Origin of the sequence: Tenacibaculum lutimaris (assembly GCF_003610735.1) — a bacterium.
Taxonomy (GTDB): domain Bacteria; phylum Bacteroidota; class Bacteroidia; order Flavobacteriales; family Flavobacteriaceae; genus Polaribacter; species Polaribacter lutimaris.
Genome location: NZ_RAQM01000007.1, coordinates 1 through 57,671 on the forward strand (window position 1 = coordinate 1; position 57,671 = coordinate 57,671).

51 protein-coding genes and 1 pseudogene (1 of these 52 running past the window's edge) are annotated in these 57,671 nt (G+C 32.0%); 30 read left to right on the top strand and 22 right to left on the bottom strand.

From position 1 onward, the window contains the following. A pseudogene (locus C8N26_RS13470) lies at positions 1-1,707 on the top strand (T9SS type A sorting domain-containing protein); the annotation flags it as partial. A gap of 145 nt (positions 1,708-1,852) precedes the next feature. Here the strand turns inward: C8N26_RS13470 and C8N26_RS03560 are convergent. Then, complete coding sequence (locus C8N26_RS03560) at positions 1,853-2,680, bottom strand: universal stress protein (RefSeq protein ID WP_120186095.1); 828 nt, start codon at positions 2,678-2,680, stop codon at positions 1,853-1,855. Positions 2,681-2,838: 158 nt separating this feature from the next. On the opposite strand from C8N26_RS03560, the gene rimP reads away from it, so the two are divergent. The 5 genes from rimP to C8N26_RS03585 all read left to right on the top strand — a co-directional run bounded on the left by rimP (position 2,839) and on the right by C8N26_RS03585 (position 9,461). Next, positions 2,839-3,303 carry a ribosome assembly cofactor RimP gene (gene rimP, locus C8N26_RS03565; protein WP_120186097.1) on the top strand — a complete coding sequence of 155 codons (465 nt, stop codon included), beginning with the start codon at positions 2,839-2,841 and terminating at the stop codon, positions 3,301-3,303. A gap of 12 nt (positions 3,304-3,315) precedes the next feature. Next, the gene (gene nusA / locus C8N26_RS03570; RefSeq protein WP_120186099.1) at positions 3,316-4,572 is read left to right on the top strand and encodes a transcription termination factor NusA; all 1,257 of its coding nucleotides are present in this window, start codon (positions 3,316-3,318) and stop codon (positions 4,570-4,572) included. A 136-nt stretch (positions 4,573-4,708) separates the two neighbouring features. Next, positions 4,709-7,603, top strand: coding sequence for a translation initiation factor IF-2 (gene infB / locus C8N26_RS03575; protein WP_120186100.1), 2,895 nt, complete (start codon positions 4,709-4,711; stop codon positions 7,601-7,603). Between the two features lie 371 nt (positions 7,604-7,974). Further along, positions 7,975-8,946, top strand: coding sequence for a zinc metalloprotease (locus C8N26_RS03580; protein WP_120186102.1), 972 nt, complete (start codon positions 7,975-7,977; stop codon positions 8,944-8,946). An 89-nt stretch (positions 8,947-9,035) separates the two neighbouring features. After that, positions 9,036-9,461: a hypothetical protein gene (locus tag C8N26_RS03585; RefSeq protein ID WP_147418478.1), complete on the top strand. Its 426-nt coding sequence runs from the start codon at positions 9,036-9,038 to the stop codon at positions 9,459-9,461. Between the two features lie 43 nt (positions 9,462-9,504). On the opposite strand, the gene C8N26_RS13705 is transcribed toward C8N26_RS03585, so the two are convergent. The 4 genes from C8N26_RS13705 to C8N26_RS13660 form a co-directional block, all read right to left on the bottom strand. After that, entirely contained in the window at positions 9,505-10,917 is a 1,413-nt protein-coding gene (locus C8N26_RS13705) for a thrombospondin type 3 repeat-containing protein (RefSeq protein ID WP_120186106.1), read from the bottom strand. A gap of 146 nt (positions 10,918-11,063) precedes the next feature. After that, positions 11,064-12,266: a hypothetical protein gene (locus C8N26_RS03595; protein ID WP_120186108.1), complete on the bottom strand. Its 1,203-nt coding sequence runs from the start codon at positions 12,264-12,266 to the stop codon at positions 11,064-11,066. 91 nt (positions 12,267-12,357) lie between these two features. Further along, a complete protein-coding gene (locus C8N26_RS03600) occupies positions 12,358-15,102 on the bottom strand; it encodes a TonB-dependent receptor (protein WP_120186109.1) in 2,745 nt (914 codons plus the stop codon). Positions 15,103-15,237: 135 nt separating this feature from the next. Beyond that, positions 15,238-17,592: a TonB-dependent receptor gene (locus C8N26_RS13660; protein ID WP_120186110.1), complete on the bottom strand. Its 2,355-nt coding sequence runs from the start codon at positions 17,590-17,592 to the stop codon at positions 15,238-15,240. A 130-nt stretch (positions 17,593-17,722) separates the two neighbouring features. Between C8N26_RS13660 and C8N26_RS03610 the strand changes: the two genes are divergently transcribed. The 8 genes from C8N26_RS03610 to C8N26_RS03645 all read left to right on the top strand — a co-directional run bounded on the left by C8N26_RS03610 (position 17,723) and on the right by C8N26_RS03645 (position 27,576). Beyond that, complete coding sequence (locus tag C8N26_RS03610; RefSeq protein WP_120186532.1) at positions 17,723-18,382, top strand: metal-dependent transcriptional regulator; 660 nt, start codon at positions 17,723-17,725, stop codon at positions 18,380-18,382. A 26-nt stretch (positions 18,383-18,408) separates the two neighbouring features. Beyond that, positions 18,409-19,245, top strand: coding sequence for a ZIP family metal transporter (locus tag C8N26_RS03615; RefSeq protein ID WP_038005858.1), 837 nt, complete (start codon positions 18,409-18,411; stop codon positions 19,243-19,245). Between the two features lie 30 nt (positions 19,246-19,275). Next, positions 19,276-22,467, top strand: coding sequence for a UvrD-helicase domain-containing protein (locus C8N26_RS03620; protein WP_120186111.1), 3,192 nt, complete (start codon positions 19,276-19,278; stop codon positions 22,465-22,467). A gap of 47 nt (positions 22,468-22,514) precedes the next feature. Beyond that, a complete protein-coding gene (gene kbl, locus C8N26_RS03625) occupies positions 22,515-23,708 on the top strand; it encodes a glycine C-acetyltransferase (RefSeq protein WP_120186112.1) in 1,194 nt (397 codons plus the stop codon). Positions 23,709-23,827: 119 nt separating this feature from the next. Then, complete coding sequence (locus C8N26_RS03630; RefSeq protein WP_120186113.1) at positions 23,828-25,183, top strand: OmpA family protein; 1,356 nt, start codon at positions 23,828-23,830, stop codon at positions 25,181-25,183. 169 nt (positions 25,184-25,352) lie between these two features. After that, the gene (atpD, locus tag C8N26_RS03635; protein WP_028892143.1) at positions 25,353-26,864 is read left to right on the top strand and encodes a F0F1 ATP synthase subunit beta; all 1,512 of its coding nucleotides are present in this window, start codon (positions 25,353-25,355) and stop codon (positions 26,862-26,864) included. A 44-nt stretch (positions 26,865-26,908) separates the two neighbouring features. After that, entirely contained in the window at positions 26,909-27,202 is a 294-nt protein-coding gene (locus C8N26_RS03640) for a FoF1 ATP synthase subunit delta/epsilon (protein WP_120186114.1), read from the top strand. A gap of 92 nt (positions 27,203-27,294) precedes the next feature. After that, a complete protein-coding gene (locus C8N26_RS03645; RefSeq protein ID WP_120186115.1) occupies positions 27,295-27,576 on the top strand; it encodes a Sec-independent protein translocase subunit TatA/TatB in 282 nt (93 codons plus the stop codon). Between the two features lie 30 nt (positions 27,577-27,606). Here C8N26_RS03645 and C8N26_RS03650 read toward each other — a convergent pair whose 3' ends face one another. Next, the gene (locus tag C8N26_RS03650) at positions 27,607-28,071 is read right to left on the bottom strand and encodes an Lrp/AsnC family transcriptional regulator (RefSeq protein ID WP_120186116.1); all 465 of its coding nucleotides are present in this window, start codon (positions 28,069-28,071) and stop codon (positions 27,607-27,609) included. Positions 28,072-28,237: 166 nt separating this feature from the next. On the opposite strand from C8N26_RS03650, the gene C8N26_RS03655 reads away from it, so the two are divergent. Beyond that, on the top strand, positions 28,238-29,356 hold the full coding sequence (locus C8N26_RS03655; RefSeq protein WP_120186117.1) for a histidine decarboxylase: 1,119 nt from the start codon (positions 28,238-28,240) through the stop codon (positions 29,354-29,356). A 56-nt stretch (positions 29,357-29,412) separates the two neighbouring features. Here C8N26_RS03655 and C8N26_RS03660 read toward each other — a convergent pair whose 3' ends face one another. The 5 genes from C8N26_RS03660 to C8N26_RS03680 all read right to left on the bottom strand — a co-directional run bounded on the left by C8N26_RS03660 (position 29,413) and on the right by C8N26_RS03680 (position 32,416). After that, positions 29,413-30,054: an O-methyltransferase gene (locus tag C8N26_RS03660; RefSeq protein ID WP_120186118.1), complete on the bottom strand. Its 642-nt coding sequence runs from the start codon at positions 30,052-30,054 to the stop codon at positions 29,413-29,415. Positions 30,055-30,161: 107 nt separating this feature from the next. Beyond that, the gene (locus C8N26_RS03665) at positions 30,162-30,422 is read right to left on the bottom strand and encodes a hypothetical protein (protein WP_120186119.1); all 261 of its coding nucleotides are present in this window, start codon (positions 30,420-30,422) and stop codon (positions 30,162-30,164) included. A 4-nt stretch (positions 30,423-30,426) separates the two neighbouring features. Continuing rightward, positions 30,427-30,999 (bottom strand): sigma-70 family RNA polymerase sigma factor, encoded by a 573-nt coding sequence (locus C8N26_RS03670; protein WP_120186120.1) that lies wholly within the window; start codon positions 30,997-30,999, stop codon positions 30,427-30,429. 15 nt (positions 31,000-31,014) lie between these two features. Beyond that, on the bottom strand, positions 31,015-31,938 hold the full coding sequence (locus C8N26_RS03675; RefSeq protein WP_147418479.1) for a TolB family protein: 924 nt from the start codon (positions 31,936-31,938) through the stop codon (positions 31,015-31,017). Positions 31,939-31,942: 4 nt separating this feature from the next. Next, positions 31,943-32,416 (bottom strand): nuclear transport factor 2 family protein, encoded by a 474-nt coding sequence (locus C8N26_RS03680; RefSeq protein ID WP_120186122.1) that lies wholly within the window; start codon positions 32,414-32,416, stop codon positions 31,943-31,945. 165 nt (positions 32,417-32,581) lie between these two features. On the opposite strand from C8N26_RS03680, the gene panB reads away from it, so the two are divergent. The 7 genes from panB (at position 32,582) to C8N26_RS03715 (ending at position 36,390) form a co-directional block, all read left to right on the top strand. Continuing rightward, positions 32,582-33,400 (top strand): 3-methyl-2-oxobutanoate hydroxymethyltransferase, encoded by an 819-nt coding sequence (panB, locus tag C8N26_RS03685; RefSeq protein WP_028892153.1) that lies wholly within the window; start codon positions 32,582-32,584, stop codon positions 33,398-33,400. 118 nt (positions 33,401-33,518) lie between these two features. After that, complete coding sequence (locus C8N26_RS03690; RefSeq protein WP_394342635.1) at positions 33,519-33,806, top strand: four helix bundle protein; 288 nt, start codon at positions 33,519-33,521, stop codon at positions 33,804-33,806. Positions 33,807-33,856: 50 nt separating this feature from the next. After that, positions 33,857-34,795: a 2-hydroxyacid dehydrogenase gene (locus C8N26_RS03695; protein WP_120186124.1), complete on the top strand. Its 939-nt coding sequence runs from the start codon at positions 33,857-33,859 to the stop codon at positions 34,793-34,795. Positions 34,796-34,819: 24 nt separating this feature from the next. Continuing rightward, a complete protein-coding gene (locus C8N26_RS03700) occupies positions 34,820-35,278 on the top strand; it encodes a DUF1801 domain-containing protein (protein ID WP_120186125.1) in 459 nt (152 codons plus the stop codon). A 1-nt stretch (position 35,279) separates the two neighbouring features. Beyond that, positions 35,280-35,672: a VOC family protein gene (locus C8N26_RS03705; RefSeq protein WP_120186126.1), complete on the top strand. Its 393-nt coding sequence runs from the start codon at positions 35,280-35,282 to the stop codon at positions 35,670-35,672. A 35-nt stretch (positions 35,673-35,707) separates the two neighbouring features. Then, a complete protein-coding gene (locus C8N26_RS03710) occupies positions 35,708-35,989 on the top strand; it encodes a TM2 domain-containing protein (protein WP_120186533.1) in 282 nt (93 codons plus the stop codon). A 23-nt stretch (positions 35,990-36,012) separates the two neighbouring features. Continuing rightward, positions 36,013-36,390, top strand: coding sequence for a hypothetical protein (locus C8N26_RS03715; protein WP_120186127.1), 378 nt, complete (start codon positions 36,013-36,015; stop codon positions 36,388-36,390). 27 nt (positions 36,391-36,417) lie between these two features. Here C8N26_RS03715 and C8N26_RS03720 read toward each other — a convergent pair whose 3' ends face one another. The 4 genes from C8N26_RS03720 to C8N26_RS03735 all read right to left on the bottom strand — a co-directional run bounded on the left by C8N26_RS03720 (position 36,418) and on the right by C8N26_RS03735 (position 41,435). Then, on the bottom strand, positions 36,418-37,290 hold the full coding sequence (locus C8N26_RS03720; protein ID WP_120186128.1) for a cupin-like domain-containing protein: 873 nt from the start codon (positions 37,288-37,290) through the stop codon (positions 36,418-36,420). A gap of 164 nt (positions 37,291-37,454) precedes the next feature. Beyond that, positions 37,455-39,884: a TonB-dependent receptor gene (locus C8N26_RS03725; protein ID WP_245962523.1), complete on the bottom strand. Its 2,430-nt coding sequence runs from the start codon at positions 39,882-39,884 to the stop codon at positions 37,455-37,457. 76 nt (positions 39,885-39,960) lie between these two features. Then, positions 39,961-40,875 carry a FecR family protein gene (locus tag C8N26_RS03730; RefSeq protein ID WP_120186130.1) on the bottom strand — a complete coding sequence of 305 codons (915 nt, stop codon included), beginning with the start codon at positions 40,873-40,875 and terminating at the stop codon, positions 39,961-39,963. A 50-nt stretch (positions 40,876-40,925) separates the two neighbouring features. Next, positions 40,926-41,435, bottom strand: a complete 510-nt coding sequence (locus C8N26_RS03735; RefSeq protein ID WP_028892161.1) for an RNA polymerase sigma factor — start codon at positions 41,433-41,435, stop codon at positions 40,926-40,928. A 150-nt stretch (positions 41,436-41,585) separates the two neighbouring features. Between C8N26_RS03735 and C8N26_RS03740 the strand changes: the two genes are divergently transcribed. Further along, complete coding sequence (locus tag C8N26_RS03740; RefSeq protein ID WP_120186131.1) at positions 41,586-42,641, top strand: hypothetical protein; 1,056 nt, start codon at positions 41,586-41,588, stop codon at positions 42,639-42,641. A 132-nt stretch (positions 42,642-42,773) separates the two neighbouring features. After that, complete coding sequence (locus C8N26_RS03745; RefSeq protein WP_120186132.1) at positions 42,774-43,355, top strand: methyltransferase domain-containing protein; 582 nt, start codon at positions 42,774-42,776, stop codon at positions 43,353-43,355. 43 nt (positions 43,356-43,398) lie between these two features. Here C8N26_RS03745 and bioB read toward each other — a convergent pair whose 3' ends face one another. The 4 genes from bioB to C8N26_RS03765 all read right to left on the bottom strand — a co-directional run bounded on the left by bioB (position 43,399) and on the right by C8N26_RS03765 (position 47,882). Then, positions 43,399-44,496 (bottom strand): biotin synthase BioB, encoded by a 1,098-nt coding sequence (gene bioB / locus C8N26_RS03750; RefSeq protein ID WP_120186133.1) that lies wholly within the window; start codon positions 44,494-44,496, stop codon positions 43,399-43,401. A 65-nt stretch (positions 44,497-44,561) separates the two neighbouring features. Then, on the bottom strand, positions 44,562-45,995 hold the full coding sequence (locus tag C8N26_RS03755) for a flotillin family protein (protein WP_120186134.1): 1,434 nt from the start codon (positions 45,993-45,995) through the stop codon (positions 44,562-44,564). Between the two features lie 9 nt (positions 45,996-46,004). Continuing rightward, on the bottom strand, positions 46,005-46,577 hold the full coding sequence (locus tag C8N26_RS03760; RefSeq protein WP_120186135.1) for a hypothetical protein: 573 nt from the start codon (positions 46,575-46,577) through the stop codon (positions 46,005-46,007). 147 nt (positions 46,578-46,724) lie between these two features. Further along, positions 46,725-47,882 carry a beta-ketoacyl synthase N-terminal-like domain-containing protein gene (locus tag C8N26_RS03765; RefSeq protein ID WP_120186136.1) on the bottom strand — a complete coding sequence of 386 codons (1,158 nt, stop codon included), beginning with the start codon at positions 47,880-47,882 and terminating at the stop codon, positions 46,725-46,727. A gap of 88 nt (positions 47,883-47,970) precedes the next feature. Between C8N26_RS03765 and C8N26_RS03770 the strand changes: the two genes are divergently transcribed. Beyond that, positions 47,971-48,408, top strand: coding sequence for a cytochrome c oxidase assembly factor Coa1 family protein (locus C8N26_RS03770; protein ID WP_120186137.1), 438 nt, complete (start codon positions 47,971-47,973; stop codon positions 48,406-48,408). On the opposite strand, the gene bioA is transcribed toward C8N26_RS03770, so the two are convergent. Genes bioA through C8N26_RS03785 form a run of 3 tightly spaced genes read right to left on the bottom strand, consistent with a single transcriptional unit; the run spans position 48,394 to position 51,397 of the window. After that, entirely contained in the window at positions 48,394-49,659 is a 1,266-nt protein-coding gene (gene bioA, locus C8N26_RS03775; protein ID WP_120186138.1) for an adenosylmethionine--8-amino-7-oxononanoate transaminase, read from the bottom strand. The two genes, C8N26_RS03770 and bioA, sit on opposite strands and share 15 nt — an antisense overlap. Continuing rightward, positions 49,656-50,270 carry a dethiobiotin synthase gene (gene bioD / locus C8N26_RS03780; protein ID WP_120186139.1) on the bottom strand — a complete coding sequence of 205 codons (615 nt, stop codon included), beginning with the start codon at positions 50,268-50,270 and terminating at the stop codon, positions 49,656-49,658. Before bioD ends, bioA begins: the two co-directional genes overlap by 4 nt. Continuing rightward, positions 50,267-51,397 carry an aminotransferase class I/II-fold pyridoxal phosphate-dependent enzyme gene (locus C8N26_RS03785; protein ID WP_120186140.1) on the bottom strand — a complete coding sequence of 377 codons (1,131 nt, stop codon included), beginning with the start codon at positions 51,395-51,397 and terminating at the stop codon, positions 50,267-50,269. Before C8N26_RS03785 ends, bioD begins: the two co-directional genes overlap by 4 nt. A gap of 231 nt (positions 51,398-51,628) precedes the next feature. Here C8N26_RS03785 and C8N26_RS03790 point away from each other — a divergent pair, with 231 nt between their 5' ends. The 5 genes from C8N26_RS03790 to C8N26_RS03810 all read left to right on the top strand — a co-directional run. Continuing rightward, positions 51,629-53,137, top strand: a complete 1,509-nt coding sequence (locus C8N26_RS03790; protein ID WP_120186141.1) for a sodium/pantothenate symporter — start codon at positions 51,629-51,631, stop codon at positions 53,135-53,137. Beyond that, entirely contained in the window at positions 53,112-54,614 is a 1,503-nt protein-coding gene (locus tag C8N26_RS03795; RefSeq protein ID WP_120186142.1) for a class I adenylate-forming enzyme family protein, read from the top strand. The genes C8N26_RS03790 and C8N26_RS03795 overlap by 26 nt, the downstream gene beginning before the upstream one ends. Positions 54,615-54,617: 3 nt before the next feature. Continuing rightward, positions 54,618-55,562 (top strand): alpha/beta fold hydrolase, encoded by a 945-nt coding sequence (locus C8N26_RS03800; protein ID WP_120186143.1) that lies wholly within the window; start codon positions 54,618-54,620, stop codon positions 55,560-55,562. After that, on the top strand, positions 55,562-56,980 hold the full coding sequence (locus tag C8N26_RS03805) for a tetratricopeptide repeat protein (protein WP_120186144.1): 1,419 nt from the start codon (positions 55,562-55,564) through the stop codon (positions 56,978-56,980). The genes C8N26_RS03800 and C8N26_RS03805 overlap by 1 nt, the downstream gene beginning before the upstream one ends. A 155-nt stretch (positions 56,981-57,135) precedes the next feature. Next, positions 57,136-57,671: the beginning of a TonB-dependent receptor gene (locus C8N26_RS03810; RefSeq protein ID WP_120186145.1), read on the top strand. 1,903 nt of this gene lie beyond the right edge of the window; the window shows 536 of its 2,439 coding nt (coding positions 1-536); the start codon lies at positions 57,136-57,138; its stop codon lies beyond the right edge, outside the window.

The window sequence follows — 57,671 nt, forward strand, 5'->3', positions numbered from 1 at the left end:
GACAACTGTTCAGCCGGTGGAGTAGGTATCCAGTCAGATGGCGGAGTAGATCAACCTGACAGCGCCGATGGTTGTACACAGTATCGATTATATACCTTCACCATTACGGATGATTGTGGAAACAGTGATATCGAGACTACGTTAGTATCGAGAGATTACGACATGACCAATCCAGAGATTGTAGACGTAGCGGACTATAAGCTAGAAGGCTGTAACACTCCATGGCCAGATAACTTAACGACTGATTGGACAGACAACTGTTCAGCCGGCGGACAAGGAATTCAGTCAGATGGCGGAGTAGATCAACCTGACAGTGCCGATGGATGTACACAGTATCGATTATATACCTTCACTATTACAGATGATTGTGGAAACAGTGATACCGAAACTACCTTAGTATCGAGAGATTACGACATGACCGATCCAGAGATTGTAGACGTAGCAGACTATAAGCTAGAAGGCTGTAACACGCCATGGCCAGTAAACCTAACGACTGATTGGACAGACAACTGTTCAGCAGGCGGAGTAGGTATCCAGTCAGATGGCGGAGTAGACCAACCTGACAGTGCAGATGGTTGTACACAGTATCGATTATATACCTTCACTATTACGGATGATTGTGGTAATAGCGATACCGAAACTACGTTAGTATCGAGAGATTACGATATGACCGATCCTGTGATAACTGATTTACCAGAAAGTCTTGAGTTGTGTGACGGGCAATTACCTGAAATGCTAACTGCAAAATGGACAGATAACTGTGCAGCAGGTGGTGATCTGGTAGCGTATCCTACTAACTATAGAGAAGAAAGTTGTATTCAGTATGCAGATTATGTTTTCACAGCGACAGATGATTGTGGTAATACAGTTACAGAAACTATTACAATGTCAAATAAAACAGATTTATTTGAAAACTGTGAAACTGCATTTGCAAGAGGTGATAATTATACTTGTTTCTTAGACGACGGCTTTAGTCGTTGGGGTTGGACAAATTACTTTGCTGAAGAAGGCACGTATACGCTTCCTTTATATTCAGGAGCAGGTCAATGTGATATTTCTAAAGGAGTCCAATCAGGTGAGGTTATAGTTACATATCTAGATGGATATGTGTCAGTTGAGTATAATCTATTTGAAGGATATGTAATGAGTGTAGCGCATGTATACATAGGATGTGAAAAGTATCCTACCAAAAATGGTAAAGAAACTGTAGCGCCAGGACAATTTAACTTTAATACTAAAAAGTTAGATTATGCATCTAATTATACAGTAGGACCTATCGAAGCTAGCGGACCAATTTATGTAATTGCACACGCAGAGGTTTGTGAAGAGGTTTGTAGATGTAATGAGTCAGTAGATAATGGAGGAACGTTCACTCCAAGTGGTTCAGTAGAACCTTGTATTGAAGAGGTGTTAGCACCTGTTCAACAAGAACCATTAAACTTCAGTGCATACCCAGTTCCGTTTGAAAATGAGTTAACACTTGAGTATAATTATAAGTTTGATACAGATGTAGCTATTGAAATTTATAGTATGAATGGAATTTTGATTAAGAGAGTTGATAACAATTCTTATATCAAAGGAACTTTAGAACAAATAAAAATAGATTTATCAGATGTACAAAATCAAGCTTTAATTGTAAGAATGATTACAAGCAGAGGTGTTGTTAATAAGAAAATTATAGCAATGCGTCCTAAGAAGAAAAAGTAATCTGAATTATAAAAGGAATAGTTTGGAGGAGTAAATAGTTTAAACTCCTCTAAACTTATTCTAAAAGTAAAAAGTAAGATAATATATTTAAATAAAAAAACCGCTAAGATTTAAATCTTAGCGGTTTTATATTTATTATTCTTTTTTAAATTTTGAAAGTAAGCATAGGTTTAATTGATTTTTTTGATAAATGCTTTGTAATACTTCCATTAAAAATATGTGATAATCCACTTCTTCCATGGGTTGCTAAAGCAATAATATCAGCATTTATTTTATTAGAAAAATTTAAAATTCCTTTTTCAATAGAAGAATCATTATAAACATTAATAGAGTAATTTTTTAAATCATATTTTTTAATAAAGTTTTTAATGCGTTGGTTTGTTTCTTGTGTGTTTTCAAATTTCTGAGGCGTATTAACCTTTAATAAATGAATTTTGATGTCAAAGTTGCTAGCAAATTCTAAAAACCGCTCAAAAGCTTGATTTTTTTCAGGTTTAAAGCTAGAAGCAAAAACAAAGTTTTTTGGATCAAAATTTTCTCCATTCTTTTTGGTTGCTATAACGGGTATTTCTGAATTTCTCACAATTTTTTCAGTATTAGAACCTATAAGAATTTCCTCTAAGTTAGTATGCCCTTTGGCTCCCATAATAATGAGATCAACATTGTGTTTTTTAGCGTAGTCGCAAATACCATCATAAGGGTTTTGAAAACGAATAGCATGTTTAACAATTTCATTTCTTGAGAAAAATTGTTGTTTGTAATCAATAAGCCTATCACGAACTTTTCTAATGTATAACATGCTTTCAGGAATGCTAAAGTTAGTTCCAGAGCCCATGTCGATAATTCCAGTAGGAAGCTCAACCATGTGTAAAAGGTGAACTTCGCTGTTAGCCTTTTCAGCTAGTTTCGATGCTAGTTTCGAAGCATACTCAGACGGCTTCGAAAAATCAGTAGGTACGAGTATTTTTTTCATAATAAGAAGATTTAAAGAGAGATAGTCTTTTAAATATACAAAAAATCAGCGTAAAAAGGAAAGATATTTGTGTGTTAATGAATAACTTACTATATTTGCAGCAAATTTATTAATCAGATAGATGAAGGGGACGAGAGTCCCCTCTTTTTATACCTAGTATGAATCAAGAACGAGTTAAAGAATTATTACAAGAAGCCTTACAAGAAAACGAGTCATTATATTTAATAGACTTGCAGTTTTTGTCAGACAATAAAATAAAAGTAATAGTAGATGGAGATTCAGGTGTGCCTTTGAGCGAATGTATTCGTGTAAGTAGAAAAATTGAACACAATTTAGACAGAGAAGAAGAAGATTTTTCGTTAGAGGTAACCACACCAGATATTGCACGCCCGTTAATGGTGAGGCGTCAGTATAAAAAGAACATCAATAGAATTCTTACTGTTAAAACAGCAACAGAAGAAGAGTTCGAAGGAACGTTAACCGAAGTAACAGAAGATAACATTACGTTACATTGGAAAGCAAGAGAGCCTAAACCAGTAGGTAAAGGAAAACATACGGTAGAAAAAACAAAAACACTAGCGTATGAAGATATTAAAGAAGCAAAAGTGAAGATCATATTTTAATTAGAGAATGAAATGGAAAATATTGCATTAATTGAATCATTTTCGGAGTTTAAAGATAATAAGAGTATAGACAGGGTAACCTTAATGTCTATCTTAGAAGAAGTATTTCGTGCAGCCTTAAAGCGTAGGTTTGGGTCAGACGATAACTTTGATATCATCATCAACCCTGATAAAGGAGATTTAGAGATTTGGAGAAACCGTGTAGTTGTGGCTGATGGGATGTCTGAAGATGATAATGAGGAAATAGAACTTTCTGAAGCAAGAAAAATAGAACCAGATTTTGAAATTGGTGAGGACGTATCTGAAGAAGTTAAGTTAATTGATTTAGGAAGACGTGCTATTCTAGCATTACGCCAAAACCTAATTTCTAAAATACATGAGCACGATAGTACAAATGTCTTTAAACATTTTAAAGACCTAGAAGGAGAAATTTATAGTGCAGAAGTGCATCATATTCGTCATAATGCTGTAATTTTGTTGGATGACGAAGGAAATGAGATTGTTTTACCTAAGAGTGAACAAATTCGTTCTGACTTCTTTAGAAAAGGAGATGCTGTTCGTGGAGTTATCAAATCAGTAGAGTTAAGAGGTAACAAACCAGCTATTATTTTATCAAGAACTTCACCTGCATTCCTAGTGAAGTTATTTGAACAAGAAATACCTGAAGTTTTCGACGGTTTAATTACTATTGAAGGAGTAGCAAGAATACCTGGAGATAAAGCAAAAATAGCTGTAGATTCGTACGATGATAGAATTGATCCTGTTGGAGCATGTGTTGGTGTAAAAGGTTCTCGTATTCACGGTATTGTTCGTGAGTTAGGAAACGAGAATATTGATGTAATCAATTACACGAAGAACGAGCAGTTATTCGTAGCAAGAGCATTAAGTCCTGCAAAAGTAACTTCTGTAGAGATTGAAATGTTTGATGAAGAAAAGAATGGTAAAAAAGGACGTGTAGAGGTTTTATTAAAACCAGAAGAAGTGTCAAAAGCAATTGGTAGAGCTGGGGTTAATATTCGTTTAGCAAGTGAATTAACAGGTTACGAAATTGACGTTAAGAGGGAAGGAATCGAAGAAGAAGATGTTGAGTTAACAGAATTCTCTGACGAAATCGAAGCTTGGGTAATTGAAGAATTCAAGAAAATTGGTTTAGATACTGCGAAGAGCGTTTTAGAAAAAGACGTATCAATGTTAGTACAAAGAACCGATTTAGAAGAAGAAACTATTTTAGATGTTCAACGAATTTTAAGAGAAGAATTCGAAGATTAACATATAAATTATAAAGAGGAAGCCAGTATCCTTTGTAGATTTACTACATAAAATCTGGTAAAAAGTAGAAAAAAAGCATAACTATGCGTGCTACGTGTAAAGTGTGTTTTTTCAATAAAAAAGTATAAAACAATATATGGCTGAAGGCAAAAAATTAAGACTAAATAAGGTTTTAAGAGAATTAAACATTTCTTTAGATAGAGCTGTAGAACACTTGGCTAAAAATGGTCATGATATAGAAGCTCGTCCTACTACCAAAATATCAGATGCAGAATATCAAATTTTATTTGACGGATTTCAAACTGATAAATCTAAGAAGGTGGCCTCTAAAGAAGTTAGCGAAGAAAAGAGAAAAGAAAAAGAGGCAATTCGTCAGCAATTAGAAGAGGAGCAAGAAAAGAAGAGAATAGAAGAGGAAGCTAAAAAACAAGAAGTTTTAAAAGCCAAAGCTGAAAAATTAGAACTTAAAACTGTAGGTAAAATTGATGTTGAAACAGGTAAGGCTGTAGAAAACAAAGTAGAAGAGCCTGTGGTAGAAAAAGAGGTTGAAGCTCCTAAAAAAGAAGAACCTGTAGCTGTAGTAGAGAAAAAAGAGGTTGAAGCTCCTAAGAAAGAAGAGCCTGTTAAGGTAGAAGAACCAGTTAGAGCTGAAGAAAAAAAGCCAGAGCCTCAAAAAGTAGAGCAGCCTAAAGAAGAAAAACCAGTAGAAGCTCCAAAGAAGGAAGTGAAAGCTGAAAAGCCTAAGCAAGAAAAAAAGCCTGTTGAAAAAAAGGCTCAGGAAGTAAAGCAACCTACAAAAGAGGTGGAAATTACTCCTGAAAATGCTGAAAAAATTAAAACTCAGTATAAGAAATTAGAAGGTCCTAACTTTACTGGTCAAAAAATTGATTTAAAACAATTCGAAAGACCAAAAAAGAAAAAACCTGAAAATAAAGGTGCTGCTGCAAATGATGCAGATAAGAAGAAGCGTAAAAGAATAAGTAAGCCTGCAGGAGCAACGACAGGAGGTGGTAACAACGCTGGAAGACCAAACCAAGGTCAAAATCGTGGAGGTCAGAATCGCGGTGGCCAAAACCGTGGTGGACAAAGAGGAGGAAGAAGACCTGTAGTTACCCCAAAAGAAGAGTTAACAGAAGCACAAATCCAAAAACAAGTTAGAGAAACCTTAGAAAAACTTCAAGGTAAATCTAAAAAAGGAAAAGGTGCAAAATATCGTCGTGATAAGAGAGATGCTCACCGTCAACAATCGGAAGCAGAATTACAAGCAGCACAAGCAGAAAGTAAAGTATTAAAAGTTACTGAGTTTGTTACTGTAAGTGAAGTTGCTACGATGATGGATGTTCCTGTTACACAAATCATTTCTACATGTATGATGTTAGGAATGATGGTAACAATGAACCAACGTTTAGATGCTGAAACTTTATCAATTGTTGCTGAAGAGTTCAATTACACAGTAGAGTTTGTTGGTGCTGAAGTAGAAGAAGCAATTGAAGAGGTAGAAGATAATCCAGAAGATTTAATTACTCGTGCACCGATTGTAACCGTAATGGGACACGTAGATCACGGTAAAACTTCGTTATTAGATTACGTTCGTAATGCAAATGTAATAGAAGGAGAATCAGGAGGAATTACACAGCACATTGGTGCATATTCTGTAAAAGTAGGTGATCAAAGAATTACGTTCTTAGATACACCAGGTCACGAGGCCTTTACTGCAATGCGTGCTCGTGGAGCTCAAGTTACCGATTTAGTTATTATCGTAGTTGCAGCCGATGATGATGTAATGCCACAAACAAAAGAGGCAATTGCTCACGCACAAGCAGCAGGAGTACCAATCGTATTCGCGATTAACAAAATTGATAAGCCAAACGCAAATCCAGACAATATTAAAACGCAATTATCTGCTATGAATTTATTAGTAGAAGATTGGGGTGGTAACATTCAATCACAAGAGATTTCTGCAAAAACAGGACAAGGGGTTGATGAGTTATTAGAAAAAGTATTGTTAGAAGCAGAAGTATTAGAGTTAAAAGCAAACCCTAGTAAGAATGCTAACGGAGCAGTAGTAGAAGCTTTATTAGATAAAGGTAGAGGGTACGTATCTACAATTTTAGTACAAGCTGGTACTTTAAAAATTGGTGATTATATCTTGGCAGGAAAGCATAGTGGTAAAGTAAGAGCTATGTTTGATGATAAAGGTAAGAAAGTACAAGAAGCTGGACCTTCTATGCCGGTATCAATCTTAGGTTTAGATGGTGCACCACAAGCAGGTGATAAGTTCAATGTATTTGATGATGAACGTGAAGCAAAACAAATTGCAGCAAAACGTTCTCAATTACAACGTGAACAATCTGTAAGAACTCAGAAAACATTAACGCTTGCAGAAATTGGTCGTCGTATCGCGTTAGGAGACTTTAAAGAATTAAACATTATCTTAAAAGGAGATGTGGATGGTTCGGTAGAAGCGTTAACAGACTCGTTCCAAAAATTATCTACTGAAGAAATTCAAGTAAATATTATTCATAAAGGAGTTGGAGCTATTACAGAATCAGATGTATTGTTAGCAACTGCATCAGATGCAATTATTGTTGGATTCAACGTACGTCCGCAAGGAAATGCACGAGCCGTAGCTGATAGAGAAGAAGTAGATATCAGAACGTACTCAATCATCTATGACGCTATCAATGACTTGAAAGATGCAATGGAAGGAATGTTATCTCCTGAAATGAAAGAAGAAGTTCTTGGTAATGTTGAAATTAGAGAAGTTTATAAGATTTCTAAGGTTGGTAATATTGCAGGATGTATGGTTATGTCAGGTAAGATTACAAGAGATTCTAAAGTTCGTATCATTAGAGAAGGAATTGTTGTTCATGATGGTGAATTAACTTCGTTAAAACGTTTTAAAGACGATGTTAAAGAAGTAACTAAAGGATACGATTGTGGTCTTCAAATTAAAGGTTATAACGACATTCAAGAAGGTGATGTTATAGAAGCTTACATTGAAGTAGCAGTAAAGAAAAAGCTTAAGTAAAATAAGCTAAATATATATAGAGAAGGGATGTCTTAAATAGACATCCCTTTTTTTGTTTATATGGGAGAATGAATCTTCAATTGACTTTTTTTGAGAAATTTTACGTTTTTGATCTTGTTGATAAGCAAATGAATTAGTTGTCTCAGAAGTGATGTTTAAAGGGTTTAAGTACTTGTTTTACAGTCTTTAAAAATATTTTTGATTGTATAATGAAAATTATATATTGCGTATCGTTAAAAAACCCTTCAAATTGTTATTAAAATAACAAAAAATTAACAACATCTTTTTTAAAAGTTTTGTTTCTCGTTTTTTAACAAAACAAAAGGCACTTTTAAGTGTATCAAATAACTAATTTTTTAAATTTTCACAACATGAAAAGAATTTTTCTTACCATGGCAATTGCCGCTGGAATTTTAGTGGGTTGTCAAAACAATGAACAAAATCCTAATTCAGAGCCAGAATTAGAAGCGATTAACTTACAAAAGGCAGAAAAACAATGTTTTACGAATGATGTTTTAGAAGCAAATATGGCAATGGATCCTAGCCTAAAAGGTAAAATGGAAAACATTGAAAGTTTTACAGCAAATTATCTTGAAAAAATAGCAAAAGGAGAAGTTCAAGCTAGATTAGTAAACGGAAAAATCCAAATTCCGGTTGTTTATCATGTAATTTACCGTCAAGCAAGTGAAAACTTATCATTATCGGTACTGCAAGATCAAATTGATGCAATGAACGAAGACTTCAATATGCAAAACCCAAACAGAGGAGCAATGCCTGCTGAATTTGCTGGGGTTGAAGCTAATGTAAATATCGATTTTGTAATTGAAGACGTAATTAGAGTTGAAAATAAGCAGAAAAGAAGCTGGAGACCAGATGATTCAATGAAATTTACATCTTCAGGAGGTAGTGATGTTGTAAATCCACAAGAGTTTTTAAATATTTGGATTGTAAATGTTATGCCATATAGAGGAGGACAAATTTTAGGATATGCTCAATTTCCAGGGGGTAGCTGGTCTACTGATGGAGTGGTTTTAGCGCATCAATTTGTTGGGCGTAATCAAAGAACAGCAACACACGAAGTTGGTCATTACTTAAATTTACGTCACATTTGGGGTGATGGTGGATGTGGTGCTAGTGACTTTGTTGCTGATACTCCTGATGCTGATGGTAATAGTAGAGGATGTCCTACTTACCCAGTAATTGAGTGTGGAAGTGCTAACATGACTATGAACTTTATGGACTATTCTGACGATACTTGTATGTATATGTTTACTGAAGGTCAGAAAGCTAGAATGGATGCAGTTTTTGCTCCAGGAGGATTTAGAGCTACAATGGCAGACTAATTAAAACTCATACGAATTTCATATATAAAGACGTTCTTTACTTAAAGAGCGTCTTTTTATTATTATAAATTATAAAAAATTAAGCACACATGAAATATCTAAAAATAATGACTCCTGTGGTCTTTTTATTGATGGTTAACTGCACTGCACAAAATATCTCTAAAAACTTCGATACAATCGCTTATAAAGCTCAAACAAGAGGAAGTTTAATACAGATAACTGTTGAGGATGATAAATTAAACTATAAAACGAATCAAGAGGAAGGAACAAAAGAAATTTCAAAAGAAGAACTTGAAGAGTTTAAAAAAGTGATAGGTGGGTTAAACTTAGAAAGAATAGGAGATTTAACAGCACCGAGCGAAAAAAGAATTACTGATGGAGCCTTACATGCAGAATTCACCATAAAAATAGGTGATAAGGAATACAAATCAATTACGTTTGATGCTGGGAATCCTCCAACGGAATTAAAGAAGTTAGAAGATTTACTTTACAGTATTTCTAAAATAAAGGAATAAAAAAACCGAGCAATTTGCTCGGTTTTTTTTAGGAAAATAAATATTAATTCTTTTTATAAATTTTACTTTTTTTACCGTCTTTATCAATAAAGTAGAAACCTTCTGGTAGGCTCTTAATAATATTAACTTCTTGTGTTTTGCTATTAACAGTAGTTTCATTAATCTTATTTCCATTTACATCATGGATAGTCAACTGGGTAGAGGTTTTGCTCATATATTCTCTAAAATATATTGGAATTACAAATGTATTATTATCTACATTTGACTCATTAATATTTTCAATTTCTCCAATTATATAGTAATTACCGTAAAGAACATCGTTATAGTCTTCACCTATTTTTATTTCATCTCCAAAAATAGTAGTAGATGTTACAGTATATCCATTTTTGCTTATAGAAGGAATATTTATTGGGTTTCGAAGAGTTAATTTATAATCACTATCGTCTAATGTTTTTCCATTAATAGATGTGTAAAAATTTATTTTTGTTGAGCTAGAATTAGCTTCACCAATATTATCAATAATAATTTGTTGAAGGGAAAGTATTCCTCCATTTCTCGAAACAATATGTCTATTAGAGCCTAAATTGTCTAAATTAGAAGAACACGAAGTACATTCACTATATATAGTAATATAGCTAGGTTTTAAATCAGGATTACCAATAGGACACCCGTTATTAGAAGAAGGACCTGCTTGGTTAGGGCAGTTGTCTTGCCAGTTTTGTACTCCATCACCATCTGAATCTCTATTATCTTGTGAGTCGCATGCATCACCAATACCGTCATTATCGATGTCATTTTGATTTGCATTTGAAGTGTTAGGGCAATTGTCATTGGAGTTTTCTATTCCATCTTTATCATCATCAACAGGACAGTTTACCGTTATTTCTTCTTCAATAGCATTAAAATGTATAGAAAAATCAGCATCACCTCTTCCTGTAGCTCGATTCAAAACTCTCACATATCTACTACCTAGATTGAAATTTCGACCAAAATTTATTTTATAAACTTTATTTAATGATAGAAGGTTTCCTGAAGCTATGTTAACTTTAAATGTTTGACTTTGAGTAGTGTATCCGCATATAGCATTTTTGCTATCTTCAAGTGAATCAAAAATTTCAAAATTATGATAATTATAATCGCCTCCAATACAAGGGCTAATAGGAGTATATGATGTGTTAATAAGTTCAAAATCAGCATCACCTTTACCGCTACCTCTATTTGTTACTTTAGCATACCTAACACCTAGGTTAAATTCGTTTCCAAAATCGATTATATATACTTGCCCAATATTTAGAAAGTCATCTAAGTTGACTTTTACAGAAAATTGATCGGAACTATTTTCTGTACATGCATTTTCTGCAGAAGAATAAGTTTCGAATCTATGATAATTAAGAGTTTGAGAATTAATGCTTTTAACAGAGAGAAGTAATAAAAGTAATAGGGTAATTTTTTTCATAGTTTTTATATTTTATAAATTAATCACTATAAAAATCAAGATTTTTCCTTGTTTATGAGTTAAATACAGATTACTAAAAAGTAAATAAACTATAAAACAAAAAACCGAGCAATTTGCTCGGTTTTTTTGTTTTTATTAGAGTTAGATTACTTTTTTAAAGTATATCCTGTCCAAGAAAATGCAGTAAAGTCAGCACCTAAACCAGCTTTTACAGTTAAGTTATCACCATCAGCAGTGATAGCTTCAACATCTTCTGTTACAGTTCCTGTAATAGTACCACCTTCTTTGTTTTCACCAACAGTACCCATTTTGTAAGAGTTAGTAATAGTTAAAGTACCATCTCCACTACTATCTTGTGTATCAATCAAGTTTCCAAAAGAAGCACCACCATAAGCAGCAAATAAAGCGTTGTCAATAGTAGCTACAGTACCTCTTCTAATTTCAGCACCAGCTTTTAATGGAGTGATTTCAGATAAGTTTAATACAGTAACGTTTTTAATTGTAGGAGTTGATACAGGTGCAGCAGCAGGGTTTGAACCGTTACTGTCTCCTTCAATACCTCTTGGGTCTTCAGTCGCATCATTAAATCCGTTTTCTCTTACACCAAACATGTTGTCCATAGTTCCTGAATAACCTTCAGTAAAATCAAACATGTCATCTTTAATGTTAATACATATTACATTCTGTACATCAACAGTTCCTCCGAAAAACTCAATTCCGTCATCAGCACCATTAGAAATAAATAAGTTGTTAATAGTTGTTTGAGATCCTACAGTATATAAAGAAACACCATTAAATTCTTGGTCTCCATTAATTTTTGCTCCTGTATATTCGGTTTTAACATATGTTAAAGTTCCAGAATTATCATCATCTTGAGTACCTCCGTAGTTTAAACCACCAACTTCTGTTTCAGCTTCAGCTCCTTTGTTTGTTTTAGCTTTACCAGCAATAACAATACCTCCCCAATCTCCAGGTCTTGGATTTGAAGCATCAGAGGTAAAAATAATAGGATTAGCTTGAGTACCAGCAGCATTAATTTTAGCACCTCTTTCTACAGCAAGAAAAACATCGGTACCACCAGCTTTACATTTAATTGTTGTACCTGGCTCAATAGTTAAAGTTTTACCGTCTTTTACTCTCAAATAGCTAGTTAATAAATATTCAACTCCAGCTTTTAAAGTAATATCAGCATTAACGTTTCCTTTTAAGTCTTTAGGGTCAAAATCATCTTGCCCGTTTATTTCTAAATCAAAACCTTCACTTGGAGGAGTAACTGGGTCGTCATCTGAACATCCAACCATTAATGATGCAGAAATAGCTAAGATTGATAATAATTTAATTGTCTTCATTTTTTTTGTTTAATTAATTTTAAATTGTGTTGCAAATTTGGACTTATTGCTTCAAGAGAAGATTATCTTAAGTTTAATTAAATATTAATAATTATAACTTATAAGATAACCCTAAAGAAACATCAACTCCTCTTTTAAATGATTTGGTTACGAACTTATTAGGTACATCTCTGTACATCTCATAACTAGGGTTCAATATGTTTTTAGCGCTAAATTTTAATCCTAATTTGTTATTAAATTGTCTTTTGAATACAAAATCTAATTTTGGTAAAGCTTTTTGATAAATACTTTGTAAACCATTAACAGAACCAATACTGTAAAGTTTTTCACCTTGATAATTAAAGACTAAAGAGGCAATAGTTTCTTTGTCATCTTTTTTGTAATTATACGATACATCAGTATTTAAAAGAAAAGGAGCTGCTCCTTCAGTAGGTTCTTCTGAATTGGTTGGGTTGAATTGGTTTGTTACATTAAATGTTTGATTAGTATTCATGTAAGTTGCATTTAACCCTAACTTAATGTTTTCGTCGTACTCGTCTTTAGAAAAATTAAATATTTGTTTTCTCAATTCTACCTCTGCTCCATAAATTGTTGTATTACCTGTATTGTTGAAAGAGAAGAAGTTGTCAGAAGCTGCGTTTAATTCTATTCTGTTAATACCATCTTCTATATATTTACCAAACACAGTTGCAGAAATTAATTCTCCTCTAGTAGGGAACATTTCCCATTTCAAATCAATATTATAGTTTGTTGAAGGTTGTAAGTCTTCATTACCCATTTCTTGATAATCTACTCCTTCGTAAATAAATGGTGCTACTTCTTTAAATTGAGGATAGGTATATGTTTGGCTAGCGGATAACCTAAGTAAATTATCATCATTGATGTTGTATTTTAAGTTTAAAGATGGTAATATATAACTATCTCTTAACTTCTTAGGTCCACCGTTATCGTTGGTAGAGTTTGTTAAGTTTGTTCTCCAAGCAACATCCATTCTTATGTTTTCATATCTAGCCCCAATATTAGCGAAGAAATTATCTGTAATTTGATAGTCTAACATTGCATAAGCAGCATTTGTCATTTTGTCCGCATCGTAAGTAAAAGGATCTAAAGCATTACTACCAAATCCAAAACCAGTTACTAGTCTAAAAATCCCATTATTTAGAGATTGTTGGTTTAGTACTGCATCAATATTGTTAGGGTCTACGTCTGTTGGAGCAGATAAATCATAATCAAAATAAGTAGCTCTAAAGTCTCTAATAGTATTTCTTAGTTGATAACCCAGGGTTACTTTTGCTTTGTGTTCATCTTTTATTCTAGTTCCAAAATACTTAACTAAGCTAGCATTAGCAATAAAATCATCTTCTGTTAAGTTGTGATAGTATCTGCTATTGTTTCTAGCAGCACCAGAAGCGAATTTTGTAGTATTATCGTTTTCATTTATAACAAAAGTGTTTTTCTTTCTGTTAGGTTCATCATTATTAACCATGTTGTAAGCTACACCCAAGTTTAAATCAATTGATTCTCCAAACTTATGTTCAGATAATAATTGATTTACAAATATTTTATTTTGATTTTCTGTTTGAAGGATAATGCTTGCAAAAACCCCCTCAGAGTCAGCTACATCAGGTTTTTTACCAAAATAATCTTGAATGTTTTGGTTGTTTGAATGTATGAACAATGAATTATAAGAAATCTTATGATTATTATTTATTTTGTAAATAAAATTCCCCATTAACATTTTAGAAGTTTCGTAATTATATTGTTTGGCAGAAGTAAAACGACTACCGGTAGAACCGTCATTTCTAAGGTAATTAATAGAGATTCCGTCTCTATAATTATATTTATTACTAAATGAACCAACCAAAAACATTGATAAGTTAGATTCTTCTCCTACATTAAACCTCTTGCTCCCTGAAACTGATAAAGCTGTGTTTAAAGCTGCATGTGTGCTGTTTGGGGTAAAACTATCAGTAAAAGGTAAAGTACTTAAGTTAGTAACTTGATGTTTAGTATTATTTGCAGTACCAAACCAGTTAGCTCCGTCAATTGTTTTGAATCTTTTACCTGTTGTTTGAGAATTAGCTCCAGAAGAAAAATCTATATTAATAGAAGAGTTTCCTGAGTGCTCTTTGGATGCGATATCGATATTTGCACCACCAACATCTCCACTTAGATTGGAAGAGAAAGTTTTACTTATCCCTATATTTTGAATCATGTCCGTTCCAAAAAGCTCTAGAGAGATGTTCTTAAACCTAGGGTCGTTAGAAGGCAATGGTAAACCATTTAAGGTTGTGGTATTATATCTGTCCCCTAAACCTCTAACATAAACTTTATTTGAACCTTCTTGCTTTGACACTCCAGCAACTTTAGTCGTTGCTGTAGCTGCATCAGAAACTCCTTTTTTAGATAGTTCTTGAGCTCCGATACTTTCCTTAATTACTGTAGCTTTTCTTTGTTCTAGTAGTAAAGCTGTTTCTTTTTCTTTACTAACTGTTGCGTTAATTTTAACTTCATCTAAAGCAACTCCTTGGTTAGCTCCTATTTCTTGGTTTACTACAAGTGTCTCACTTGCTTTAATAACTATAGCTCTTTCTTCAGTTTGGTATCCTACGAAACTAAAAACAATAGTTTGATTTCCTGCAGGAACACTTAAGGTATATTTACCTTCCATATCGGTAGTAGCACCGATTGAAGTTCCTTTAATAAAAACATTAGCAAAAGGTAATGCTTCACCGCTCATTTCTTTGTCAGTAACTGTACCAGTAACAGTACCTTTGCTTTGAGAAAATGCTAAATTACATAAGCTTAAAAAAGCTATAAATAATATTTTTTTCATTCTAATCTTTGAATTCTGTTTATTTATGGCGCAAAATTCAAGTTAAACAGTAAAGCTAATGTTATGTAGGAATTACTTTTGTATTATTAGAATGTTTATTTAATGTTAAGTGATTTTAGTTATGTTTCTTTAATGTTAATTACTGGTAAATTTTATACCAAAAACAAAGGTTCTTGGGGTTGCAGGACCAAAAATAAAGTTACTATCCCTGTCTTTTCCTTTATCAAATTCACTTTGATAATCGTCTAAAATGTTCTTAATGCCTAGATTAAGTTCTATGTTAGTGTTAAGTTTTTCTATAGTAAAAGTATAACTAGTGTTAACACCCAAGTTGAAAAATGATGGAGAGCTAAAATATTCACCAATATTTTCATTATCATCAGTTGGTGGATTGAAATCTGGATTAGGTATAATGTGTAAAACATCCATTTGCCCTGTGTATACTAAATTTAAAGCAGTTTTAAATTTTTGATTAGGTGTGTACGTTGCTGTAGCATAACCATAAGTGTTAGGGGTGTGTAAAAATTCTCTCTTTGAAGGTAAATTATGAAAATTATCAACAGGAGTATCAAATTTGCTAGATTGATAAGTGAATCCTGCATCTAACTGTAAAATTCCATCGTAATTTAAACGAGTTTCTAAAGTAATTCCTTGTACAACTGCTCCATCTCCATTTCTTTTTTCAAAAATTTCACCAAAAGTATCTTTGTCAATAGCTTCTAAATAAAAAGCGTCTTTTAAATTGGTGTAAAAACTTTCAATAGTAAAACCATATATGTAATGTTCTGTAGGTTTGTCGTAATTAAAAGAAAGCGTATAGCTGTTAGAACGTTCTCTTTTTAAATCATCAGCTAGTACTACTCGAGATACTCCTCCTCCAGCAAAGGCAATATGTAAATCGGTATCAAAAGCTTGTGGAGCTCTAAATCCAGTACCCCAAGTCCCTCTAACTTGAGTGTTTTTAAAAGGTTTGAATAGCAGTGATACTCTCGGACTCGCAACGTTGTTTGTAATGTTTTTCTGAGTACCATCTGTTTTAAGTGTATTTAAAGTATGGTTGTCATATCGTACTCCTGAAAGTAAGTTCCATTTGTCTGAGATTTGCCAATCACTTTGAAAAAAGAATCCGTAGTTTTTTGTAAGCTGATCTACTTTATATTGATAAGCATCAATAACATCAAAAACATCATCTTGCACAAATTCACCACCTAAAGTTAGCACATTGTTACCATTAAAAAAGTTGTTTAATTTATGGTTGAATTGTAATCCTCCTTGAAAGGTTGTTGTGGTTGAATTTCCGTAAGGAGGGTTAGCTAAATGTTTAGTGTCTTGAGGAGTGTTAGTTTCAGGGCGTATACCTGTATAATGTTCTCTTCCGGTATATTGTGTAGCAAAATAGGAGATGATTGAACTTTTATCATCGTTAAAATTAATTTGGTAATCAACATTACCAACATATACATCATGCACACGTTCTTCAGATTGCATTGCAAAATGTGGTGCATCATCAATCATTTCTCCTCCATAACGATATTCATTCATTTTACTGAAGTTGATTTCTATTTTTTGATTTTCTGTTGGGAAAAAGAATAGATTGGTTCCAAAAGAGTTGTTTTTTAGCTCTGGAAGTTCAGAAAAATTATCGCCATTAGCGTCATACATAGCTCTTCTTCGGTTATTGATAAAAAATGAAGCACCTGCGTTTCTGTCTTCATTAACGATGGTTGCATTTCCAGCAATAATATGGTCAGAAATTCCTTTAATATTTTGATAGGTATAACCCATACTATAATTGTCCTTCTTTGGAATTTTAGTAATGACGTTTACGGTTCCTCCAATTGCACTTGATCCATATAAAGCAGAACCTCCACCACGTACTACCTCAATACGTTCAATCATGTTGGTGGGTACTTGTTCTAGTCCGTATAAACCAGTTAAAGGGCTAAAAATAGGTCGACCATTAATCAATATTTGTGAATATCCGCCAGCTAAACCATTCATGCGAAGTTGTGTATAATTGCAAGTTTGACAGTCTGTTTCTACACGCAAACCCGTTTGAAATTTTAATCCTTCAGATAAATTACATGCCTGAACATCAGCTAAAGTTTGGCTATTGATAACATTTACAATCACTGGGCTATTCGTTCGGCGTTTATCTGTACGTGTTCCGGTAATCGTTACTTGGTCTAAGATTTCAGCAGTTTCGGTTAAAGTAAAGTTGATTGTTTTTTCTTCTGAAGGATTTATTGTTACAGTTTTTCTTTCAGATAGAAAACCTATGGAAGAGGCAACTAAAACAAACTTATGCTGAGTTGTTTTTAACTCGTAGTTTCCGTGTTCATCAGTAGTGGTTCCTTTTTCTGTTCCTTTTATATATATACTAGCAAACGATACTACATCACCTGATGTGGTGCTAACTTTTCCTTTAATAGTTTGTCCTATAGCAATATTAGATAGTAATAGAATTGTAAAAGCAACTAGATTTTTCATATTGAAAATAGTTTGTTGTTGTGGTTTTTAAATAAAATTTAATGCAAATATAAATATATTTTTAGATGAGTCTAAAAATATATTTAATTAAACTAAAATCTATATATTTGTGCGTCTAAAAAAGAATATGATGTTTAGTCAATCTGAAGAAAATTATATAAAAACGATATATCATTTAGAAGCTGATTTTAAAAAAGGAATCAGTACAAATGCTATAGCTAAAAAGTTAGATACCAAAGCGTCTTCTGTAACAGATATGATTAAGAAACTATCTGAAAAAGATGTAGTGACTTATAAAAAATATCAAGGAGTAACTTTGACCGATTTTGGAAAAAAAACAGCAGCTAATATTGTTCGTAAGCATCGATTATGGGAAGTTTTTCTGGTAGATAAATTGAATTTTTCTTGGGATGAAGTGCATGAGGTGGCAGAACAGCTTGAGCATATTAAGTCTCCTAAATTAATCAATGAGCTAGATGCTTTTTTAGATTATCCTAAGAGAGATCCACACGGAGACCCTATTCCAGATAAAGAAGGGAATTTACAGGTAATAGAAAAAAGTTTATTATCAACGTTGAAGGAGAATGAAATAGGAGTTTGTGTAGGAGTTGATGACAGTTCTTCAGAATTTTTACGCTTTTTAGATAAACAAGGAGTTGCTTTAGGAAAACAAATAAAAGTAAAAGAAAAAGAACCTTTTGATGGTTCTTTGGTTATAGAAATGGATGGAAAAACACTATCTGTTTCAAATAAAATAGCTAGTAACTTATATATTCAAAAATCACGTTAAACAACTAATAAGAGATATTATTATACATGAATTTATTTAATCAATTGATAGAATTTGGTAAGGAACACCCAATTCAAGCAGCATTTTATGCATCGCTTTTTACATGGGGTTTAACAGCTTTAGGAGCTAGTTTAGTGTTTTTTTTCAAAAAAATGAATCGGGCAGTTTTAGATGGGATGCTTGGATTTACAGGAGGAGTGATGGTTGCAGCGAGTTTTTGGAGTTTGTTATCTCCAGCAATTGATAATAGTCCAGGTGAAGGGTTTGTAAAAGTACTTCCTTCAGCAATTGGATTTGCTTTAGGAGCTTTAGCTTTGTTTGGGATGGATAAATTATTGCCGCACTTGCACATTAATTTTAAAGAGCATGAAGTGGAAGGTGTTAAGACGAGCTGGCATAAAACAACTTTACTAGTATTAGCAATCACACTACATAACATTCCAGAAGGTTTAGCAGTAGGAGTATTGTTTGGGGCAGCTTCTACCATGGTTGGAGTTGAACAAACAGAAATGATTATTGCGGCGATTTCATTGGCTATCGGTATAGGGATACAAAATTTCCCTGAAGGTTTTGCAGTTGCAATGCCACTTCGTAGACAAGGAGTAAGTCGTTTTAAAAGTTTTTGGTACGGGCAAATGTCAGCAATTGTAGAGCCCATGGCAGCCGTTTTAGGAGCGGTGGCTGTATCGTTTTTTACACCAATTTTACCATATGCTTTAGCATTTGCTGCAGGTGCAATGATTTTTGTGGTAGTAGAAGAAGTGATTCCGGAAACTCAAAGAGATAAATATACTGATATTGCTACACTGGGGTTTATCGGTGGATTTATAGTAATGATGTCGTTAGACGTAGGTTTAGGATAGAAGTAGGCTAAATTAAATAAGTATAAAATTATGATTCCTGTGAAAGTGGGAATCTTTTTTTTGGTAAATTGCTTGCTTAATTATATTATTATTTTGCTTCAAAATCCATCTGTTTTTCAAGTATATAACGCTTCAGCGGGTAGTGGTAAAACCTTTACTTTGGTAAAAGAATATTTAAAGGTGTTGCTACAATCTGAAGATATTTTTCGTTTTCAAAAAATATTAGCAATTACGTTTACCAATAAAGCTGCTGGCGAAATGAAAGAACGTGTATTGCATAATTTGCAAGTTTTTTCAGAAGGAGAAAGCAATGATTTACTTGAAATTATTTTAGAAGAAACTTTACTAGATCGAATCGTTGTAAAAGAACGAAGCAAAAAAATATTAGACGAAATCCTTCGGAATTATGCTGCATTTTCAATTACTACGATTGATAGTTTTACACATAAAATAATCAAGAGCTTTGCTTACGATTTAGGGCTGCCGCTTAACTTTGAAGTTGAAATGGATGCGGGTTCGTTACTAAATGAGGCAGTAGATGTGCTCATTTCAAAAATAGGGACCGATGAAGCTTTAACAAAAATACTGATTGACTTTTCCCTCGATAAAGCAGATGACGATAAATCGTGGGATATTTCACGTGAACTAAACGAGTTTTCTAAAATTTTGTTGAATGAAGATGATACAAAGCATTTTCGAAAATTAGCCAATAAACAACTTGCTGATTTTACCAACTTAAAAGCGAAGTTGTCCAAGCATCAAAAAGAAATAAAAAAGCGTTGGAAAGAAATTGGTGAGGAAGCCTTAAAAATAATAGAAGGAATGCAACTGGCGCATAACGATTTTTATCGTTCAATGTTGCCTAATCATTTTGTAGCACTGGCTCAAAACCCAGAAAAAGCAAAGTTTTTCGACCAAAGTGCTCTTCGAGAAAGAATTGAAGAAAATAATTTTTATGCCAAGTCAAAATCAGATGATATAAAGACGGCTATTGAAGGAGTTTTGCCAGAACTCTTAAAGTTGTATACGGAGTCTGAACAAATGTATCAACAATTTTTAATGAATAATTTGGCTTTGAAAAGCCTTATTCCATTAGCGGTTTTAAATAACATCAACCAAGAACTTTCACATTTAAAAGAAGAGAATAATTTACGGTTAAACGCTGAGTTTAATCAGTTAATTTCTGATAATATTAAAGACCAACCAGCGCCATTTATTTATGAGCGAATAGGGCAGCGATTTATGCATTATTTTATTGATGAAATGCAAGATACGTCAATGCTGCAATGGCAAAATCTAATTCCGTTAATTGATAATGCGTTGGCGCAAGAAAATAGTAATTTACTATTAGTAGGTGATGGTAAACAGGCAATTTACCGCTGGCGAGGAGGAAAATCTGAGCAGTTTATAGGATTAGGGTCAGAGAAAGACAATCCGTTTCATGTTCCAAAAGTAGTAAAAACCTTAGAAACCAATTTTAGAAGTTATGCTGAGGTAATTAATTTTAACAATCAGTTTTTTCAACATACAGCAAACTTCTTACAAAATGAATCGTATAAACAATTGTTTGTTGATGGAAACAAACAGCTAGAGAATGCAAAAAAAGGAGGATTTGTATCACTTACTTTTTTAGATAAAGAAGAAGATAAAGAAGAGGAGTTGATAAAATATCCGAAGAAGATTTTGGAGATTGTAAAGAATCTTTCAGCTCAATTTTCATTGAATGAGATATGTATTTTAGTTCGTAAAAAGAAAGATGGAATAGCTGTGGCAAATTACTTGTCAGAAAACGGAATTGATATTATTTCTTCAGAAACTTTATTGCTAGAAAACAGTTCAAAGGTTAACTTTATTATGAATGTCTTGCAAGTCATTCAACACCCAAATGATAAAGAAACTTGTTTAGAAATACTGTATTTTTTACATGAGCATTTAAAGGCTGTTGAAGATAAACATTCGTTTATTGCATTAATGATACATCAACCAAACGAAACAATTTTTCAACAGTTGAAAAACTATGGAGCTTTCTTTGAGTTGTCAACCTTTCATCAGCTGCCTTTTTATGAGAAAATAGAAGAAATTATTCGAGGTTTTCAATTAGTTACTTCTTCAGATGCATATGTGCAGTTTTTTTTAGATGTTGTATTGGAACAGCAAAGAAAGGGCACAAGTGTTCAAGAGTTTTTAGATTTTTGGTCAGAAAAAAAAGACAAGTTAAGTATTGTAGCTCCAGAAAGTGGAAATGCAGTGCAGGTTATGACGATTCATAAATCAAAAGGATTGGAATTTCCAGTAGTGGTTTTTCCATATGATTTAGATGTGTATAGACAAGTAAATCCTAAAGTTTGGTTAGATGAATTACCTGAGAGTTTTGATGACTTTAAAGAATTATTCGTTCCCTTTAATAAAGATTTGAATTATGTGAATGATAGAGGTTCCGAGATTTACCAGCAACAAAGAGAAGAATTAGAGTTAGATAATTTTAACTTGCTATATGTAGCGCTAACCAGGGCTGTGGAGCAATTATATGTTGTTACAGAAAAGAAAATATCGTCTAAAGGAGAAGAAAATACTAACTTTTATTCTGGAGTTTTTATCAATTATTTAAAAGCTCAAGGTTTATGGGAAGAAGAACAGTTAGAGTATACTATTGGAAATCCTGAAAGAATGAGTGAACGTAAGGAAAATGTGAATGCTGCAGAAATTCAAGAAATGTTTATTTCTACACCATGGCAAGAACATAACATTCATATGTTGGCGAGTGCCTCTAAATTATGGGATACTGAACAGGGAAAAGCAATAGAATTTGGTAATTTGGTTCATGAAATGATGGCTAACATCATCACAAAAAAAGATGTAGAAAAAGTTGTGTTTCAATATGAACAACAAGGAATACTTCCACAGGAGAAATCAGCCGAAGTAATAAAAGATATTCAGCAAATCGTAAACCATCCAGAGTTGGAAAAATATTATTCAGATAATGTTAAGGTCTTCAATGAACGTGAAATTGTAGATGTTGATAACCAAATTATAATTCCCGACAGGTTAGTTTTTGATTCAGAAAATCAAATTACAATTATTGATTATAAAACAGGAAAACCGTCTAAAGCATATCATCAACAATTGTTGAAATACGAAAGAGTGTTACAAACAATGAATTTTAAGGTCCAAAAAAAACTGCTTGTATATATTGATGAAGAAATTTTGGTTGAAGAAGTTTAAAAACTAACTTTGACCTTTTTATAGCAAACAACTTTCAAACATAAATTATGTACGGAAAAATAAAAGAACAATTACAACAAGAAATCCAGGATATTAAAGATGCTGGATTGTATAAATCAGAACGTATCATTACCTCGTCTCAAGATGCAGTGATAAAAATTTCTACAGGAGAAGAAGTAATTAACTTTTGTGCTAATAATTATTTAGGGCTATCAAATAACCCAGAAGTAATTCAGGCAGCAAAAGATACTATGGATACACACGGCTTTGGAATGTCATCAGTACGCTTTATCTGTGGTACGCAAGATATCCATAAGCAATTAGAACAAAAGATAGCTGATTTTTATACCACAGAAGATACCATATTATATGCAGCAGCTTTTGATGCAAACGGAGGTGTTTTTGAACCACTTTTAACAAGTGAAGATGCAATTATTTCTGATAGTTTAAACCATGCTTCTATTATAGATGGAGTGCGTTTGTGTAAAGCGGCTCGTTATCGTTATAATAATAATGATATGGCATCATTAGAAGAGCAGTTAATCGAAGCAAACAAGCACAACCACCGTTTCAAAATTATTGTAACTGATGGTGTTTTCTCTATGGACGGAATTGTAGCGAAGTTAGATGATATTTGTGATTTAGCAGATAAGTATGACGCTATGGTAATGGTTGATGAATGTCATGCAGCTGGGTTTATTGGAAAAACAGGACGTGGAACTGTAGAATTGAAAAATGTAATGGATCGTGTAGATATTGTTACAGGAACCTTAGGTAAAGCACTTGGAGGAGCTATGGGAGGATATACTACAGGTAAAAAAGAGATTATTGAAATTTTACGTCAACGTTCACGTCCGTATTTATTTTCAAACTCATTAGCGCCAGCAATTGTAGGAGCTTCATTAAAAGTATTTGATTTATTATCTAATGATACTACATTACGTGATAAATTAGAATGGAATACCAATTATTTTCGTAGTGAAATGGAAAAAGCAGGTTTTGATTTAGTAGGAGCTGATGCTGCAATTGTACCAGTAATGTTGTATGATGCAAAATTATCACAAGTAATGGCAAACAAACTATTAGAAGAAGGTATTTATGTAATAGGATTCTTTTATCCAGTCGTGCCAAAAGAACAAGCAAGAATTCGAGTTCAGTTATCAGCAGCTCATGAAAAAGAGCATTTAGATAAGGCAATAAAAGCATTTATTAAGGTTGGAAAAGAGCTAAAAGTCATATAAATTAGTTGCTCAAAAACTTGCATTTGTTGTAAGTTTTTGTAGATTTGTTTTTGTAAATAAGTTTTAACAACTTACATTTGCGTAATATATAAACGAACTTTTAATTTAAATTTTTAATAATGAAACAATTAAAATTAGCTGTGATGGCTTTATTTGCGTTTGCTGCTGTAAACGTAAGCGCACAGGATTCAGACAACCCTTGGGCGGTTGGTTTCGGGGTTAATGCAGTAGACATTAGAGTCCCTTCTAAATTTGGAGATTATGCTAAAGATTATATCGGTACTAGTGACTGGAATATCTTACCATCAATTTCAAGAGTATCTGTTGATAGATATTTAAATGATGGATTCTCTTTACAGTTAGCTGGATCTTTAAACAAAATTGAAACTGTTTATACAGAGAATGATTCAGATATGCTTTACTGGGCAATTGATGCTAATGTAAAGTATGATATGAACAATTTATTTGGTAACACTGGTTGGTGGGATCCTTATGTATATGTTGGTGGAGGTTATACTTCTATTGACGATGAAGGAGAAGGTATGTTAAACGTTGGAGCTGGATTTAATGTTTGGTTTAACGATAACTTAGGAATGAATTTCCAAACAGGAGGGAAGAAAGAATTTGCTGATAAAGTTAAAGATCACTTCCAACACTCAATCGGTTTAGTATTCAAATTCGGAGGAAAAGATACTGACGGAGATGGAGTATACGATAAAGAAGATGCATGTCCAGAAGTTGCTGGTTTAAAAGAATTCAACGGATGTCCTGATACTGACGGAGACGGAATCAAAGATTCTGACGATGCATGTCCAGAAGTTGCTGGTTTAGCTGCTTTAAACGGATGTCCTGATGCTGATGGAGATGGTATCGCTGATAAAGATGATGCTTGTCCAACTGAAAAAGGAACTAAAGCTAACAACGGATGTCCTGATGCTGACGGAGACGGTGTTGTAGATGGAAAAGATAAGTGTCCTAACACTGCTGGTCCAGCTGCTAACAACGGATGTCCTTGGCCAGATACTGACGGAGACGGAGTATTAGACAAAGATGATAAGTGTCCAAACGAAGCAGGTGTAGCATCTAACAACGGATGTCCTGAAGTAGTAATCAAAGAAGAAGCTGTTAAGCAATTAAATGAATTTGCAAGAGCTATCTACTTTAACTCAGGTAAATCTACTTTCAGAACTGGTACTACTGGTAAATTAGATTTAATCGCAGGAATTATGAAAGAGTATCCTAAAGCTAACTTTAGCATCCAAGGACACACTGATAGTTCAGGATCTAATTCTTTAAACCAAAAATTATCAGAAAAAAGAGCTAAAGCTGTTTTAGACTACTTAGTAGCTAAAGGAGGAATCGCTGCTGATAGATTAACTTCTGCAGGTTTTGGAGAAGATTATCCAATCGCTGATAACAAAACTAGAGCTGGTAGAGCTGAAAACAGACGTGTTGAGATTAAATTAGTAAAATAATTTAATTACAATTATAACATCAATAAAGGCCTCACATTAGTGAGGCTTTTTTTTATGGAAAAATACGTCGAAAGGTTTTTTAAATTCCACTAAAAAAATTACCTTTGCACCTTGAAAAAATGAGTTAAAACTCATATAGTAAATAATATAACTTTAATTACATATAGTAATGTCTACAATAACAGGTAAAGTTTCTCAAATTATTGGTCCAGTAATCGATGTTGAGTTTAATACAGAAAACGCTGAATTGCCAAAGATTTATGATTCATTAGAAATTAAAAAAGCAGACGGTTCAACTTTAGTTTTAGAAGTTCAACAACATATTGGTGAAGATACAGTTCGTACTATTTCTATGGATGCAACTGATGGTTTACAAAGAGGGCAAGAAGTAATTGCTACTGGTAACCCAATTCAAATGCCAATAGGTAGCGATATCTACGGTCGTTTATTTAATGTAACAGGTGATGCAATTGATGGATTAGGAAATTTACCTAAAGAAGGTGAAGCTGGTTTACCAATTCACCGTCAAGCACCAAAGTTTGAAGAGTTATCAACTTCTACCGAAGTATTATTTACAGGAATTAAAGTAATCGATTTAATTGAACCTTACGCTAAAGGAGGTAAAATTGGATTATTTGGAGGAGCAGGAGTAGGAAAAACAGTATTAATTCAGGAGTTAATTAACAACATTGCAAAAGGACACGGAGGTTTATCTGTATTTGCAGGAGTTGGAGAAAGAACTCGTGAAGGAAACGATTTATTACGTGAGATGTTAGAATCTGGAATTATCAAATATGGTGATGATTTCATGCACTCTATGGAAGATGGAGGATGGGATTTATCAAAAGTTGATAAAGCTGGAATGAGAGATTCTAAAGCAACTTTCGTATTCGGTCAGATGAATGAGCCACCAGGAGCACGTGCTCGTGTAGCTTTATCTGGATTAACAATTGCTGAGTATTTCCGTGACGGAGCTGGTGAAGCACAAGGAAAAGACGTACTATTCTTCGTTGATAATATCTTCCGTTTTACACAAGCAGGTTCTGAGGTATCGGCTTTATTAGGTCGTATGCCATCTGCGGTAGGTTACCAACCAACATTAGCAACAGAGATGGGAGCAATGCAAGAGCGTATTACTTCTACTAAAAAAGGATCTATTACATCTGTACAAGCGGTTTATGTACCTGCGGATGATTTAACGGATCCAGCACCAGCAACAACGTTTGCTCACTTAGATGCTACAACTGTATTATCTCGTAAGATTGCTGAGTTAGGTATTTACCCAGCGGTAGATCCATTAGATTCTACTTCAAGAATTTTAACAGCTGATATTTTAGGAGATGAGCACTATAACTGTGCACAAAGAGTAAAAGAAATTTTACAACGTTATAAAGAGTTACAAGATATTATCGCAATTTTAGGTATGGAAGAATTATCTGAAGAAGATAAATTAGTAGTTCACAGAGCACGTCGTGTACAACGTTTCTTATCTCAACCATTCCACGTAGCAGAACAGTTTACAGGAATTCCAGGAGTATTAGTAGATATTAAAGATACTATTAAAGGATTCAACATGATTATGGATGGTGAATTAGATAAGTATCCTGAAGCAGCATTCAACTTAAAAGGGTCAATTCAAGAAGCAATTGATGCTGGAGAAAAAATGTTAGCAGAAGCGTAATTAATTGCCTTAAGCAAAAGCTTAAAGCCCTAAAGCATTAAAATATGTATTTAGAAATTGTAACACCAGAAGCTATTTTATTTTCATCAGAAGTTGATTCTGTAGCAGTACCAGGTGTAAATGGAGAATTTCAGATGTTAAATAATCACGCACCAGTGGTGTCTATTTTAACTGAAGGAAGAATAAAAGTGCATGTACATACTCAAAATCATTTAGTTTTTGATGATTTACATGGAAGCATTGAAAGATTACCAGAAGATGATAAAGTATTAACTTTAAAAATCAAATCAGGAACTCTTGAAATGAAAGATAATAAAGTGATTATTCTTGCAGACTAATGCATTTTATATAAAATAAAAAGCAACCAAATTTGGTTGCTTTTTTTTATTCAATAAAGTATAGCACATTGAATTTAACTATCTTTGCAGTGATGAATGGAATATTTTTATTTATTGGAGGACCAGAGATTTTTGTAATCTTATTAATCGTAGTCATGTTGTTTGGAGCTGATAAAATTCCTGAAATAGCAAGAGGATTAGGAAAAGGAATGCGTCAAATTAAAGATGCAACAAACGATATTAAAAGAGAGATTAATGAAAGTGCAAAAAATCAAGGTATAGACACAGACTTTGTTAAAGATATAAACAACGAAATTAACGAAGTAAAAGATAATATTGACGATTTTACAGGCCCTATAAAAAGAAGCCGTTAAATCAAATAAAATTGACGTAGTACATAAGAACTATGTCAATTTTATTTTTGTAGTATTCTTAACTTGCTTCATTACAAATGAGCTCTGAATATTTGATATTATTTCCAATTGTGATAGTTTTTTTAGTACAAAATCCTGATATTCATTCATGTCTTTTAAAACAACTTTTAATAAGAAGTCATAAACACCAGCTATGTAAGAGACTTCTACGATTTCATCTATTTTAGACATATATTCTTCAAACTCTTTAAAAGCACTTTCTTGATGTTTTACTAAGGTGACTTGACAATAAACAATTAAACTTTTGTCAATTGTTTCTAAGTTTACTAAAGCAACATATTTATCTATTATTCCGTTAGCTTCCATCTTCTTTACACGCTCATGAGTAGGCGTTATAGATAGATTTACTTTGTTGGCTAGTTGTTTTATAGATTGCTTACAGTCTTTTTGTAGTTCTTCTAAAAGTTTTTTATCTACACTATCTAGTTGATGCATGGTATGTTTTTCTGTTTTAAAGTGATTTTTAGAAATTAAATAGAAATTTAATCTTTTTAAAATTTAAAAATAGGTGTTTTTTCTTTAATGATAGTGTTAATGTAGTTTTTTATACTTTAATAATATATTTGTTAAGTGATTTAATACTATTTAAAAACAGGTAATTATGAGTAGAATAAAAGAAATTTATGACAGAATTAGTGAGGCTTCATCTAATTTTTTAGGATACCCTTTAGCAAAGGATTTCAATTATAGTGAATTTGCACCTTTTTTAAATGTATGTATTAATAATGTAGGTGACCCAGAATCTCCTTCAACATTATCTATTGACACCAAAGATATAGAGCGAGAAGTAGTTAGTTTTTTTGCTGATATATTATCATCTTCAACTAATGATGTATGGGGATATGTTACGAATGGAGGAACAGAAGGAAATCTATATGGTCTGTATTTAGCACGTGAGAGTTTTAATAACCCAGTAGTTTATTATAGTGAGTCTACACATTATAGTGTTAAAAAGAATTTACACTTATTAAATTTAAAGAATATAGTTGTTAGAAGTCAAGATAATGGAGAAATGGATTATGAAGATTTAGAGAATCTTATAACATTACATAGAGATAAACCAGCGGTTTTCTTCTTGAATATTGGAACTACCATGACAGAAGCTGTTGATGATTTAGATAGAATTAAAGTAATTATTAAAAAGTATGCTATCAAAGATTATTATATTCATTGTGATGCTGCTTTTTTAGGATGTATAGCTCCTTTTGTTAATCCGAAACCTAAATTTGACTTTGCTGAAGGTATTGATAGTATTTCTATATCTGGACATAAGTTTATTGGTGGACCAATACCATGTGGAATAGTTTTAGCAAAAAGAAAGCATAGAGATAGAATTGTAAATTCTGTTTCGTATGTTGGAACTTTAGATACAACTATTACAGGATCAAGAAATGGATTGACACCTTTATTGTTGTGGGCTTTTATAGAAAAGCACGGAAAAGAAGGATTAATTTCAAGAGCAAAAAAGGCACAAGAGTTAGCAGCATATACAGAACAAAAATTAAATGGAATAGGAGTAAAAGCATGGAGAAATAACGAAGCGCTAACAGTTGTATTAGATAAACCTTCAGATGTTTTGTGTAAAAAGTACCAGTTAGCTTCAGAAAATGATATAGCGCATATTATATGTGTTCCGGGAACTGAAAAATGGCAAATAGATGCTTTTATTGAAGACTATGCAAAAGAGTTGTTTATTGCTGAAAGATTAACTCATAATTAAATCGATATTACATCCGTAAAGTTAAAAAGCAAACCTTAAGGTTTGCTTTTTAACTTTTATATAACTCTACTTATTGTTAATCCGTCTCGTATGGGTAGTAAAACCGTTTCTAAACGATTATCTTCATTTAAAAGTCTGTTATATTCAAGAAGTACTTTTGTGTCTATATCTTTAGGATCTAGCTCTTCAATTACTTTACCACTCCAAAGTACATTATCAGATAAAATGATACCTCCTTTATTCATTTTTTCAATGATTAAATGAAAATAATTCACATAATTAGATTTATCGGCATCAATAAATACCAAATCAAATTTAGTGTTAATTGTAGGAATGATATCTATGGCATTTCCAACATATTGAGTTATTTGATCTTTGTATTCCGATTTTTGAAAATATTTGTGTTGCAATTCTTCCAATTCCTCATTTTTATCAATCGTATGAATCATTCCATTTTTTGAAAGCCCTTCAGCTAAACATAAGGCAGAATACCCTGTGTAAGTACCAATCTCTAAAATTGATGTGGGTTGTGCTAATTTAGAAATCATTGATAAAACCCTACCTTGAAAAGCACCACTTAGCATACGCGGATTTAATACTTTTTGCCAAGTTTCTCTACTTAACTCCTGTAGTAGTTTAGGTTCAGCTTGAGAATGCTGAACAACATAATTATCTAGTTTTTCTGGTAAAAAGTGCATATGATTATTTTTTCTGGAGCAAAATTAAAAAAACGGAATTTATCGCTACAATAAATTCCGTTTCAATCTAACAAAAAATCAAAAATTGGTTATAAAAACCAAACTTGTTAATTAAAGTTATTTAATTGTTCTTTTAAATCCTCTTTTTCTTTTTTAGAGAAACAAGGGTTATTTTTTTTACAATCGTCTGATTTTAATTTTAAAATATCAGATATTTTTCTGTTTTGTTTAGAGTATAAAATACAAATTTTACAAACTAGTAAATGCCAACTAAGTTGCATTCTTTCATATACTGATGCCTCACCATATTGACTTTTATCACAAATAGTAGTGGCTTCATCACATGTAATTTTAAAAAATTTAAACATCTTTTTACTTATTAAACCAGTTTTGCTCCATACAATTTCTTAGTTGTGTTCTTGCTCTATGTATCATTACCCATAGGTTTGACGGAGTAATATTTAGTTCCTTACAAATATCTTCTGTTTCAAATTGTTGAATAGTTTTCATTTTAAAAACCATTGCATATTTTTCAGGAAGACTATCAATACATTTATCTAGCTGATTTTTAAGTTCTTCATTTTCAATGTTCTTTTCAGCTTCATTGTTCCATGATTGAGGAACACGTTCTTCAATCCAATTTCCTTCGTTATCACCACTATCATAAAAGTTCATTCTAATTTCAGCTTGTCCTTTTTTAGAATTTATTTTTCGATAATAATCGATAATCTTTCTTTTTAAAATTGAAACCAACCAAGTTCTTTCGCTAGATTTTCCTTCAAAATTCTTTGCAGATTTTAATCCAGCAAAAAAGGTTTCCTGTACCAAATCTTTAGCAATATTTGAATTATTTACACGAGCAATGGCGTAATTAAACAAGTAGTCAGCATAGTTGTCTACCCATTTATCAGGAAATAAAATATTTGGAGGATTCGATTGGCTCATTTTTTCAAAGATAGGTTATTTTTTAATGAATGGGCTAACATAAATTCTACTCAATCCATTAGGATTTGTATTTAAATATTCTTGAAACTCTGACAAAGTCATTTTTTTAGGAAGTACTTTAGGAATAGATGAAGTACTGGAAGTAAAATACAGTGTGTTAGTTTGTAGATCGACAAATGGGCAGTAATCTAGTTTATTAGAGTTAATATTTGTTAAATGAGTAGCAGGTAGCCATTCGTTATTACTTCCTTTTTTACTGATGTACAAATCGCCTCTTCCTAAATCATCTTTTCTACCATAAGAAGTAAAAATGATGAAACCTTCATCAGGAGCTACAAAGGCATTAAATTCATATTTGTCTGAATTCACTCCAGAACTTAGCGGAGTTGGTTTTGTGTACTCTCCATTAACTAATCTACTAACATAAATATCTTCTTTTCCTGTGGTGTTGTTTTTGTATTCTGCAGTGAAAAATAAATCACCTTTTTCGGTTACTGAAGGATAAAATTCATCAGCATTTGTATTTACTGTAGTTCCAATATTTATGGGTTCTGACCATTTATCATTCAAAGAGTTTCTGGTTACATACCATATATCCATGTTATTTTTTACTTCTCCAGAGTTGTTGTCTTTCCTGTTAGAAGCAAAAAAAAGTTGTAATCCGTTAGGAGAAAGGAAAGGCTCTAAGTCTTTATACTGTCCAGAAAAACTAACCACTTCAGGTTTTTGCCATTTTCCATTTATTTTTTTTGAATAAGCTATAAATGAATATTCTTTTAAGTAGCTTTCTATAGTAAAGTAAAATTCATCTTGATTTTTACTCATTGAAAAATCTCTGACATTTGGTAAACCACTAAATAATTCTGGATGAAACAATTTAGACTCTTGAGCAAAACTGAAACAAGAAAAAAGTAAGAAAAGTAAATTAAGCTTTTTCATATAGTTATTGTTTATTGGCTTCACAATCACCTCTACGTCTCATATCTACTAAATAGATGATTTCCCATTTACCATTATTGTTAAAAAGTTGAAATGAATTGGCTCCACAATGACTAAAATTATTGTTTAAGTAAAATTCATAAGGAGTCCATACAGAAGCTAAATTTCCATCAATTTTTATATCCCACGATTTTAGTTTTTCTAAATAAGTGTGTTCAGGTTTTTTATTAGCAATACTAGTTAGTAATTTGTTTTTACTTTCAGTGACTAATACATTTTTACCTTCTTTATTGGTAAATGTAGTTTGAATAGTAATTGTTGGGTGTAAAGTAGTGTTTACAATCGAACTGTCTCCTTTATGCAAGCCTTCAAAAAAGGTTTCAATGGTGTTTTTTATAGCTTTCTTTTGAAGATCTTCTTGAGCGTTTACAACAGTAGAAAGTACAAAAACAATAAGTAAAGTGAATATTTTTTGCATTTTAGTTTGATTTAGTAAAGTAAAGCTATTAAAAAAATAGAGGGCGATAATTTAATTAACAGAAGATTAACGGCATTAAAAAAAAGGAATTAAAAAGGTTATGAAAATGTAATAAATAAAACCAGTGAATAATTGTGTATTTTTACAATCTATAAAACAAAAGAAATGTCAGTAGCAAAAAAACAATATAAAAGAATTACTACAAAGTCTCTTGTTGAGATGAAAGCCAACGGAGAAAAAATTTCTATGCTTACAGCATACGATTATACCATGGCAAAAATTGTTGATGGCGCAGGAATTGATGTGATTTTGGTTGGTGATTCTGCATCAAATGTAATGGCAGGTCATGAAACTACATTGCCTATTACTTTAGATCAAATGATTTACCATGCAAGTTCTGTTGTAAGAGGAATAGATCGTTGTTTGGTAGTGGTTGATTTACCTTTTGGTAGCTATCAGTCAGATCCTAAAGAAGCATTACGTTCTGCTATTCGAATTATGAAAGAAAGTGGAGCGCATTCGATTAAATTAGAAGGAGGAAAAGAAATAAAAGATTCTATTAAGCGAATTTTAAATGCTGGCATTCCAGTAATGGGGCACTTAGGATTAACTCCACAATCTATTTATAAATTTGGAACTTATACAGTAAGAGCAAAAGAAGAAGAAGAAGCAGAAAAATTAATGCAAGATGCTTTAATGTTAGAAAGATTAGGATGTTTTGCAATAGTACTTGAAAAAGTACCAGCTAAGTTGGCTCAAAAAGTAGCAGAAGCATTAACGATTCCTGTAATAGGAATTGGCGCTGGTGGTGGAGTAGATGGTCAAGTATTAGTGATGCATGATATGTTAGGAATGACACATGAGTTCAATCCACGTTTTTTACGTAGATATTTAGATTTACATACCGAAATGACAAATGCTTTTGAACAGTTTATAGCTGATGTAAAAAGCAAAGACTTTCCAAACGAAAACGAACAATATTAATTTAGATTATTGAATTTTTAGATAGTTAGATTATTCGATTTCTAGAAGTTAAGAGATGCATAGATACAAGGATTTTAAATTTTGGCAAATGAGTAGGTCTTTTTGTAAAGATATTTATTTGCTCACATCAAAATTTCCTGAAGATGAAAAGTATGGATTGGTATCTCAATTGAGAAGAGCTTCAGTATCTATTTCTTCAAATATAGCAGAAGGTTGCTCAAGAACATCCAATAAAGATTTTTCTAGGTTTTTGGTAATTGCACTAGGTTCGTGCTATGAGGTTGAAACTCAATTATTACTTAGTTACGATTTGGGTTTTATCTCTAAAACTGATTTAGAAAATTATACAGAAACTTTAATGAGTGTAGTGAAAATGATGTCTAAATTCAATTCAACATTAAGCTAAATATAACTATCAAAAATTCTAAATATCCAACAATCTAATAATCTATTTTAATGAAAATACTTCATTTAGATACAAACCATCCTTTACTATTAAAACAACTTCAAGAATTAGGTTTTGAAAATCACGAGGATTATACTTCTACTAAATCAGAAATTGAAGCAAAAATTAATGAGTACGATGGAATTATAATTCGTAGTCGTTTTACAATTGATAAGCAGTTTTTAGACAAAGCAACAAACTTGAAGTTTATTGGAAGAGTAGGTGCTGGTTTAGAAAATATTGATTGTGAGTATGCTGAAAAGAAAGGAGTGACACTTATTTCTGCTCCAGAAGGAAATCGAAATGCAGTAGGAGAACATACCTTAGGAATGCTACTTTCTCTTTTTAACAAGTTGAATAAGGCTGATAAAGAAGTACGAGAAGGTAAATGGTTACGAGAAGAAAATAGAGGTCTTGAACTGGATGGAAAAACAGTTGGAATAATTGGTTATGGTAATATGGGTAAGGCTTTTGCTAAAAAACTCAGAGGATTTGATGTAGAAGTAATCTGTTACGATATTAAACCAGATGTAGGTGATGAAAATACTCAACAAGTTTCTCTAGAAGAACTTCAAAAAAGAACTGATATTTTAAGTTTACACACCCCACAAACAGAACTTACCATGAAAATGGTGAATTCAGACTTTATTAATGGTTTTTTAAAACCATTTTGGTTGCTTAATACAGCTAGAGGAAAATCTGTAGTAACGAAAGATTTGGTTGAGGCTTTACAGTCAGGAAAAGTACTAGGAGCAGGATTGGATGTATTAGAATACGAGAAAAAATCGTTCGAAAATCTGTTTTCTGATCAAGAAATGCCAGAAGCTTTTAAATATTTAATCAATGCTGAAAATGTGTTGCTTTCTCCTCATGTAGCAGGTTGGACAATAGAAAGTAAAGAGAAGTTGGCTCAAACTATTGTAGATAAAATCAAAGAGAAATTTTGCTAACTTGTAGCTTCAAATTCATGACACATGAAATATGAAGCATCTACAGTAGAAGAATATATTTCTCAAATTCCTGAAGAACGTCAAGAGGTAATAAAAAAATTACGAAATATAATTAAGAAAAACTTACCTGAAGGTTTTGAAGAAGGAATCAATTATAATATGATTGGGTATTATGTTCCTCATTCAAAATATCCTGATGGCTATCATTGTGATCCTAAACTTCCGTTGCCTTTTATGAATTTAGCTTCACAAAAAAACTCAATCAACCTATATCATAGTGGGATTTATGCTGAAAAAGAGTTACATGATTGGTTTGTAGTAGAATATCCTAAATATTCAAAAAGAAAATTAGACATGGGTAAAAGTTGTATTCGTTTTAAAAAGATGGATGATATACCATATGAATTAATTGCTGAACTTTGCACTAAAATGACTGTAGATAAATGGATTTCAATTTATGAATCAGCTGTAAAAAAGAAATAAAATGAAGAAAAAAGGTAAAGTAATAGGTATAGGAGGAGTTTTCTTTAAAACAGAAGACCCGAAAGCAACAAAAGATTGGTATAAAAATAATCTAGGTTTTAATACTGATGATTGGGGTTGTACGTTTTGGTGGAAAGACAATGAAGATAAAAAAGCTTCTACACAATGGAGTCCGTTTGCAAAAGACACGAACTATTTTGAGCCATCAAAAAAAGATTTTATGTTTAACTATCGAGTAGAAAATTTAGTTGAGTTATTAGAAGATCTTAAGAAAAAGGGAGTTACGGTAATTGATAAAATAGAAGAGTATGATTATGGGAAATTTGGTTGGATTTTAGATTTAGATGGAAATAAAATTGAGTTATGGGAACCAAAAGACGAAGCTTTTTTATAAATTTAGCACCGTCTAATAAATTAAAAATTAAAAAAATGGATGTAATTGATGAAAACGGGAACACAGTTCCTAATCAAGAAAGTAAACGAGTGTTAGCAGGTGTTTTAGGTATCATTTTGGGAGCTTTTGGAGTTCATAAGTTTGTATTAGGATACACTAAAGAAGGTGTAATAATGTTACTAATAACTATTTTAACTTGTGGTATGGGAGCTTTTATAAGTAGTATCATTGGTTTGATAGAAGGAATTATGTACTTAACAAAATCAGACCAAGAGTTTGTAGAAACATATCAGGTTAACCACAAAGGTTGGTTCTAAACATTCTTTTTTAATTCTATACTATGTCTGAAAATAAGAACACGAATAATGGCTTAAATAAAGGGTTAGACAAAGCTAAAGAAGTTATGGATAACATAACAGAAGAAGCAAGTAGTTTAGCTGGAGAAGCAGGTGAGCATATTGTAGATATAGTAGAAGATGTAAAAGAAAAAGTTGAAGAAATTATTTCCGATGAATCAATTCAAAAAGCTAAGAAAAAGGCGAACGAATTAACAAATGAAGCTAAAGAAGTACTAGATGATATAACTGAAAAAGCTTCAGAAGTTGCAGGAGAAGCTAGTGAACACCTTGTTGATTTTGCAGAAGATGCTAAAGAAGAATTTCAAGAAACTAAAACCAAAACAAAAAGTTTGTTTCAACGACTTTTTGGAAAGAAATAATAAAAAAGCGCCTATTAGGCGCTTTTTTTATGAAGCAATATTATTTGCTTTATTTGTTTTAATAATGGCTTGTTCGTTTTTCCAATCAATCCATTTTTGACCTTTAATACGACGCATTACATTATCTATTGTGCGCATAATAAATACATTATAAACAGCTTTTCCTAAGTTTTTAGGATTACGAGCAATAGCACGTAAACTCATTGAAAAACCAGGGGTAACATAGCGCATGTAGTGCCAATATCCTTCAGGCATATACAAAACATTTCCATGTTCTAATTCAGCAACATAACCTTTGGCATTTTTTAGTGCAGGCCACTTGTCAAAATCAGGATCGTTAAAATCAATGTCTTCACGAGTAATTAACGAATGCGGAATTTTGTATAAGTATTTGTTTTGTTTTTGATCGAATAAAATACATTTCTTTTTTCCTTCAAAGTGAAAGTGAAAGATGTTAGCTAAGTCAATATCATAGTGCATGAACGTATACGAATCACGTCCACCAAAAAATAACATTGGTAAGCCTTTCATTAAGCTTAAACCAAAATCAGGAAATTTAAAATCTTTTTGTAATTGAGGTACTTCCTTTAAAATATTCCATAAGAAAATTCTAAATTTAGTAGGTTCTCGCCTTAACAAATCAACATACTCACTCATTTTCATGGTAGCATGAGGTTCGTTAAAACCATCTTTATAATCAACAGGTCTATCATCGTATAAAGGTACCGTTTTATCACCTGCTATTTCTTTCATATAATCTAAAGACCATTTAGAATATGCTGGCCAATCTTCAATAAAACGTTCGATAACCACAGGTTTTTGCGGTTTAAAATAATTCTTGATAAAGTCTTCCTTGGTAATTGTTTCGACTCTTTCAATTTGAGAAAGATTTAATCCCATAACATGTTGTTTAAAGGAGCAAAGTTAAGAAATCGTTACGACACTTTATTCTTAAATTTTTGGTATATTAAAGTTAATACAATGATTGAATTCTTTGAGGTTTTTTGGAGGTTATTATAGATGATGGTAAAGATTTAAAATCTATCGAAAACTGAAATAATTAGTTAAAAGTTTATTCTAAAACTTAAGTTTGGAGTAAATGGTAACGAATAAGTATTTACTTTTCTAACATTAGTTTCGCTGTTGTTATCTATAACATAGTAAGTGTTTATACTATTCTTTCTGTTAGTAATGTTAGTAAAACCAACTCTAACTGTTGATTTAATATTATTAGAAATATTGAATTGATAGCTTCCTGAAGCATTAACTCTAAAAAAGTTTCTTAATCTTTCTTTGTTAGGAGTGTCGTAGTTTACAACAGTTCTATCTCCATATTGTATAGTTTCGTTTCCTACTACAGGCGTCGTATATGGAGTTCCGTTTCGTAAAATTGTTCCAGCAGAGAGTCTAATCTTAGGGGTAATGCTGTAATTTAATGCAGCGCTTAAAGAATGGGTAATGTTTAAACTACTAGGAAATATGCTAGGAGAAAAAGTATTAAAAGTATAGTCGTTTTCTGCAAAAGTGTAGCTTAACCAAGTACTGATTTTTTTACTTTTTTTATTAATTAAGAATTCAACTCCCTTACTTTCATAACTACCAATAGAGTTTAATGTTTGCACATTGTTGTAAAAACCTTGATTAGCAGCCGTAATTCCATCAACAAATTTATAGAATCCAGTAAGATCTATTTGTAAGTTGTTTTTTGAAAATTCAGTACCAAAAGAAATTTGTTTACTTTTAATAATAGGGGTTTTATCATTATCAGCTAATACCCACCTTCTTTTTTCTATCCCTAAAAAATTATCTTGAAAATCTATTTTTTGGGTTGTTGTTTGATTTTTTAATTCTCCTTTTAATTTTAAATATAAGTTGTTAATTACTTTTTGTCTAACATTTATTCTAGGCTCAATTAAAAATTGATTAAAGTCATGGAAATAGTTAGCACGTAAACCCAAACGAGCATACGTGTTTTTCTTTTTATATTCTAGTTCAGAAAAAATAGCAGATTTAAGTAATACATCCTTAACTGATTTGGTATAAGAAGGAGCGTTTACAGTAGTTTTATTAGCAATTCCTATTTCGTTAAAAACAGCTCCATTTGTAAAATTTAAAATATCAGAAAATTGATATTTAGTAAGTAATTTTATTTCGGTTTCTAATACATTATTGAATTGTGTTTGCAGCTGATTAGAATCTATATTAAAATCTGAAGAGTTAATCGTGTATTCAGATAAAAAAGTAGATAATTCAGAAGAAAAACGATTATTCCAATTGGCTTTCCATGTAATATTAGCTCCTAAATTTTCTTGTTTTAGTAAGCTGTTTTCTTCAAAAGTTGTATTTTCAGAAGTATATTCTTCAGTATAGTCTAAGTTATTTTTAATGTTTATTAAATTAGCTCTTAAAGAGTGTTTGTTATTAATATCATATAAAACTTTAAAAGAATAATCGTAAAAGTAAAAGTTGGTAGTAGTCTTATGTTCTTTGTTTGAAGCAATAGAGTTTTCTTGAAAACTTCTATCAAAGTAATTGTTGTAAGTTGGTGTATTTAGTATATCGGTAAAAGATCGTCTTGCTGAAGCGTGAATTTCTAATTTATTAGAAATAGGAATGTGTATAAAAGCATCTCCGCTTAGTAAGTTAAAACCACCACCTCCAGAAAATCTACGTGTAATTTCATTGTCGGTCAGCATATTTACAGTACTAGAAACACCGTCGCTAAATTGTGAACTAGTACCGTTTTTTATTACAGTAGCTTTTTTAGTCAGATAGGGATTGTAGGCAGAAATCAATCCGAAAAAATGACCTGTGTGATACATTTTTATTCCATCCCACAGCATAAGGTTTTGATCGTTTGTACCCCCACGAACGTTAATGTTAGCGATACTTTCATTTACACTTTCAATACCAGGTAATACTTTTATAGTTTTTAAAATATCAGGTTCTATTAGTCCAGGAAGAATCCCAAATTTTTTAGAGTTTAATGTTGTACTTCCATCAATGTTTTTTTGTAACCCTGATGTTAAAAAATTAGGAATGATAATTTCTGAAAGTTCTTCTGAGAGTTCATTTAGGCTAATTTCTTTACACGGAGTTTCAAAAAGTTCTTTAACGGGCAAGGTAATCGAATTGTACCCGATATAAGAAATAGTTGCTGTTGTATTAATTGGTGTTTTCTTAAAAAAAAAATCGCCATTATCGTCTGTATTAGCTCCTATATTACCGTTGTTAATTATAATTGAAGCTAGGGTAAGTGGTTCAAGAGTTTGCGAGTCTATCACTTTTCCGCAGATGGTTATTTTCTTATCTAAAAAAGAAACTGTTATAAATCGATCGTTTAAAACTTTAAAATTAAATAACGTAGTACTATTTAGATAATCAATCACCTCGCTTAAAGACAAGTTTTTTTGGGGAGTAGTAATAACATTTCCTGTTAAATCATCATCAGAATAAGTAAATTTTACATCGTGTTGTTTTTCTATTTCAACCAAAAAACTTTTAAGCTCAATTTTGTTTTGTGCTTTTATAGTTAGTGAAAGGAGAAAAATAAAAACAAGGCTAAGTTTCTTACTTATCATATTTATAAATAGTAATTATTTTTCCTTCTATTTTGTACGATAATTGTAAAGGAATTGTAATTGCTTGAAGAGCGACATTTAAGTCGTTATGAGTAAAACCACCAGTGTAAAGCTGTTCAAGGTTTATATCTTTAGTTTTTACAGTATAATCGTATTGGTTTTGTAATTCGTCTAAAATCAGTTTAAGTGGCACACTTTTAAAATTCGACTCTTTTTGCAACCAAGACTTATTGGTAAGGTTAAAAGTGTTTAGAGTGTCTGTTTTTCCATTAATTACCTTAAATATATTCCCTTTCGCTAATTTAACTAAGGTGTCTTGGTATTGTACACTAACTAAACCTTCAAAAGTTTTTACTTCAAAATAGTTGGCTCTTTCTTTTACGTTAAATTGAGTTCCGAGTACGGTAACTTTTCCAATAGAAGTATTTACCGTAAATGATTTCCCTTTTTTTACTTTAAAGTAAGCCTCGCCTTTAAGGTGTATACTTCTATTATCTTCCCATTTCTTTTTGTTGAATGAAATAGTAGAATTAGCATTTAAAATTACTTCAGATTCATCTGGTAAATTAAATGTTTTTGTTTCTGCAAATTGTGTGTCATAGTTTGTAGTTCCATTAAAAAACAAGAAGTATGAAGAAACTAATAAAACTACTATTGTAGCAGCATATTGGTAAAATCTTTTATAATTGAATGAAACGACTTTTCCTTTTTTGGTAGTAGTCGCTTTTTTAAGTTCAAACTCCTTAAAGGTTTTGTCTACATCTATGGTTGGTGTTTCTATCTGAGAAGAGTAATGTGCTATTTTTTCAAGATTTTTGAAATTAGGGTCTTGTTTTAATAACGATAGTTCCTCTTCAGAGATTTCTCCGTTTAACCACTTTAGTATATATTTTTCATCTTTCATTTTTGTGCTTAACTAACTTTTAGACAATAAAGAAGTAAATTTCCCTACCCTTATAACAAATCTATTTTTGATCTCAGTTTTTTTAAGGCTGATGACATTCTTTTTTCTACTGCTTTTTGAGAAATATTTAATAATTCAGCTATTTCTCTATACTTTTTACCATCTATTCTATTCATTAAAAAAACCTCTCGTTCAGCTTCAGTTAAACCTTCAATTGCTTTTTTAAGTTTATGTTTAAACTCTTCTTCTTCTAATAAATATTCAGGACTTTGATTGTTAATATCAATATAAGGCGAGCTTTTAGCATAATTTAAAACAACCTTTTCATGTTTTAAACTGTTTAAAAAAAGGTTATTTACACTCGTAAATAAGTACGATTTGGCTTTGTCATATGATATTTCAGAACATTTTTCCCACATTTTTAAAAAAACTTCTTGTATCAAATCCAGAGCAGTATCTTTATCTCCCGATTTATAATGTGAGAAGTTAGTAATAAACTGAATATTAGATTTGTAGAATTCGTTAAAATCTTCTTCGTTACAAAGTGATTTTTTAGTCATGCAATTTGTTTTTTTGGGGAATTAAAAATAAAAAATCAAAAACAAAAGTAGGGTAAAATGTTTTATAGTTTTCTAAATGATAGAAACGTTCTAAAAATAAATAGAAATGTTTTAAAGATAAAAAGATAACAAAGGATAAAAATATTTAAAATGAAAACGATTAAATTATTAGGAGTATTTGCATTCATAGCCTTAGTTGGTTTTACTTCTTGTCAATCTGAAGAAAACGAACAAATAGGAATTAACCCTAACGCAATTACACCAACTTCAGAACTTGCAAAAAAAATTAAAAGAACAGGGATGAACGATGGGGCTAAAGATGATTTTTTAGATGGAAACTCATGTGCAGAATTAATATTCCCTATTGTTGCAACTGTAAATGGTCTTGAAATAACTATAAATAATGAAGCTGATTATGAACTAGCTGTAGAAATAATGGATGAGTTTAATGATGATGACGATACAGTAGCATTCAACTTTCCAATAACAGTAAAACTGAGTGATTATTCAGAAATAGTTATTTCATCGCAAGAAGAGTTTGAAGACTTAAATCAAGAATGTGATAATGCTTCTGATAATATGGAAAGCGCAATCTCTTGTGCAAAAGTAGATTTTCCAATTTCAATATTAACTTATGATGTTAATTTAGAACAAACAGGAACCGTAGTTGTAGAATCGGAACAACAATTATATGGTTTTGTAGATGATTTAGAAGAATCGGATAAATTATTTTCTATAAAATACCCAATAACAGTAACATTAAGTAACGGAACTTCTGTGCAAATTAATGACGATTCTGAATTTGAAGATGCACTAGAAGAGTGTACTGCTTATGAAGCAGAAGAAGAATTAGCAGAAGAAAAAGCAGAAGAAGTAGAAGGTATTGTTAGCAAAGCTACTTTTATAGTTGAAAGTTTTGTTACAGGAGGTGTAAATATAGCAGAAGATTTTACTGAATACACTATAGAATTTACAAACGAAGAAAAATTGATAGCAAGAAATACTGTTAATACAGCCTTAGAAAATATTGAAGGAGAATATGATGTAGATTCTGATACAAGAGTGCTTTTAGAGCTAGATTTTACAAATGAAACTGTGTTTAGTGCTTTAAATAATGAATGGGTTGTAACCGCTTATACAAGTAGTTTGTTAACATTACAAAGCAAAACAGATTCATCAATTATACTTGAGTTAAAGAAACTGTAGGTTAGTTTTCCCCTTAGTAGTTAATGTAATTTATGGCTATCGCAAATAAGTGATAGCCATAAAAACTTAAGATAAGTATAGAGTTTACTATTTCTATCTTTTTTAAATTTGTGGTATATTAAAGTTACTACAATGATTGAATTATCTGAATCTTTTTGGAATAATAAATATTTGAATGATAAAACAGGATGGGATTTAGGAGAAATTTCTAATCCATTAAAAGAATATTTTAATCAATTAAAAGATAAAAATATTCGGATTTTAATACCTGGTGGAGGGAATTCGTATGAAGCAGAGTATTTGTTCAGTTTAGGTTTCTCAAATGTTTTTGTGGTTGATATTGCTGAAGAACCTCTTAAGAGAATTCAAAAAAGAGTTCCTAATTTTCCTAAGGAAAATCTGATTCACGCTAACTTTTTTGAATTAGAAGGTGTTTTTGATTTAATTATAGAACAGACTTTTTTCTGTGCTATCAATCCAGAATTACGATCAGAATATGCACGAAAAGTAAGTGAATTGCTTACTGAAAAAGGGAAGTTAGTAGGATTGTTATTTGATGCTGAATTAAATGACGATCATCCACCTTTTGGTGGTAGTAAACAAGAATATGAGGAGTATTTTACTCCTTATTTCACAGTAACAATGGAGCCTTGTTGTAACTCGTCAGAAAGCAGACAAGGAATGGAATTATTTATAAAAATGATAAAAAAATAGCCATCAAGTACTTGATGGCTATTTTTTATGTTGTTACTTAGAATTAATTTCTTAAAGCTTTAGCTTCTTGCTTCTTTTGTTCGTTACGTTCAATTTTATGTTCAGGTCTTGTCCATTTTGGATTTTCACCTAAAGCTTCAAACTGAGAATCTTTAGCTTCAACCGATTCTCTTTGTTCGTGCTTAAAGAATGGTTTTTGTGTATTTAATCCTAATTCTTCAAACATTCTCATATCTTCATTAATATCAGGATTCGGAGTTGTTAATAATTTATCTCCAGCGAAAATAGAATTTGCTCCAGCAAAGAAACACATTGCTTGACCTTCTCTACTCATTTGTGTTCTACCTGCTGATAAACGTACTTGTGAGTCTGGCAATACAATACGAGCAGTTGCTACCATACGAACCATTTCAAAAATGTTTACAGGAGGTTGTTCTTCTAACGGAGTACCTTCAACAGCTACTAATGCGTTAATTGGTACAGATTCAGGGTGTGGAGAAAAACGAGTTAACGTTTCAAGCATTCCAGCTCTGTCTTCTAAAGATTCTCCCATACCAATAATTCCTCCAGAACAAACTGTTACATTGGTTTTACGTACATTTTCAATAGTATTAATTCTATCATCAAAAGAACGTGTAGAAATTACATCATCGTAATAATCTTCAGAAGTGTCAATATTATGATTGTAAGCATATAAACCAGCTTCCGCTAAACGTTTTGCTTGATTTTCAGTAACCATACCTAAGGTACAACAAACTTCCATGTCTAGTTTGTTAATAGTACGTACCATTTCTAACACTTGGTCAAATTCAGGGCCGTCTTTTACGTTTCTCCAAGCGGCTCCCATACAAACTCTTGATGATCCACCATCTTTAGCACGTAAAGCTTGTGCTTTAACTTGGTTTACAGTCATTAAATCATTTCCTTCAACATTGGTGTGATAACGTGCAGCTTGCGGGCAGTAACCACAGTCTTCAGAACATCCACCAGTTTTTATAGAAATTAATGTACTTACCTGTACGGTGTTTGGGTCGTGATATTTTCTATGTATAGTTGAAGCTTCGTACAAAAGCTCCATTAAAGGCTTATTGTATACCTCCAGAATTTCCTCTTTCGTCCAATCGTGTCTAATTTCAGTCATAAATTCGAGTTGTTTGTGGTGGTAAAAATAAAAAATTCCGCTTCGAAAGCGGAATTTTATGAGTCTTATTTTTCTTCGGAAGGAGAATCGTCTTGATCGACAACTTTTCCGTCACCATTCGGAAGTTCCTTTCCTTTTAAATAATCGGGTAATTGCATACCTGCCATATTGAACATTTCTTGCAGTGGCGGTACTGCATTGTACATTCCTGAAATAAAGTTAGATGTTGAGGTTTTTCCATCTTTTCCTCCTCCATTTTCCCAAACAGTAACTTTATCAATCTTAATGTTTTTAATAGCTTCTGATTGTAACTTTACCAATTCAGGTAATTTATCAGCAATTAATAATAAAGCAGCGTTTTGAGAGTCATTACCAGCGGCTTGAACTATTTGATCTAAACCAGCTGCTTGTTTGGTTAATACTTCGTATAAACCTTGAGCTTCTGCTTGTGCTTTGAATAAGATAGCATCTGCCTCACCTTTTGCTTTTCTACGAATTCTTTCAGCTTCTGCCTCTGCATCAATTTCTACTTTTCGTTTATCAATCTCAGCAGGAACGATTACATCTGCCATTTGTGAAGAACGTTCTCTTTCAGCTCTGGCAATTTCAGCTTCTTTCTCAGCAGCATACGATTCTTCTAAAGCTTTTGCTGATTGCACTTTTTCAGAAGCAATAGCTACTCTTTCAGCCTCAGCCTCTCTTTGACGACGTAATGAGTCAGAGTTTGCAACGGCAATTTTTGCGGTGTTTTCACCATCTACAGCTTTTGCATTAGCAGCAGCAACTTGAGTTCTTTCATCTTGTACTGCATTTGCTTCACCAATAGAACCGTCTCTATTTTTTTCAGCAACTGATTTACGTGCAGCGTTGATTGCATGCGCAGCAGCTTCTTTACCTAATGCTTCAATATATCCTGATTCGTCAACAATATCGGTAATGTTTACGTTGATTAATTTTAAACCAACCTTTTTTAATTCCGATTCAACACTTTGTGAAATGTTGGTTAAGAACTTATCTCTATCAGAGTTAATTTCTTCAATATCCATTGAAGCAACGACTAAACGTAATTGTCCAAAAATAATTTCTTTGGCTAATTCTTGAACATCGTTCATTGCTAAACCAAGTAAACGTTCGGCAGCATTTTGCATTACTCCAGGTTCGGTAGAAACCCCAATGGTAAAACGTGAAGGCACGTTTACACGAATATTTTGTTTAGAAAGTGCATTTACCAAGTTTACTTCGATAGAAATTGGTGTTAAGTCTAAAAACTCATAATCTTGAATTACAGGAAAGATAAATGCAGCACCACCATGAATACATTTCGCTGATTGTCCGCCACCAACTTTACCATACACTACTAAAATTCTGTCGGAAGGACATCTTTTGTAGCGTTTTATTAAAGTAACGAGTAAAATGAAAATAAATAGAATGGCAATAACAAGTCCTATAGGGCCTGCAAAACCAAAACCATCAATTTGTAATAATGTAAGTTTTAACATAGTCAATTTTTATTTTTGAGATTCAACAATTAATATTCCGTTAGAGGTAACTTCGATTACTTTTATAACCATACCTTGTGTTAAATCGGCATGATTATCTGTTAAGGCATCAAGTTCACGAAGTGAGTTTTGTACTTTTATATGTACTTTTCCCATTTTAGAGCGATTAGCTCCTACGGTTAAATACACTTCACCAATTTGGTTCAATGCATTTTTCATTTGTAAAGTACCGCTATCTGTTAGTTTACTAATATAGTAGAATAAGGTTGCCATGATAGTCATCATGATCAGCCCGCAGAAAACAGAAATAAGTAGTGTGATTGTATTAGAATTACCAGCATCCATACTGGCAATACCACTCCAACCAAAAATGGTAAAAAAGGCCACCATGTTTTTAAAGGTGAAAAACTGGAATCCGGCACCTGTATCGGCATCTATTTCAGTATCAATGTCACCAATATCATCAGTATCGGCACCTATAAAGCTGCCAATTAGTACAAAAACAAAAATTAGTGTAAAAACACCTGCTATTCCCCAATAAACTTGTTGAAAAGAGGTTAATTCAGAAAACCATTCCATCATAAAGCAATTATTTAAATGAGTTACTAAAAGTATATAAATTGCCTGAAATCGACAATTTTTATTTTGTTAATCAACTATCTAGGGGGAAGTCCACAAGGTACTCAAAGAAAGTGCTTTGTGGTAAGCTTCAGATAATTAAATCCTTGGCTATCGCCCTGCGATTAAAACGGAAACAGCATTTCCTCCAAAACCAACAGCATTTACTAGTATTTTATTGAGTTTCTTTGGAGTTTGTTGAGGTTCTGCAAAAGGAACTTCAATTACTTGTTGATGTTGTATCATTAACATTGCTAACTCTAAACTTAACAAGCCAGAAGCACCAAAAGTGTGACCAAGTTTCCATTTATTAGTAGTTAAAAAAGGAGTTTTGTTACAAAATACTTTTTGAATCGCATTAATTTCTGATTGATCTCCTTTAATGGTTCCTGGAGCATGCATTACGATAGCGTCTATTTCATCAGGAGAAATTGTTCCTAATGCCATTTTCATTGATTTTTGAAAACATTCAGCATCGGTAGTAACAGAAGTGTTGTGTTTTAAAACTTCTGTAGCATATCCAACTCCTTCAATAAATGCCAAAGCATTTTTTTTATTCCCTTTTTCTAAACAAAAAATAGAAGCAGCTTCACCCAAAACCATAGTGTTTTTGGTTTTGTTTAGGTCAAAAGCCTTACAGGGGTAGCCATTTTTTTCTTTGGAATATACTTTTAAGGCTTGCATTTGAGCAATGGTAAAGTCAGTTAGTGAAGCTTCACTAGCACCAATCATAAATTTTTCTGACATTCCTGATTGTAACCAAGCAATACCGTTTAATAAAGAGTGTAATCCAGTTGAGCAAGTTATAGAATGTGAAATTTCAGGACCATTGGTTTGTAAATCATGTGCTATCCAAGATGAAATATTACCTAAAGTAGTGGTTGGAGAGCTTAAGGTAGATGATTTACCTGTTGACAAAAACTCCTTGTGGTATTTTTCAAACAAAGAAGTTGCTCCTCGAGAAGAACCTATATTAATTCCGAAGTTATCAGAAGCTTTCCAGTTTGTTTGTTCCATTGCTTTTCTAGCAACAAAAAGGGTGTACAAAACAGACGGATCTAAATTTTTGTATTTATTGTCAGACTTTCTAACATCTTCAATAGCATGTTTATCTTCATCAGGTAATTGTGCTACCCATGCTTTGGAATCTTCAAAGTCTTTAAAACTTAAAAAATGTTGATTATTTAGATAGTGCTCCCAAATTTTCTCAGGAGTACTTCCTAAGGCAGAAACAGAAGCAAATGATGTTATTGAGATGAGTTCTTTCAACACGATAAAATTTCAGCAAAAATAAAGGTAAAATCAAGTATTCTAAAGAAAATAAAAATATTTATCTTGGTATAAAATTATTAAAGTTATGAGCGAACAAAGACAAAAAAGTTGGTTTGGAAGAAATTGGTTGTGGTTTATACCATTAACAGGATGTTTAGGATTTATTTTATTAATTGTTTTAGGTGTAGGAGCGGCATTTTTTGGAGTATCAAACATGATAAATAACGCAACTCCTGTAGAATATGCGATAGAGCTAGCAGCCAAAAATGAATTGGTTATTAAAAACTTAGGAGAGCCGATTGAGAAATACGGGATTCCTTCAGGAAATATTTCGCTTACAAATGATGATGGAGATGTTGATTTTTCTATTCCAATACGAGGAAGTATAGGAGAAGGAACTTTAGTTATTAGAGGAATTAAAATAGATGGTGAATGGGTTTATGAAGATTTGTACGTTCGAATTAGAGATACCCAAGAAGAGATTAATTTGTTAGAAAAGGAAAAAGTTCTAGAGGCTATCTAGAACTTTTTCTATACTTGTATATATTTTGTTAAGTTGTTCCTTTGTGATAACATAGGGAGGTTGAATGTAAACGGTGTTTCCTAATGGTCTTAAGAAAACCCCTTCATTCATAAAAGATTTTAAAAGCTGGTCACGCAACGTTCCATAACGACCAGAATTGGTGTTTAAATCAATAGCTAAAATAACTCCTTTGACTCTTGTTGAATTTACTTTTGGATGACTTTCTATTTTTTTGGCAAAAGTTTTATTAGACTTTTCAATAAACTGAATATTGTTCTGGATTTCTTGAGCTTTCAAAAGCTCAATACTCGCTAGTGCAGCACTACAAGCTATTGGATTCGCAGAATAAGTATGACAATGAAAAAAACCTTTGGAAATATCATTGCCTAAAAAAGCAGTGTAAATTTCTTCAGTACAAGAAGTAATTGACATAGGAACTAAACCAGCCGTCAGTGCTTTACTTAAACATATAATATCTGGTTTTGTAGCAATTTCATCAGAAGCAAAATTGTTACCTGTTTTTCCAAAACCAGTCATTACTTCATCTGCGATGGTAAGAATATTATTGCTTTTGCAAACCTCCAAGATGTTGTTTAGATCTTCGGCCTTATGAATTTTCATTCCAGCAGCTCCTTGAACTAAAGGTTCATAAATGAATCCAGCAACATTGTGTTCTGAAATAACCTGTTGTAATTTTTGTGCAATAGCCTCATTGTTTTCTCCATTCGGAACAGGAATACGCTGAATATCCATTAAGAAATCTTCAAAAGGGCCATTATACACAGATAACCCAGAAACAGACATGGCTCCAAATGTATCGCCATGAAACCCGTCTTCAAAAGCAATAAAAGTGTTGCGTTTTTCTCCCTTATTAAAATAGTATTGCAAAGCCATTTTAATTCCCGCCTCTACAGCAGTAGACCCATTATCATTAAAAAAGATTCTATTTTGATTCTCAGGAAGAATTTTGATCAATTCTTCTGATAATTTTACCGCAGGTTCATGGGTAAAATCGCTAAACATAATCTGATCTAAGGTTTGCATTTGTTGGTAAACACGACTGGTGATAAAATCGTTACAGTGCCCAAACATGCAGGTGTACCAAGAGGAAATAGCATCGATATATTCATTACCATGCTCGTCGGTTAGTATACATCCTTTTGCTTTTATAATTCCTAAACTATCAGGGTGTGTTTGGTGTTGTTTTAGTGGGTGCCACAAATGTTTTTTATCTCTTTCGGTTAAAGTCATAAATTTTCTTTGAATTTATCGGCGTATTCTTTAATCACATTTTTATCAAAATAAGGTTCTTCTTCAATACGTCCAATTACAGGAACCGTAGTCATTTTTTTGATAATATCTTCGGTGGTTTTGTGTTCGTTTCCTGAGAAAACTAATGAAACATCAAAACCTTTTTCCTTCAATAAGTTTACTGTTAGTAGTGTATGATTGATGCTTCCTAAATAATGACGAGAAACAACAATTACTTTATAATCTGGTTTTATAACATCCAATAATGTGTTTTTATCATTCAAAGGAACTAATAGTCCACCTGCACCTTCAATAACTAAATGGTTTTTTGTTGAAGGTTCTTTTGTGTTGTCAATTTCAATGGTAATTCCATCAATTTCAGCAGCAGCATGCGGACTCATTGGTGTTTTTAAAGCATATGAGTTTGGGTGAAAAACAGTTTTTGAATTTGAAATGAGTTTTTTAACCTTATGAGTGTCAGAATATTCTAAATCTCCCGATTGAATAGGTTTCCAATAATCAGCTTCTAAAGCTTCTGTTATGATTGCAGAAGCCACAGTTTTACCTACTTCTGTTGAAATTCCTGTAATAAAATATTTTTGTTGTTTCATGATGTTACAAAAGTAGCAAGCTTCTCTAAAACATCGGTAATTTCTTCTTTAGAATTATATGCGTGTAAACAAAAACGTAAACGTTCTTGATTTAAAGGAACGGTAGGTGATAAAATGGGTTTTACTTCAAAACCGCTTTTTTGTAATTGTAAGGCAATGTTTTTTACGCGTTCATTTCCTGAAATAACACAACAATGTATGGCAGAAGAACTTTCAATAAAACTTAATTGTAGTCTGTTTGATTCTGAAATGAAATGTTGAATATTTTCTTGTAGTTTCTGTAGGGAGTTACTAAAAGTTAATTCTTCGTAAGCAATCTTTATGGTAGCTAAAGCATGAGGAGACAAACCAGTAGTATAAATAAAACTACGGGCAAAATTTACAAGGTATTGTTGTAATTGTTCACTTCCTAAAATAGCTGCTCCATGACATCCTAAACCTTTTCCGAAAGTGATAATTCGAGCGAAAACGACATTTTCTAATTGCAGTTTTTGAATTAATCCAAAGCTAAAAACGCCTAAGGCATGCGCTTCATCTATAACTAAATGTGTGTTGGTTTGTTTGTTAATTAGTTGTGATATTGCTATCAAGTCAGGAGAATCTCCGTCCATCGAAAAAACAGATTCGGTAACCACATAAATTTCTAAGTCATTATGATGAACTCGTTTTAGGAGCTCTTCAAGATGAGTTAAATCGTTATGCTTAAACTTAAACGATTTCGCATTGGATAGTTGTATGCCGTCTCGTATGGATGCGTGAATAAACTCATCATATAAAATGATATCACCGCGTTGAGGTACTGAAGCAAAAAAACCGATGTTGGCGTCGTAACCAGAATTAAAAACTAAAGCTGTTTCAGAATTATGAAGTTTTGCTAGTTGTTTTTCAACTTCAGTATAGGGTTTATGATTTCCTGAAAGTAGGCGAGAACCCGTTGCGCCATTAATTTTACTGTTATTATCAACTAAAAATTGATGTGTTTTATTAAAAATAACTTCAGATTTAGCAAACCCTAAGTAATCGTTTGAAGAAAAATCGATAAGCGAGTTTTCTTTACCAAGTTTTCTTAGAGAGTTTTGTGCTACTCGTTGTGAAATTTTTTGCTGTAGTTTCTTAGGAAATTGCATAGTGTAAAAATAAAGAAGTACTTTTTATATTGTGACTATTTAATTAGAAAACTTAATATAAGAGTGAAAGTCTTTTTTTAATAAAGTCTCACTTTTAATTACTTTTGTTTTAAAAAGGAAAAGTACTAATATTTTGTTTTTTTTAATAAAGTCTCACTTAAATAAGGTTAAATTTATCAACTATAATGTTCTAAAGTTTTTTTATTTGTTTTTTAACAGATCTTATAATTTATGATAGCGTCAGAAAAGTTAGTAACTTACATGTATGTTTTGTTAGCAGTTTATGCTGCTATAATTTTATATTTCGTAGTACGTGGTGCGCGAAAGAATACAAATATAAAGGATTACGCTGTCGGAAATATAGGTTTTCCTGCTTGGGTTGTAGGGTTGTCATTAGCGGCTTCTATGACAAGTGCTGCTACCTTTATTATCAATCCTGGGTTTATTGCATTATATGGTGTTTCAGGAGTAATTTCTTTTGCAATTGTTCTGCCAATAGCAGCATTTATTTCGTTAATTGTTTTTACAAAAGGGTTTGCAAAATATGGTAGTACTGTAAAGGCAACCACTATGGCGCAGTGGATTGGGAAGCGTTACGAAAGTAAAAACTATGCTTTTTTCTTTGGAATCATAGCATTGTTACTCATTACGTTTATCGTTTTAATTAATGTTGGGCTTACTCAGGTAATCTCTAAAGCATTAAATGCAGAGCCTTTTTATGTGTTAATGGGGATTGTTGCATTTGTTTTTGGATATATGATGTTTGGAGGAGCGAATTCTATGGTATATACAAATACTATTCAAGCTATTATAATGTTTATAGTTGCGTTGATTTTACTAGGATCTGGTTTTGAATTTTTTAAAGGAGGATTTGGTGGTTTTATGAATAAATTATCAAGTATTGATCCTAATTTAACGAAGCCTACAAATTCAACAAGTTTTTTATTTAGAGATTATTTTGAAATAATTGTTACACAGATAATTATTGGAGTGGCGATTGTTTGTCAGCCACATATTATTACCAAATCACTGTTGCTAAAAGATGCTAAAAAAATTAACAATTACTTGTTTAGTGGAATTGTGTTTATGATTGTATTCTTTTTGGTAGTTATTGTAGGCTTATATGCAAGAATAAGTTTCCCAGATTTAACAGTTGATGGAAGGGTATTAAAAATGGATGAAATTATACCAACGTATGTAGTAGCTAAGTTTTCTGTTGGGGTGGGTCTAATTATAGTTGTGGGGCTTATTTCAGCAGGACTTTCTACGTTGGAAAGTTTAATACAATCGTTGTCAATCACAATTACTTCAGATATACTTGAGCCTATTTTTAAAGATAAGATAGGTGAAAATACAATTGCAGTAAATAAAATAGTAATTGTCATTTTAGCTATCGTAAGCTTTTTATTGAGTTGGGAGCAGATTAAAAATCCAGATGTGAGTGTGGCAATCTTCGCGCAAAATGGAGTGTATGCTTATTTTGCAGCAGCATTTGTACCTGTATTGTTTGGAACTTTTTTGAAAAATGTGTCAGTAAGGTCCGTTTTTATAGCGAGTATTACTGCCATTGTAGTGCATTTTGGTATTTATTATGGTAGGCTTACACCTTACATGCAAGAGCCTGTGAACAACCCAGGAGTTTCTGCTGCTTTTGGTATAGTTGCATCACTTGTAGTGGGGTATATATTTTATAAATTAGACGCTAAAAAAACAAATGAGCACGTTAAACTGGATAGCTAAGTGGGCAGATTACACGCCTAATAAAGTAGCGCTTACTTCTTATGATACTCTTGAAAATTATACGTACAGTGATTTAGATGTCTATGCGGATAGATTAGTAGCTCAGTTCACTAAAAAAGGGTTAGAAGAAGGGGATAGAGTTGCTGTTTTAGCAGAGCACGGTTTAGAGTACATCGTTCTTTTTGTAACTTGTCAAAGAATGGGGGTTATTTTGGTGCCTTTAAATTATCGCTTCTCGGTAAGTGAATTACAAAGATTAGTAGACGATTGTACGCCGAAATTATTTGTTTACAGTAAGAGTTTTATTGAGAAGTTTGAAGGGTTAGAATTAGGTAATACTTCTGTATTGTTAATGAATGATGTGAAATATTTCTATAAAAACAAAGCGGTTGAAGTTGTAAGAAAAGATTATACGATAAAGGAAGAGAATCCACTATTTATATTCTATACTTCTGGAACTACAGGAAACCCGAAAGGAGTGCTGTATACTAATAAAATGTTATTTTGGAATAGTTTGAATACTTCCATGCAGTTAGGTATTACATTTAGAGACTCTACATTAAATACTTTGCCACCTTACCATACATCAGGGTGGAATGTTTTTGTTACTCCATTATTACATAAAGGAGGGCATATAGGAATGCTAGAAAAGTTTGATGCAGAAAAGGTGTTGTGTTTGTTAGAGTTAAATGAAACGACATTGTTTATGGCGCTTCCAACAATGCTGTTAATGATGCAAAAAACATCTGTTTTTAAAAAGATTGGCCTCCAAGGGTTACGTTATATTATTTCTGGTGGAGAAAAAGTACCACCTGAACTGGTGTCATATTGGAAGAAAGAAAAAAACATATATATACGTCCAGGATATGGTTTAACAGAAGCAGGCCCTAGTATAACATCACTTCATCATAAAATGGCAGTGTTAAAACCTAACTCAATTGGGAAGCCTAATTTTTATTTGGAAACTAAAATAGTAAATAGAGAAGGAGAGAAAGTAAAGCCTAATGAAGTAGGAGAATTATGTATAAGAGGTAATATCGTAACTCCTGGGTATTGGAATAACTCTGTTAAAACTAACAATACAATTAAAAAAGGATGGCTGTATACAGGTGATTTTGTGTATATGGATGAAGACGGTTATTTGTATATGAAAGGAAGAAAAAATGACATGTATATATCTGGAGGAGAAAACATTTATCCACAAGAAATAGAAGCGCATTTAGAAACACTTAAAGGAATTAAAAAAGCAGTAGTGTTAAGTATGAAAGATGAAAAATGGGGAGAAATAGGGGTGGCTTTCATAACAGTTGAAGATAAAGATATTACAGTTGAAGATGTAAGAGCAGAATTAAAAGAAACATTAGTTCCCTATAAGCATCCAAAATATATATTCTTTTTAGATGAAATACCTTTAACGAGTGTAGGAAAAGTATCGAGAAAAGATTTGTTGCGCTATTTTAATTCGATTAAAACATAAAAGATGAAACAGATAAGTTTAGTGTTAATTTTTACATTGATAAATGCCATTGCATTTGCACAAAGCACAAAAAAAACAATGAAAGAAATGCTTTCAGACTATGAGTTTAAAACTAGATGTGTAAAAATTGACGACATAAATATTACATATCTAAAAGAAGGAAAGGGAGCTAAGACCTTACTTTTTTTACATGGCTTAAGTAGTAATGCTGATGCTTGGTTTAAAAATATAGAAACTCTAAAAGAGAATTATACCTGTGTGGCTATTGATTTACCAGGTCATGGAAAATCTTCAAATTTAGAAGAAGCTTATACGCCTACTTTCTTTGCTGATGTTGTGTTTAAATTTATCAAAAAGAAAAGATTGAAAAATGTGGTTTTAGTTGGGCATTCTATGGGAGGTCAAGCCAGTATGAAACTTGCATTACAGCATCCAGAAGTAGTGCAAAAATTAGTACTGATAGCTCCTGCTGGATTGGAGAAGTTTACTAAAGATCAAGGGAATATTCTTAAAAGTGTATATACTGCTGAGGTGGTAAAGAACACAACAAATGAACAGATTGCAAAAAATTATGCACTTAACTTTTTTGAACAACCAACCGAGGTGTCAAAAATGATAGAAGATCGTATTCGAATTAAACAAGCGTCCGATTTTGATGCTCATTGTAACGCTATTGTAAAAAGTGTATTTGGAATGTTGGATGATCCTGTACATAATGATTTAGAAAAGATATCTCAAAAAACCTTAGTTGTTTTTGGAGGTAAAGATATGTTAATTCCGAATAGATATTTACATCCAACATTAACGATTCAAGATGTAGGAAATGTAGCGAAAGATAAAATTAAAAATGCTACTGTAATGTATATAGAAAATTGTGGGCATTTTGCTCAGTTTGAAAAGCCTAAAAAAGTTAACTTGCTCATACAAGAATTTGTAGAAAGTGATTAATGAAAACGAAGCTTAAAAAATTTACAGAGTTTAGTAAAACTATTTTGCCAAACGAGGCGAAATATCTTCAAACAGTATATCAATTTAAAGGAGAAGAAAAATGTGTAATAAGTGATCTTATTATCAAAAATGCATTGTCTAAAAATGGTTTTACAGATTTTGATACTTCTATAGATAAACGAAAATACTCGTATGTAAAAGACTGGACTCAGAAAAAATTAACCAGTATAGATGTTGATGTTACGATAGATTGGTTAATGTCGTTAAAAAAGAAAATTTTAACTGATGCTATTACTTCGCAAGAAGAAAAAGAATTTCTTCACTATATAGTCTCTTACAAAACCATTGAACATAATTTTCAAAGTCTATATAATTTAGCTAAAGAATACAAATCGTATTTGTTAGTACGAATGCGTTATAATGATCATGAAATTGTGGCTAACTTTATTAAGGAGTATGAGGTTAACTATTTGAAGGCAAAAGAAATACATGAAAAACTGTATGAGGCAACTACCGAAATTACCAATCAATACACCTTAAATAATAATGAAACAAAACATCTAGAAGATTGGTTGTTACAAGTGTTTAAAGATGAGTCTATCGATGGTAAAAATCGTTACCAAGCATTTGTTTTGCTAGCTTTTATGTATACAAATTATAATGAGAATGATAAGTTAAAGTTACTTTTCGATCAAATTGATGCATATTTCAGTCAGGGTATAATGTATTCTAGACGCTTACTTTCTAACTACTATGCGAGTCGAGTTTTGTTACACTCTAAACAAAATGAGTTTGATGAGGCGGAGTTTTACGGGTATCTTTCAATTAGGCAGAATAACAATGATACCTTGATGTATTTAAATAATTTGGTGGCTATTTTATTACGAAATAACAAACCTGAAGAGGCATTTTCTTTACTTGAAAAGTACGATGGGCTTTATAAAGAAATTCATAATTACCATCAAAAAATAGGGTATTGTTCGTATAAGGTAAGAGTATTGTCAGAACTTAATAAACATAAAATTGCCGAAGCAACTGCAAAAACTTTTTTACGAAAGCATAAAAATGAGGTGCTAAAACATCGTTGGCATCATTTCTTTACCTCATATATTAATGTGTTAGTCACAGAAGAAAAATATGATGAAGTGTTAAAGTTGGCTTCTAAATTTAATTTGATTGAAAAAGAAAATGAACGTCAGAAAAAAAGTAATTATGTACCTAATATTTCTTGGAGCATTTCACTTTCAAGATATATGGAAGGTAAGATTAATTCAAACCGTTTGTTAGAAGAAATAAAACAACCTTTAAAGGGGGTAACACCAACAATTAATCAAAAACAGTTGATGTTCAGGGTGATAAATAAGTTGTCAGATAATCTTCCAGAGGCTTTTTTGAAATTAAAGTCTCATATTGAGTAACTTTCTTTTAAATACTGTGTTTTATATAGGGTTTTTATATTAAAAAAAAATAAAACAATTAAAAGTCACACTTTATAGTTTTTGTTTTTCAAATAGTTTATTTTCCATTTCCAGATAGATTGCGAGTGAAACAAACTTAATAACAATCTAAAATTATGAAAAAACTATTTTTCTTTTTAGTCTTAATTAGTTCTTTAACTCTAAGTGCACAAGGTACAGGAGGTATTCAAGGGGTGATTACAGATACAAATGGAGTGCCTTTAGCGGGGGCTACAGTATATATTAAAAGTATAGATAAGGGGATAGATGCTGATTTTGATGGGAAATTTGCAATTGAAAATATTAAAGAAGGAACCTATAATGTGCTTGTCTCATTCGTGGGTTTTGAAAGTGCAACCAAAACAGTAGCTGTTCAAAATGGAAAGAAAACACAACTAAACATTTCTTTAAAAGAAGCAAGTAGTGTTTTAGATGAGGTTATTTTAACAGCAAATAAAAAGCCACAAAAAATTACTGAAGTTCCAGCAACAGTTAATGTTATTACGGCAAAAGATATTCAGGATTTCCCAAGTTTTAATATAGGTGAATTAGCTGCTAGACAAAAGGGAGTTGATTTTGTTCGTAGTGGTGTTTTAGGAACTGGAATTAATATCCGTGGTTTTAATTCAGCATTTAACTCAAAGAATTTACA

Coding starts and splice junctions, on each gene's coding strand:
- C8N26_RS03560 (WP_120186095.1), bottom strand. CDS start 2,680: ATGAAAAAAATACTCGTACCTACTGATTTTTCGAAGCCGTCTGAGTAT.
- rimP (WP_120186097.1), top strand. CDS start 2,839: ATGAATCAAGAACGAGTTAAAGAATTATTACAAGAAGCCTTACAAGAA.
- nusA (WP_120186099.1), top strand. CDS start 3,316: ATGGAAAATATTGCATTAATTGAATCATTTTCGGAGTTTAAAGATAAT.
- infB (WP_120186100.1), top strand. CDS start 4,709: ATGGCTGAAGGCAAAAAATTAAGACTAAATAAGGTTTTAAGAGAATTA.
- C8N26_RS03580 (WP_120186102.1), top strand. CDS start 7,975: ATGAAAAGAATTTTTCTTACCATGGCAATTGCCGCTGGAATTTTAGTG.
- C8N26_RS03585 (WP_147418478.1), top strand. CDS start 9,036: ATGAAATATCTAAAAATAATGACTCCTGTGGTCTTTTTATTGATGGTT.
- C8N26_RS13705 (WP_120186106.1), bottom strand. CDS start 10,917: ATGAAAAAAATTACCCTATTACTTTTATTACTTCTCTCTGTTAAAAGC.
- C8N26_RS03595 (WP_120186108.1), bottom strand. CDS start 12,266: ATGAAGACAATTAAATTATTATCAATCTTAGCTATTTCTGCATCATTA.
- C8N26_RS03600 (WP_120186109.1), bottom strand. CDS start 15,102: ATGAAAAAAATATTATTTATAGCTTTTTTAAGCTTATGTAATTTAGCA.
- C8N26_RS13660 (WP_120186110.1), bottom strand. CDS start 17,592: ATGAAAAATCTAGTTGCTTTTACAATTCTATTACTATCTAATATTGCT.
- C8N26_RS03610 (WP_120186532.1), top strand. CDS start 17,723: ATGTTTAGTCAATCTGAAGAAAATTATATAAAAACGATATATCATTTA.
- C8N26_RS03615 (WP_038005858.1), top strand. CDS start 18,409: ATGAATTTATTTAATCAATTGATAGAATTTGGTAAGGAACACCCAATT.
- C8N26_RS03620 (WP_120186111.1), top strand. CDS start 19,276: ATGATTCCTGTGAAAGTGGGAATCTTTTTTTTGGTAAATTGCTTGCTT.
- kbl (WP_120186112.1), top strand. CDS start 22,515: ATGTACGGAAAAATAAAAGAACAATTACAACAAGAAATCCAGGATATT.
- C8N26_RS03630 (WP_120186113.1), top strand. CDS start 23,828: ATGAAACAATTAAAATTAGCTGTGATGGCTTTATTTGCGTTTGCTGCT.
- atpD (WP_028892143.1), top strand. CDS start 25,353: ATGTCTACAATAACAGGTAAAGTTTCTCAAATTATTGGTCCAGTAATC.
- C8N26_RS03640 (WP_120186114.1), top strand. CDS start 26,909: ATGTATTTAGAAATTGTAACACCAGAAGCTATTTTATTTTCATCAGAA.
- C8N26_RS03645 (WP_120186115.1), top strand. CDS start 27,295: ATGAATGGAATATTTTTATTTATTGGAGGACCAGAGATTTTTGTAATC.
- C8N26_RS03650 (WP_120186116.1), bottom strand. CDS start 28,071: ATGCATCAACTAGATAGTGTAGATAAAAAACTTTTAGAAGAACTACAA.
- C8N26_RS03655 (WP_120186117.1), top strand. CDS start 28,238: ATGAGTAGAATAAAAGAAATTTATGACAGAATTAGTGAGGCTTCATCT.
- C8N26_RS03660 (WP_120186118.1), bottom strand. CDS start 30,054: ATGCACTTTTTACCAGAAAAACTAGATAATTATGTTGTTCAGCATTCT.
- C8N26_RS03665 (WP_120186119.1), bottom strand. CDS start 30,422: ATGTTTAAATTTTTTAAAATTACATGTGATGAAGCCACTACTATTTGT.
- C8N26_RS03670 (WP_120186120.1), bottom strand. CDS start 30,999: ATGAGCCAATCGAATCCTCCAAATATTTTATTTCCTGATAAATGGGTA.
- C8N26_RS03675 (WP_147418479.1), bottom strand. CDS start 31,938: ATGAAAAAGCTTAATTTACTTTTCTTACTTTTTTCTTGTTTCAGTTTT.
- C8N26_RS03680 (WP_120186122.1), bottom strand. CDS start 32,416: ATGCAAAAAATATTCACTTTACTTATTGTTTTTGTACTTTCTACTGTT.
- panB (WP_028892153.1), top strand. CDS start 32,582: ATGTCAGTAGCAAAAAAACAATATAAAAGAATTACTACAAAGTCTCTT.
- C8N26_RS03695 (WP_120186124.1), top strand. CDS start 33,857: ATGAAAATACTTCATTTAGATACAAACCATCCTTTACTATTAAAACAA.
- C8N26_RS03700 (WP_120186125.1), top strand. CDS start 34,820: ATGAAATATGAAGCATCTACAGTAGAAGAATATATTTCTCAAATTCCT.
- C8N26_RS03705 (WP_120186126.1), top strand. CDS start 35,280: ATGAAGAAAAAAGGTAAAGTAATAGGTATAGGAGGAGTTTTCTTTAAA.
- C8N26_RS03710 (WP_120186533.1), top strand. CDS start 35,708: ATGGATGTAATTGATGAAAACGGGAACACAGTTCCTAATCAAGAAAGT.
- C8N26_RS03715 (WP_120186127.1), top strand. CDS start 36,013: ATGTCTGAAAATAAGAACACGAATAATGGCTTAAATAAAGGGTTAGAC.
- C8N26_RS03720 (WP_120186128.1), bottom strand. CDS start 37,290: ATGGGATTAAATCTTTCTCAAATTGAAAGAGTCGAAACAATTACCAAG.
- C8N26_RS03730 (WP_120186130.1), bottom strand. CDS start 40,875: ATGAAAGATGAAAAATATATACTAAAGTGGTTAAACGGAGAAATCTCT.
- C8N26_RS03735 (WP_028892161.1), bottom strand. CDS start 41,435: ATGACTAAAAAATCACTTTGTAACGAAGAAGATTTTAACGAATTCTAC.
- C8N26_RS03740 (WP_120186131.1), top strand. CDS start 41,586: ATGAAAACGATTAAATTATTAGGAGTATTTGCATTCATAGCCTTAGTT.
- C8N26_RS03745 (WP_120186132.1), top strand. CDS start 42,774: ATGATTGAATTATCTGAATCTTTTTGGAATAATAAATATTTGAATGAT.
- bioB (WP_120186133.1), bottom strand. CDS start 44,496: ATGACTGAAATTAGACACGATTGGACGAAAGAGGAAATTCTGGAGGTA.
- C8N26_RS03755 (WP_120186134.1), bottom strand. CDS start 45,995: ATGTTAAAACTTACATTATTACAAATTGATGGTTTTGGTTTTGCAGGC.
- C8N26_RS03760 (WP_120186135.1), bottom strand. CDS start 46,577: ATGATGGAATGGTTTTCTGAATTAACCTCTTTTCAACAAGTTTATTGG.
- C8N26_RS03770 (WP_120186137.1), top strand. CDS start 47,971: ATGAGCGAACAAAGACAAAAAAGTTGGTTTGGAAGAAATTGGTTGTGG.
- bioA (WP_120186138.1), bottom strand. CDS start 49,659: ATGACTTTAACCGAAAGAGATAAAAAACATTTGTGGCACCCACTAAAA.
- bioD (WP_120186139.1), bottom strand. CDS start 50,270: ATGAAACAACAAAAATATTTTATTACAGGAATTTCAACAGAAGTAGGT.
- C8N26_RS03785 (WP_120186140.1), bottom strand. CDS start 51,397: ATGCAATTTCCTAAGAAACTACAGCAAAAAATTTCACAACGAGTAGCA.
- C8N26_RS03790 (WP_120186141.1), top strand. CDS start 51,629: ATGATAGCGTCAGAAAAGTTAGTAACTTACATGTATGTTTTGTTAGCA.
- C8N26_RS03795 (WP_120186142.1), top strand. CDS start 53,112: ATGAGCACGTTAAACTGGATAGCTAAGTGGGCAGATTACACGCCTAAT.
- C8N26_RS03800 (WP_120186143.1), top strand. CDS start 54,618: ATGAAACAGATAAGTTTAGTGTTAATTTTTACATTGATAAATGCCATT.
- C8N26_RS03805 (WP_120186144.1), top strand. CDS start 55,562: ATGAAAACGAAGCTTAAAAAATTTACAGAGTTTAGTAAAACTATTTTG.